This window comes from Sinisalibacter lacisalsi (assembly GCF_014640115.1).
Taxonomy (GTDB): Bacteria; Pseudomonadota; Alphaproteobacteria; order Rhodobacterales; family Rhodobacteraceae; genus Sinisalibacter; species Sinisalibacter lacisalsi.
Window position 1 is genome coordinate 111679 of sequence record NZ_BMGI01000002.1, and the last position, 56781, is coordinate 168459.

The window sequence follows — 56781 nt, forward strand, 5'->3', positions numbered from 1 at the left end:
GCGGCGCTGGTCCCCGAGGCGCGGTTCCTGGGCCGGGATGAGGCCGATCTGACCGATCCGGCGGCCTGCGGCGGGATCGTCCGGGCGAGCGGCGCGGATCTGGTGATCAACGCCGCTGCCTATACCGCGGTCGACCAGGCTGAAGCGGACGAGGCCATGGCGGCGTTGGTCAATGGCGCGGCGCCGGGCGCGATTGCGGAGGCTGCCGTCGAGATCGGAGCGGCCTTGGTCCAGATCTCCACCGACTACGTTTTCGACGGCTCGGGCAGCACACCTTGGCTGGTCGACGCACCCACCGCGCCGTTAGGTGCCTATGGCCGCACCAAGCTGGCGGGCGAAGAGGCGGTGCGCGCGGCGGGGGGCGTTCATGCGATCCTGCGCACGAGCTGGGTGTTTTCGGCGCATGGCACAAACTTTGTGAAGTCCATGCTGCGTCTGTCCCAGACCCGCGACCGGCTCAACGTCGTCGCCGACCAAATCGGCGGCCCGACACCCGCGCGCCCCATCGCCCGCGCCGTTCTTGCAATTGGCCAAGCGCTCCGCGACGACCCGACCAAGTTCGGCACGTACCATTTCACCGGCGCGCCCGACGTGAGCTGGGCGGACTTCGCCCGCGAGATCTTCCGCCAAGCCGGGCGGTCCGTTGGTGTCCAAGACATCCCGACCTCGACTTATCCGACGCCCGCCCAGCGACCGCTCAATTCGCGGCTCGACTGCAGCCGCACGCGGGAGGTCTTCGGGATCGACCGCCCCGAGTGGCGCGCGGGTCTCGCCGAGGTGCTCAAAGACCTGAAGGAACTGTCATGACGCGCAAGGGCATCATTCTCGCCGGTGGTTCCGGCACACGGCTCTACCCGATCACCATGGGCGTGTCGAAGCAGCTCTTGCCGGTCTATGACAAGCCGATGATCTACTACCCACTGAGCACGCTCATGCTCGCCGGGATCCGCGAGATCGCGATCATCACCACCCCCGAGGACCAGGCGCAGTTCCAGCGGCTGGTCGGCGACGGCAGCCAATGGGGGCTCACGTTCACCTTCATTGCCCAACCCTCGCCGGACGGGCTCGCTCAGGCCTATCTGCTGGCCGAGGATTTCCTCGCCGGCGCGCCCTCGGCGCTGGTGCTTGGCGACAACATTTTCTTTGGTCACGGCTTGCCCGACGTGCTGGCGTCCGCCAATGCAAGACAAGCCGGTGGCACGGTGTTCGGCTACCGGGTAGTGGACCCGGAACGCTACGGCGTTGTGCACTTCGACGCCGAGGGCCGCGCCCAATCGATCGTGGAGAAGCCGGAGAAGCCTGCCTCGAACTACGCGGTGACCGGGCTCTACTTCCTCGACGGCGACGCCCCGGCACGGGCGGCCTGCATTACTCCCTCGGCCCGCGGCGAATTGGAGATCGCCGACCTGTTGTCGACCTACCTCGACGAGGGATCACTCAGGGTCGAAAAGATGGGCCGCGGCTACGCCTGGCTCGACACCGGCACCCACGGCAGCCTGCTCGACGCGGCGAACTTCGTGCGAACCCTCACCGAGCGGCAAGGCCAACAGGTCGGCTCCCCCGATGAGATTGCGTTTCGGATGGGATTCATCTCAGGCGCCGACCTGGCACGCCGCGCGACCAAGTACAACAAGAACAGCTATGGACGCTACTTGGCGGAGCTGGACGAGTGATCGGTGACTTGTCGATTTCAGCTGTCAGTAATGGTTAGCCGGCCGCGAAATGAAATTGGTGTGACTGACTACGTTGTGAAGGCTATTTCGCTCGCGGAGTACGCCGCAAGGAGCTCGACATTGCGGAGACGGAAATGCCCGGTCTGATGGCGCTGCGCGAGGAATTCGAAGCGGCCAAGCCGCTCAAGGGTGCCCGCATTGTCGGCTCGCTGCGCGCGGCTTCTGAGTGCGCTCGTCGATCCCGCCGCCGGGGCTCTCAAACCGATCCTGCCCGCGATCGGCTTTTCGGCTGCGAATCGCATCGTGCTCATCGCCTGCGGCACGGCGCATTATGCCTGCCATCTTGCGAGCTACTGGATTGAGGAGTTCGCGCGCCTTCCCGTCGAGGTCGATATCGCCAGCGAATATCGCTACCGCAACCGCCCGCTTACGGGCCGTGAAATCGTGATCGCAGTCAGCCAGTCGGGCGAGACCGCCGACACGCTCTCGGCGCTGAAGGCGCTGGCGGGCCGGGTGGCCGCGCGGGTCGCGGTGGTGAATGTCGCCACCAGCTCGATCGCGCGCGAGGCCGACGCGATCCTCGACATCCTTGCCGGCCCCGAGATCGGCGTGGCCTCGACCAAGGCGTACTCCGGGCAGGCGATGGCGCTGCTTGCCATCGCGCTGAAAGCCGCGCGCACGGATCGCCTCGACGAGGTCTGGCGGCACCGCGGTGGGGGTGTCGCCGGTGCTGACGAGGCGGCTGATGCCGTGGGTCGACATCACCGCGCGCCAGCCCGCGGCGGCCGGGTCGAAGGCGACGAACAGGTATCCGGGGAACAGGAGCGCCTGGCGGGTGACGAACCCGCCGCGGCCGCGCCGGGTCTGGTCGACCAGCGGCACGAAGGTCTCGAAGCCCTGCCGGGCGAGGTCGCGCTCGGCGATCCGGAAGCCGTTCGGCTTGACCTGGGCGAGATACCAGCTCTTGTCGTCGGGGGAAGATGTCATCGGCGCGCCTTGCTAGTCACGCCCCCGGTATAGGGGGGGCGGGGCGCGCGGTGCAACCTTCGCGGGGCCCGGGCCCGCCCGGGGCCGGCGTGATGAGGCGCCGAAGGGGGCTGGTGGCGTGCCCGGCGCCCCGACGGGGCGTTGCGCCGCGCGCGTTCCGGCCGGCGGCGGCTCCCCCGGACCGGTCCCGGTGATACCTTCGATGGTAGGGGTCGTGAAGCCGGGCGCGATGGTCTAGCAAGGGCGCGAGGGCGCACGCGGATCACCTCTTGCGTGTGGGAACGGGGGTGGTGCACTCTTCCTCCAGACATGTCGGCGAGCGGAGCGAGGCGTGGCCACGTTCCGTGCGGTAGCCATGGCCCGGCGGTGTTCCGGCCGCGGTCCGGCCCCCGGCGAGGATGCGGTCTCGATCCGGCGCCGGGGTGCCTCGGGACGGGGTCCGGGGCCGACCGCTGCGCTGCTTGAGGCTGGTTTGATTGGCTGACCGCTGCGCGACTTGAGGCATGTTTGATGGCCTACCGCTGCGCGACTTGAGGCCGTTTTAGGGGGCCTACCGCTTCGCTGCTTGAGGCCGGTTGCTTGCGTTATCGGGCATTTGGCGTGGTTCGCGTCTCGAATGGAGAAATCCGGTCGAGCGCAGACGTCGAGAAGCGTCAGGGTCGCGCCGGCGCGGTGGATGGGGTGACCGGCCGCGTCGTGGGGGCGCGGGCTGGTGTGGAAGTCGAGGGGAGTACAGGGTAGATGTGTGGGATCGTGGGCATTCTCGGCAAGGCCGACGTCGCGTCGCGCCTGGTCGAAGGGCTGGCGCGGCTGGAGTATCGCGGCTACGACAGCGCCGGCATCGCCGTGGCCGATGGCGGGCGGGTCGAGCTGCGCCGGGCGGTGGGCAAGCTCGACAACCTCCGGGTCGCCGTTGACGCGCATGCCCCGCGCGGCCGGGTCGGGATCGGCCACACCCGCTGGGCGACGTATGGGGCTGCCACCGAGGCGAATGCCCATCCGCACCGCTTCGGCGCGGTGACGCTGGTGCACAACGGGATCATCGAGAACCACGCCGCGCTGCGCGATGAGGTCGAGGCCCGCGGCGCGCGGCTGACATCGCAGACCGACAGCGAGATCATCGCGGCCCAGCTCGAGTACCTCTTGCGGCGGGCCCGCACGCTCGACGAGGCCTTCATCGCGCTCCTCGACAAGCTGGTCGGCAGCTACGCGCTCGCGGTGGTGTTCGAGGGCTACCCCGACCTGATGTTCGTCGCCCGCAACGGCTCGCCCCTCGCGATCGGCTACGGCGAGATGGAAGCGGATGGTTCGGCGGAAATGTTCGTCGGCTCCGATGCCCTGGCGCTCGCCCCCTTCACCGGGCAGGTGAGCTACCTCGAGGACGGCGACTGGGCGGTGATCCGTCCCGACCGGGTGCAGGTCTTCGACCGCGCCGGGCGCGGTGTCACCCGCGACGTGGTCTCGATCACCGGGGTGCTTCCCGCGGCCGACAAAGGCCCCTGGCCTCACTTCATGCGCAAGGAGATCGAGGAACAGCCCGAAAGCCTCGCGCGGCTTCTGGGCGCGCTCGTCGATCCCGCCGCCGGCAGCCTCAAACCGATCCTGCCCGGGATCGATTTCGCGTCTGCGGATCGCATCGTGCTCATCGCCTGCGGCACGGCGCATTATGCCTGTCTTCTCGCGAGCTACTGGATCGAGGAGATCGCGCGCCTTCCCGTCGAGGTCGATATCGCCAGCGAATATCGCTACCGCAACCGCCCGCTCACGGGCCGTGAAATCGTGATCGCGGTCAGCCAGTCGGGCGAGACGGCCGACACGCTCTCGGCGCTGAAGGCGCTGGCCGGCCGGGTGGCCGCGCGGGTTGCGGTGGTGAATGTCGCCACCAGCTCGATCGCGCGCGAGGCCGATGCGATCCTCGACATCCTTGCCGGCCCCGAGATCGGCGTGGCCTCGACGAAGGCGTATTCCGGGCAGGCGATGGGGCTGCTGGCCATCGCGCTGAAAGCCGCGCGCGACCGCGGGATGCTGTCGGACGACCGTTTGGGCGAGATCCTTGCGGACCTGGTGTCCGTGCCGCGCATCGTCGCAGAAACCCTGTGCGGATCGGATGACATCGAGCGCCTCGCGCGCCGCCTCAGCCCCGCGCGCGACATGTTCTTCCTCGGGCGCGGGGTTAACCACCCGATGGCGCTCGAGGCCGCGCTCAAGATGAAGGAAATCTCCTACATCCACGCCGAGGCCTACCCGGCTGGCGAACTCAAGCACGGCCCGATCGCGCTGATCGACACCGGCACGCCCGTGGTCGTGTTCGAGAATGTCGACGATCTGAACGAAAAAACCGCGTCGAACGTTGCCGAGGTGGCCGCAAGGGGCGCCGACGTGGTGCGCATCGGCCCATCCGGGGCCTGCGACCTGGTCACGCCCGCCGCCGGCCCGGTCGGATCGCTGTTCGCGAACGCGGTCGTGGCCCAGCTCCTGTCGTACTTCGTGGCGCTGGAGAAGGGCACGGATGTGGACCAGCCGCGTAACCTGGCGAAGTCGGTGACGGTGGAGTAGGGGTGCCACAAAGGCTCGTAGCGTTGAGCGGCAGGCCTTCGACAATCTGTCGTGAAGACCCGTCGCCGGGCGGCGGGGCGTGCGTGTCACGCTGTAAGGGCAAAACGCCCACCTTTGAGGGGGCAACCGGTCTCGTTGTGAACCTGCGGCCCCAAATTGTCCGACGAAGCCACGAAGGTTGAGGACTGCAACGGCGCCCGCTGCGCAAATAAACCGGACCCAGATAGTTGATTGACAGCGAACCGGCGCTGAAAAGGGTATCAAATGAACCACGAGAAAAAAAGGTCGATTGAAAGAGTTCTTATCACCGGTGGGACCGGCTCATTCGGCAAGACCATGTTAAAGGATCTTCTTGCACGGGGTGCAGATGAGGTCCGGATTGTCAGTCGGGACGAAGAAAAACAGGACGCTCTGCGCGCTGAACTTCGAGATGACAGGGTTCGGTATTACATTGGTGACATACGCGATCGCGGGGCGGTTGACCGGGCCATGCATGGTGTCGATGCTGTTTTCCATGCTGCGGCTCTGAAGCAGGTACCGAGTTGCGAGTTCTTTCCACACGAAGCGGTTTTGACGAATATCATCGGATCGGAAAATGTCATACGATCAGCTGTTGCGGCGGGTGTGCAGAGCGTTGTCTGCCTGTCGACTGACAAGGCGGTCTTCCCCGTGAATGCCATGGGCATGACCAAGGCACTGATGGAAAAGACGGCGCAGGCCACCGCGCGGGAGTTGGGGCCGGGGTCTGATACGTCCGTTTCTGCGGTAAGGTACGGAAACGTCATGTATTCTCGTGGCTCGGCGATTCCGCTGTTTGTGCGCCAGATCAAGGCCGGCAAACCGATCACGGTAACAGAACCTACTATGACCCGGTTTTTGATGCCGCTACGCGACAGCGTGGCGCTGGTGCACCATGCGTTCGAGAATGCTAACCAGGGCGACCTGTTCATCAAGAAGGCCCCGGCTTCGACGATCGCGGACCTGGTGTCGGCCTTGAAAGAGCTTTTCAACGTCCCGGATCATCCGGTCGAGTTCATCGGCTGGCGCCACGCGGAAAAGCTCTATGAGACCCTCGCGAGCGCGCAGGAACTGGCAAGTTCGGAAGACATGGGCGACTATTATCGTATCGTGCTCGACATGCGGGATCTGAACTACAAGCCGTATTTTTCCGAAGGCGAGGAGGTGACCGCGCGTCTCGACGACTATCATTCCCATAACACCGATCGGCTCGATGTCGCTGGCGTCAAAGAGCTGCTGCTGACCCTTCCGGAAATCCAGACCGAACTTCAGGCATGGACCGAGGTGAAGTGATGCGGATTGTAATCACCGGCGCAAAGGGGTTGATCGGCTGGCATGCCCATGTTCGGCTTCACGCGGCCAATTGCGCGGCGCGTTTTCGGGGCGAGGCGGAACCCTTCGAGATCGTTGTGTTGGACCACGCCGGCTTTGACGAAGATGCCACACTCGAGTCGGCTCTTGGCGCCGCCGATGGGCTACTGCATTTCGCTGGCGTGAACCGGGCTTCTGAGGCGGTTGTTGAAGCGGTCAACCCGGCCATTGCGAGGCGCCTTACCGATGCCTGCCGTGCTGCTGGGGCCGCGCCCCATATCGTCTACGCGAATTCGACCCATGCGGCCGGTGACACGACCTATGGCCGCTCGAAGCGAATGGCGGGAGAGATCCTGTCCGAGGCCACGACGCGCTACACTGATTTGGTGCTGCCGCATATCTTTGGCGAGGAAGCACGCCCATTTTACAATAACGTCACGGCAACACTGATCGCCCAGATCCTGGCTGGCGAAACGCCGAGCATCAATCCCGAGGGCCGGGTGCAACTCCTGCACGCGGGCGCCGCTGCGCAGATGGCGATCGATGCCGTGACTGATGGTGCGACGGGCCGGATCGACCCCGAGGCCACGGATATTTCGGTGACGGCGCTCCACGAAAAACTTCGGGGCTTCCACGACAACTATTCGGCAAACATCTACCCTGATCTTGCCGTCCCGTTCGACCGCGACCTGTTCAACACCTACCGTGCCGCCACCTATCCCGATGGCTGGCCGCGGCCCCTCAAGCTCAACTCGGATGCGCGCGGCACCCTATTCGAGGCGGTGAAAGGTGGTGGTGGCGGTCAGGCATTCCTGTCCACGACAAAACCCGGCGTGACCCGAGGCGATCACTTCCACTTGCGGAAAGTTGAGCGTTTCCTTGTCATTCAGGGCGAAGCGATCATCCGGGTTCGAAAGGTGATCTCCGACGAGGTCTGGGAATACAGGGTCTCAGGCGATGTCCCTGCACCGGTCGACATGCCCACGTTGCACACGCACTCCATAGAGAATGTCGGCGAGACCGATTTGCTGACCTTGTTCTGGACCCATGAGCTTTTCGATCCCGCTGCGCCCGACACATTTGCCGACAAGGTGCTGAAATGAAAAAACTCAAGGTCATGACAATCCTCGGGACCCGCCCCGAGATCATTCGTTTGTCGCGTGTGATGGATCGGCTCGACAGATACACTGACCACGTGATCGTTCATACCGGTCAGAACTGGGACTACGAACTCAACGAGGTCTTTTTCGAGGATCTTGGGGTGCGCAAGCCCGATCACTTCCTAGGTGCCGGCGGCGGAACTCTGGGGGACACACTTGGCAAGATCCTCTCGGAAAGTGAGCGCGTCCTTCTTGACGAAAAGCCCGATGCAGTGGTGGTTCTGGGCGACACGAATTCGGCCATTTCGGCCATCATGGCGCGGCGGTTGAAAATTCCGATCTATCACATGGAAGCGGGCAACCGGTCTTTCGACCGCAACGTGCCTGAAGAAACCAACCGCAAGCTGGTCGATCATATCTCGGATTTCAATCTGGTTTACACCGAACATGCCCGCCGCCATCTCTTGTCGGAGGGCATCCAGCACCGCCGCATTTACCTGACCGGGTCGCCGATGCGGGAGGTTCTGGACCATTACCGCGCCCGGATCGAGACGTCGGATGTGCTAGGCCGGCTGCAACTCAAGGCTCGCGAATACTTCATTGTCTCGCTGCACCGCGAGGAAAACGTCGACAGCTCGCCGCGCCTCACCGCCTTGGTCGAAGCTCTGAACCTGATCGCCACGCAGTATGACATGCCGATCATCGTCTCGACCCATCCGCGCACGCGCAAACGGCTGGACGCGCTTGAAGGCCTGTCTTTGGACACGCGGGTGCGATGGCTGAAACCGTTCGGTTTCCATGACTACAACCACTTGCAGATGCAGGCCTTCTGCGCGATTTCCGACAGCGGCACGATCGCCGAGGAGAGCTCGATCCTCAGCTTTCCGGCGATCTCCCCACGCGACGCGATCGAACGCCCCGAGGGGCTGGATGTCGGTTGCTTGATCATGACCGGCCTCAACCCCGCTACCATCCTGGACGCGATCGCGGCGATCACTCAAGGCTTTGCCGAGCGCCAGGCGGCGGGGTTGGATCACCCGGTTCCCGCCGACTATTGCGTGACCAACACGTCCGAGAGGGTGGTCAATCTCATCCTGGGCACGGCGCGGCTCTCGAATGCGTGGGACGGGATCCGGACAAATGACAAATGACTGAGGCTTCTCCCATATTTCTGATCGGCGCGGCGCGCTCTGGGACCAAGTTCCTGCGTGATGTGTTGGCCTCGGGTTCAGGCACGGCTGCTGTGCCTTATGACGTCAATTATGTCTGGCGATATGGTGCCGAGGGAGCTGAAAGCGATATTCTCGATCCGGCAATGTTGACCGACAAGCGCAAGCGGTTCATTCGCAATTCATTACAGACACTGAGCAAGGCCCGTCCGGAAGATATTTTGATCGAGAAGACAGTGGCCAGCACCCTGCGCGTGCCCTTCATCGAGGCTGTCTTTCCAGGTGCGCGCTATATTCACCTGATCCGCGACGGGCGCGAAGTGGCGGAGAGCGCGATGCGCCAATGGCATGCGCCGCCGAACTGGTCGGCGCTGTCTCGCAAGGTGCGCGAACTACCCATTCAAAACCTTGGCTATGTGGCCTGGTACGGTTGGAATTTGGTCCAGGGTCTGCTCTCGGGGCGCAAGGGGGGCAAGGTCTGGGGGCCGCGGTTCCCGGGGATCGATACGATGGCCAAAGAAGGGCCGCTATCACGGGTCTGCGCCCAGCAATGGCTGGAATCCTATAGCCGGGCGAGCGCAGACCTGTGCGGCATCGCCAATGCCGAAACCCGGGTCTTCACGACCCGATACGAAGACCTGATCCGCGACGAGACTGCGCTGTCGACGCTTCTGAATCGGCTGGACCTGCCCGACAAAGACACGATCCTTGCCAATTTCCGCAAGAAGCTGCGCCCGAACGAGCCGCAGATGTGGCGCAAGCTGCCGCAAGCGGACCTGGCGATCCTTGATCAGGTCTTGACCCCCGCGCTCAAGGAACTCGGATACTTGGAATGACACGGAATGTTCCCTTCTTCCGGCCCAGCGTTGGCGAGGACGAGATTGCCGCCGTTGTCGAGAGCCTGCGTAGTGGCTGGCTGACCACCGGGCCGCAGACCACCGCTTTCGAGGCCGAGTTCCGCGAACTACTGGGTGGTGATGTGCATGCGATCGCGGTGAATTCAGCGACGGCGGCGCTTCATCTTGGGCTCGATGCACTGGGAGTTGGTCCGGGAGATGAGGTCATCGTTCCTACGATGACCTTCACCGCCACGGCCGAGGTGATCCGCTATCTGGGTGCGACGCCGGTCTTTGTCGACATGGACCCGGACATGATCTGTGTCGATGCGCAAACCGTGGCGGCGGCGATGACCAGTCGGACCAAAGCAATCATGCCGGTGCATTTCGCCGGTCGCTCCTGTGACATGACCACATTGCGCAACCTTGCCGATGAACACGGCCTCGCCATTCTGGACGACGCCGCGCACGCACTGCCGACCCGGCATCGCGGGCATTTGATCGGCAGCCGTGCAGCCGGGGCCGACGTCACCGCCTTCAGCTTCTACGCGAACAAGACGATGACTACTGGTGAGGGCGGCATGCTGGTGACCGCCGATGAAATAATTGCCCAACGGGCACGCAAGATGCGGCTGCATGGCATCGACCGCGACGTGTTCGACCGGTTCACCAACGTCAGGGCCAGTTGGGCCTACGATGTGGTTGAGGCGGGCTACAAATACAACTTGACTGACCTTGCCTCAGCGATGGGCCGAGTCCAGTTGCGCCGCATTGATGAGTTCCGGGATGCACGAGCCCGGATAGCGGCCCGGTTCGACGACGCTTTCGGCGACCTGCCCCTGAGCCTGCCGCCCCATGCCGCCGAGGGCGACGAGCACTCGTGGCACCTCTATATCGTGCAGATCAGAAATGAGGCTCCGGTAACGCGCGATGGTTTCATTCAGCAACTGCAGGAGCAGGGCGTTGCCACATCGGTGCACTACCGTCCGCTGCACCAGATGACCTATTGGGCGACGATGACGGAGGGGCAGGATTTCCCGGCCGCGGACGCCTATTTCAGACGCTGCGTCAGCCTGCCACTGTTTATGGCGATGACCGAGGATGAGCAGGATCGGGTGATCGCGGTGGTGCGCGGAGTCCTGGGCGGATGAAACGGTTTCCAACTGCCACTTGCGAGGCGAGATGACGTCAACAGAGCAGACACTCCGCATCGGTTGGATGAGCCACCACGTTGAAGGGATGAAGCCGCTGCTGGACCTGCTGGCTGCCGGTATCCCGATCGCCGGTATCATCACGCTGGAGCCCGATCTGCTCGCCAAACGGTCGGGTGCGGCGGCGTATGAAGAAATCGCCGCACTGCATGGCCTGGCGCTGCACCGGATCCGAAACGTCAACAACCCGGACTCGCTGGCGCTACTCGAACGCCTGCATCTGGATGTGCTGTTCGTGATTGGCTGGTCGCAGATCTTGCGCAAGGATGCCCTGTCGCTGGTGAAAGTCGGATGCTTTGGGGCGCACGCGTCCTTGCTGCCGGCCAATCGAGGCAGCGCACCGATCAACTGGGCGTTGATCAAGGGCGAGAAGCAGACCGGCAACACCTTGATAAAGCTGTCGGTTGAGGTCGACGGGGGCGACATCGTTGCGCAACGGGCATTCGACATCACGCCGTTCGACAATGTTGCGACGCTGTACGACAAGGTTGGACGCAGCAACAGCGAAATGCTGCTGGAATTGGCGCAAGAGCTGGTTTCCGGGCAACCGGTGCAGTCCACGCCGCAAGTCGACGACGGCTCGCCGCCGCTACCGCGTCGCCGCCCCGAGCATGGGCAGATCGACTGGCACCAACCGGCGACAGCGGTGTATGATTTCATCCGCGCCCTGACGCGCCCGTATCCCGGCGCTTTCTCGTTTATAGCCGGGAAGCGGTATTTCGTCTGGCGGTCTGCCCTGCTGCCTATGGATGCTGCGTTGGCGCCGGCGGGAACGATCTTGGGGCCGGTGGTCTCGGATGACGACACTGGCTGCGGCATCGCCGTGGCGTGTCAGCGGGGGGCAATTGTCCTGCACGAAATCGAGAGGGATGACGGAACCCAATTCACTGGCCAGAGCCTTGCCACGGAAGGTCTGAGTGGAAAATGGTCAGAGGGAGAACCTTGCCTTGACTGAGGAAAAACGTGTGTTGGTGATCGCCGCGCATCCGGATGACGAATTGCTGGGGGTTGGCGGGACGATTGCCCTGCACGCGCGGGCCGGACACCAGGTGACCTGTGTTGTGGTCTGTGCCGGTAACCTCAAGCACGATCCCGACGGCGCCAGGGGCGTTTGGAATCAGGCGCATGCCGCCGCTGCAGAACTGGGCTGTGATGACCTGCGATTGCTGGATTTCCCGGATCAGGCGTTGGATACCTTCTCACTGACTGAGGTAATCACGCCCATCGAAGAAATCGTTGAGCAGGTTCAGCCGAACATCGTTTATGTGCAATACGGATATGACATCAACCGCGACCACCAGCTCCTGTTTCAGGCGGCTTTGGTGGCCACGCGGCCGATGGAGGCCTACATTGAGGCGGTCTATGCCTTTGACACGGTCAGCTCTACCGAATGGGCTTATCCCCGCAGTTTCAATCCGGATACCTGGGTCGATATCACCGAGACGCTTGAGCAGAAGATCGCCGCGATGGCCTGCTATGAGACCGAGCTGCGCGACTGGCCCCATCCGCGTTCGCTGCGTTCGTTGCGGGTCAAGGCGGAAAGCGCCGGATCGCAGGTTGTGTGTCCGGCGGCAGAAGCCTTCATGACGATCAGGAGAGTGACCCGTAATGGCAAAACGCCTGTTTGACATCCTTTTCGCGCTCTTTGCCTTGGTGATCACCGCGCCGTTCCTCGCCTTCGGGGTAATCGGGATCAGCTTGTCATCTCCGGGGCCGGTTTTCTACCGGGCGCGGCGCATCGGGCGGAACGGCGAGATTTTTGACATGCTGAAGCTGCGCTCGATGCATGTGGCGTCAGAGTCGGGGTCGTCGATCACTGCGCCAGGAGACGCACGCATCTTTGCGTTTGGCAACCTGCTGCGGCGCACCAAAATCGACGAAATCCCGCAATTCTGGAATATTCTGGTCGGCGACATGTCGGTTGTCGGCCCGCGCGGGGAGGCACCCGGCGTCGTCGAGGAGCATTACACCGACTGGATGATGGAGACCCTGAGGGTCGCTCCGGGGGCGACCAGTCCGGGGGCAATCTACAACTACGTGATGTCGGATACCCTGTTGGATCCGGAAGATCCCGAGGGTAGCTATGTTAACCGGATGCTGACACCAAAGCTGGCGCTTGAACGCGCCTATGTCGAGCGGGCGGGGTTGTGGCGTGACATGATCTACATCGTGCTGACCGTCGCGGCCATTCTCGCGACTGTCGTTGGGCGAAAGGTCGGATTGCCGGCCGGCGATGTCGAGCTGGCGCGCCGATGGGCCCCTGAGGGCCCTTTCCCTGAGTGAAGGGCCAGTTCATGCGGATCCTTCTGACCCACCGCTATTTCTGGCCCGACAGCTCGCCTTATGGCGTAATCCTTCGCCAGATCGGCGAAGAGCTGACGGCAGCCGGGCACGAGGTGCAGATCTTCACCTCGAAACCGTCCTACGGCAAGGACGCTCCGGATGCTCCCGCGCATCAGCAGCTCGGAGAGATGACGGTCCGGCGTATCTGGGTTCCGTCCGAGGCCCGCCGCAATCCACTGATCCGGGTACTCAACGTTCTGATCTACTGCATCGCACTGTTCGTTCACGTCCTGCGCAGCCGCGCCGATGTTGTGACCGCCTGCACCTTCCCGCCAGTTCTGGCGGCCTGGAGTGCTAGCCTTGCCGCCCGGCTGACCGGTGCGCGCTTCATCTACCACATGCAGGACATTCACCCCGAGGTGTCCACCTATTCCGGAGGGCGCCTTGGGCGAGGCCTTCCTGCCCAAATTCTACGCTGGCTGGATAATCAAACCCTGCGCCGCGCCTTCGCCATCGTGACCCTGTCCGAGGACATGGCAGAGACCCTGCGCGCGCGCGGGCTGGGCGCGCTGCCGATCCATATCATCAACAATCCGCCGCTGGACGCAGACGGCGAGGCGGTCGCGCCGCCCGCCGATCTGCGCAAGCACGATGGCACGGTCCGGGTGATTTTCGCCGGAAACCTGGGCCGGTTTCAGAATCTGCCGCTGTTGGCCGAGGGCGTAGCGCTGTGTTTTGACGATCACCCCGAACTGGAGCTAATGTTCATGGGCCACGGCGTGGCGCTGCCCGAGCTGAATGCATGCTGGGGCGATCACCCGCAGGTACGTTTCGCTCCGTTCCTGCCCTTTGCGCAGGCACGCGGGATCATCGCCGACGCCGATGTCGGACTGGTGTCGCTGAGCCCGAACATATACCGTGTTGCCTACCCGTCCAAGATCGCGACCTATCACAAGTTGGGCCTCAGAATCCTGGCGCTGGTCGAACCCGAAAGCCAGTTGGCGCGGGACCTTGAACGCTGCGGGGAAGGCGCCGTCCCCGCAGCCGCCACGCCGCCCGCCATCGCTGTGGCGCTGGAAAGGCTCATCGCCGCGCCGATGCCGATCCCGAACAGCCGACACGATCAATGGGCATCGGCGTCTTGGGGGCAGATCGTTGATGCGCTGAGGAGCGACTGCCGATGACGACACCCCACCTGGACGAGCAACCGTCCATCATCTTCCTCGGCGGTGTTTTCCTGCCGTCCCAGCGCGAAACTATCCTCAAGCATTCGCGCGGCGTCGTCCAGAACGCGGCCGATGCGCTGCAAAAGGCATTCCTGCGCGGCTTCGCAGGGCATGTCGGCGACAACATCCAGCTCGTCAACCTTCCCTTCGTCGGAAGTTATCCCCAGATGTATGACACGGTGACGTTCCCGGCCTGTGAAGACACGTTGCCGCCCGGGATCAGGGCCCTCGGCGAGGGTTTCCTGAACCTGCGCTTCATTCGCTTCTGGTCGCGGTTCGTGTCCGCCTTTCGCGGACTGCGCCGCGCCAGCAAGGATGTCGAGGCGCCGATTGTGGTGGTCTATTCCGCTCATTTGCCGTTTCTCGCGGCGGCGTGGCTAACGCGGATCGTTCGGCGTGATGTGTTTCTCTGCGCGATCCTGCCCGACCTGCCGGAGTTCATGGGCGTTGGTGGTCGCCTTTACACGACATACAAGACGGTCGAGTCGTTTCTGTTCAGGAAGATCGTCCGGGGATTCGATTCGTTCGTATTTCTCACCGACGCCATGGGCGACCGCATCGGGATTCCCGTTGACAAACGCATGGTGGTCGAAGGCATCTATGACCCGCAGGATGATCCGCCATCTACCGAGGCTGCGAGCGAGGGCGACAACACGTTCACCATCCTATACACCGGCACGCTCGCGGCCCGATATGGCATAGTCGATCTTCTGGAGGCTTTCGAGGACCTCAACGCCTCCGAGGCTCGGCTCTGGATCTGCGGCGACGGTGACACCCGTCCGATGATCGAATCGATGGCCGGGCGCGAACCGCGCCTGCAGTATTTCGGTCAGGTGCCCCGATCCCGCGCCCTGGAATTGCAGCGCGCGGCCAACGTCTTGGTGAACCCGCGCCGACCGGAAGGGGAATTCACTAAATATTCCTTCCCGTCAAAGACCATGGAATATCTTGCGTCCGGCAAGCAGGTGATCATGCACGGGTTGCCGGGTGTCCCGCCCGAATACCTGGAGCACTTGACGATCCCCGCGACGCCCGACGCGGCCGGACTGGCACAAACCTTGCGCGCCGTGTCCGCCCTGAGCCGAGACGAGCGCGCGACACGCGGTGCCCGGGCGCGGGCATTCATCCTGGCCAGCAAGTCGCCCGAGGCGCAAGTGGCGCGGGTCCTCGACAAATGGGCGCAATTGCGGGACGGCAAGCCGGCGCGAGGGACCGCCGGACGCCGGGCATGATCAACGCCCGCACAAAAACGTTGTTCGTCGCGGTGATCTCGGGCCTCGCCGGGCGCGCCGTGGCGCTGATAGCGCCGCTGCTGGTCATGGGGCCGATGCTAGATCACCTGGGTCCCATCCTGTTCGGCATCTGGCTGACTGCCGTGTCCCTGGCAGCGCTCGCGAACTTTCTCGATTTCGGTATCGGAAATGCCGCGTTGACCCGTCTCAGCGAGGCGTTCGGTCGGGGCGATCTGGGTGGCGCACGGTCACTATTGGGGCAGGCCTATGTACTTCTAGCGGGGCTTGCCGCCGGATTCATCGCCGTGACGATCTTGGGGACTGGGCTAATCACCGTCGTTCTGCCCGGCGTTTTCGAGTCGCAGGCGCAGGCGGCCGTCGTGGCGATTGTCCTGAGCGCCTTGTTCCTGACCTTCGTAACCGGGTTGCTCGTCAAAACACTGCAAGCACGCCAAGCATATGTTCATGCCCAGCTGGTCCAGATCATTGGCCCGATCGTGGCCTTGTCGGTCAGTCTGTGGGCGATTTCGGCGGGCTTTGATCCGGTGATCGTGGTGCTGCTCTACACGCTGGCGTCGCCCCTGACCCAGGCCGCGTGGAGCGCGGTCTATTTTGCCGCCCGACCAGCGCAGAGACCCGCCTTCGACAAGCTGGACCGGACGTCGATCCGGGCCTGGACGGGGATTGGCGGAGCGTTCTTCGTGGTGTCGATCCTCACCGCGGTCGGAATGAACATGGATAACCTGATCATCGCCGCGCGGGCCGGGGCCGAAGCCGTAACGGATTTCGGCGTTCCGGCACGGCTAGGCTCGTTGCTGATGCTGATCGTCTTCACGGTCTTCATGCCGCTCTGGACCCTGTTCGGGAATGCGCTGGCACGGGGCGACCGCGAGTGGCTGTTGCAGACCGCCATGAAGATGAGCGCGGTAGGCGCGCTTGCGGTGCTGATTGTCGGACTGACAATGGTCCTGCTGGCAGACCCAATCATCCTGTTATGGATGGGGCGCAGTTTTCCGGATCAACAACTCGTGCTCATGGGGATGGTGGCATCGGCAACGGTGATCGCCCTTACATCACCGTTCAACATGATCCTGAACGCGGCCGGGATGGCCAGACAACAGATCCTACCATGGGCCGGTTTCGTTGGCCTGTGCCTGGTGGCCAAAACCCTTATGGTGACACCCGAAACAACCTGGTGGGTTCCCTGGATCACGACTGCCGCCTACGCCGTCTGCGTAACCCCGCGCATCTTGCAGCTTGCCATCACAAAAGCCCGAGGTTAACGGTATCGAACTGAATTGGGTCTAATTTTTCGAAATGTAAACTAGAGTTGGAAAAGACAAAATTGGGTTTCAGCACCAACCATTCATCTAGGCCATGGCCGCCGCGAGTCTGATATGCTGGTGTATTTCTCATTCATCGCCGTTTTGCTGCTTTTCTCCGCCCTTAAGGGCAGGAAAGTTGGCTCTTTTCTCGCGATTTTGGTTTCATTCTTTTTTGTCGGGTTGCGATACGAGACGGGTTTTGATTGGCCCGTTTACAAGGGAATTTTCGAATCTCTCGGTGAAAACTATTCTTGGGAGAGCATTCTATTTCAGAGCCTCATCAGATCTCATGAGGTTACATTCGTCGCCTTTCTTGGCTCAATCGCTCAAGTTCTTCCCAGCTATGAATATGTACAGGCTATTTTTACGCTCTTTTTCTTGTTATCGTTTTTCAGGCTTGCAAATGCCATTCCTGGGTCGCGTCCCGTTCTGGCGCTGGCGGTCTTTTTCTCATTTTACCTGACATCAATCGGCTTCTCGACAGTTCGGCAGACCCTGGCGATAAGTCTATTCAATTGGGGACTTGCTTCATATCTCCGTGGAGGACGATGGAGCGCATACGTCTTCATGACATTAGCGGCCATGTCACAAATCAGTTCTTTGCTCTATTTTGCGGGCTTTCTGGTGAGTAGATCAAGCATGTCAAGAAGACTTTTTAGGCCCATTCCGTATTCATTTTTTTCATTGATGTTCATGCTCAGCTTTCCATTTTTGATAGAACTGATTGCGATGGCTGTTCCCTTTGTTGAATCAAAGATTGCCTTCTATAGAGGGCTATCGTTTTCGTCATATTTTGGAATAATGACAACTGGTATGCTGATTTTGGTCTATTTGATTGGCTTAATGACTGCGCACCTCCTAATGCGGCGAAGCAATGCTCCTGACGGACTTCCAAATGAGTTGCTCTGCCTGATTTCTGCTTTGTCAGCTATTGCAGTTGGAAGTTTTTTCTTTTCCGTCTTGAGGGAGCGGATAAGTTATGAGGTTCTGCTTTTGTTCAGTATCTTTTTGTCGACTAGATTCGTGAAATCCAGAATTACTGTTGCGGCTGCGATCATTGGTTTCGGGTTGATTGTCCAGACAAGACTGTACTTTCAGGATCCTTTTGATTTGGCATTCGTTCCATATCAGAATGGGGTCGCTCTTTGGCTGACCGGAAGCGAGTCAACTGGCGAGGCGCGCAGTCAACTTTATCTTGATATTTTCAGCGAGCAGTTCCGTTGAGCGTCAAGAACATGATCCAATTATAGGGCGGCACAATGGCAGCCATGTTGTACGCAGATAGAAGCATCAAGGCACACCTGTCGTGGCAGCTTGCCGAGCTACAACAATAATTGAATCTACGCGTCACGTCGCAACGTGTATCAGACCCTGTCTTGCAAGAACCGCACCGAAATGCTCGCGCCCCCAAAGTGCCGGACTGTCATAGCCGGCAATGCCCGGTGACCTGCCACTGAACTTTCATCCAGCCAGAATTGTTGGTCCGCCCCCGAACCTTCTACCGCCCTTGGCGAGAGTTTTCCGGCTTCGATCAGGGTGACAGGCTGGTGGTGTCCCCCGATTTCGTCAGCGTGATCGGGGCTTTGTTGCCGATCGCGCTGTGTGGCCGTTCCTCGTTGTAGTATCTACGCCAAGCCTCCAACTTTTCGCCCGCATCTGCAAGCGTCAAGAACCAGTGCGCGTTCAGACATTCCGCTCGGAACCTGCCGTTGAAGGCTTCAATGAAGGCGTTGTCGGTTGGTTTCCCCCGGCCTTGAGAAGTCCAACACGACGCCGCGCTGATAGGCCCAGAGGTCCATGTCGCGGGAGATGAACTCGCTGCCCTGGTCGACCCGGATCGTCTTCGGATAGCCGGTTCCACGGCAAACCCGATCCAACGTCGCGACCACGTCCTCGCCGCGATAGCTGAACCGCGCATCGAGAACAGGCACGTATCGCGAGAAGGTATCGACGACTGTCAGCACCCGCAGCTTCTTGCCGGTCGCCAGTTGGTCATGGACAAAATCCATCGCCCAGACATCATTCGGCCCGACCGCCTCGGCGCGGTCATCGCGAAGTTTGGCCTTCACCCGCCTCTTGGGCGTTTTGTTCCTGAGCTGCATCCCCAACTCCCTGTAAATGCGATAGACTTTCTTGATGTTGATGCCCCAGCCCTCGCGGTCCAGAAGGACATGAACCCGGCGGTAGCCGTAGCGCACCCGCGTCTCGCAGATCTCCTTGATCCGCTTCTCGACAGCAGCCTGATCCCTCTCGGGACATTGCTCCGCAATGCCCTGCCGGGCAGCGGGTGCGGCGGGATTTGTAGTGAAACGACGAGCGGTCGAATCCGATGGCCCCACACGCCGTCCGGATCGAGACCGCCCAATCGCTGCACATCCCGCGAACCAGTTCGCGCATCCGATCCCGTTGCCCGGCAGCGCATGCATGCATGCGCGAGAGGGGGGCCTCAGATCTTTCGCCGGATGACATCCTGCAACATCTCGCGGTCCAGCGTCAGGTCAGCCACGATCTTCTTCAACCGGCTGTTCTCATCCTCGAGCTGCTTCAGCCGCTTCATCTCGGTCGGCAGCAAGCCGGCATACTTTTTCTTCCAGTTGAAGTAGGTCGCCTGGCCACCTCTCGGCGATTGCTGCGCAATCACCTGCCGGTCAACGGATCCCGGCCTTGCGGCAGATCTCAGCCACTGGCGTGCCTTCCTCGCCCTGCTTGATGATGAACGCCTTCTGCGCGTCCGAAAACTTCGATGCCTTCATGTGATTCCACTCCTCTCTCAGCCGGGAAATCGTAGCGGAAAATTCCAGCTTGAAACGGTCCAGTTTGCGGGGATCAGAGTAGAAGCCCATGCACATGCAGCCCCTTTATGCGGGTGCGCCCTACCACGGGACGGGCGTTGATGAGCGTCTGTTCGAGATAGGTCTCTGCCTGCCATCGGGCAGCGACATGAGCGACGCCCAGCAAGACGAGGTCATCGGGCGCATTCTGGCCTTGCTCGATGGGCAGCGCTGAAGGCTGCACTTGCTGCAACAGGAGTGAGGCCCGAACCCGTTGCCCGCGTTCAGGCTGCGCTCGGTGCGCCAGGCCTCGGTACCAATCACAATAGCTGGCATATATCCTTTTTAACTTTTGGTTATCCGTGCATGTCGGGGCTATGGTCTTGCGACCGGAGATTGTGCCGTACCGGCGACCTTTCGGTTGAAGGGATTTTCCAGATGATTTCCAAGTTGATCAGCTTGTTGCTCGAACTGGCCGATGCGCCCCGGCAGGTGAAAGGGCGTCTCCTGCTCGGCCTCGACACCGTGCTCGTTCTCGTCAGCCTCTACACGGTTCTGGCCCTTCGGTTTGAAGATCTCATGTTTGCGACCCGGGCGCCGTGGGGGTACGCGGCGCTTTTTGCCGCCATGACGGTCGCGACGCCAATTGTTCTTATCTTTCTGCACGTTCCGAGAATCAAGCTTGGGGCACTGGAAGGACGGGGTACATCGCGGATTGCCCTCGCGGCCGGCGTTCTCGGTTTGGTACTGATCGCGGTCGGCTTCCTGCTTCAGGCGCTCTTGCCGCGCTCTGTACCCTTTGGCTTCGCCGCGATATTCTTTGCGGCCGCGCTGTTGATGCGCATCGTTGCGGTGCAGCTGGTCACAAGGGCCGCGCATCACGATGCCGCCGCCGATAGGGTTGCGATCTATGGGGCCGGGGCCGCCGGGATCCAGCTGGCCTCGTCGCTGCGCCAGGCCCGTGAATTGCGCCCGATCTTCTTCGTCGATGATGATCCGAAACTACGCGGGTTGATGGTCGGGGGGTTGCCGGTTTTTGCGCCGGGGCTCCTCGCGGAAAAACTGGAGCGCCACCAGGTGAGCCACGTGCTTCTTGCGATGCCATCGGTGGAACCGCACCGGGTCAAAGCGATTGCCGACAAGGTTGCAGATCTCGGGGTCGAGGTGCGGTCGCTGCCGTCCTACGTCGATATCATTGCGCGGAACGAAGGCATTGGTGTGCGTACCGTGGCGCCGGACGAGCTGCTTGGCCGGGCCATGGTGAACCTCGACGCCCCGGATATCACGAGCACCTATGCCGGTCGGATCGTGATGGTGACCGGGGCAGGGGGGTCGATCGGCTCGGAGCTGTGCCGTCAATTGCTGGAATGCGGCCTGGAAAAGCTGGTCCTCTACGAACAAAGCGAGTTCGCACTCTATTCGATCCACAACGAGCTGACGCAATTGGCCGAGCGCGCGGGGGTCGAGCTTGTCGCACGGCTCGGGTCGGTGATCGACCGCAACCGTGTCGACTACGTGCTCGCCGAGCAGAAGGTCAATGTGATCCTGCACGCGGCCGCCTACAAGCACGTGCCGATGGTGGAGGAAAACGAGATAGAGGGTGCGCGCACCAACGTGCTGGGCACCCGAACGGTGGCGCTTGCAGCACAGGCCGCCGGCGTGGAGCGGTTCGTTCTGGTCTCGACCGACAAGGCGGTGCGCCCCACCAACGTGATGGGGGCGACGAAGCGGCTGGCCGAACTGGTGATCCAGGATCTCGCCACGCGCAGTGCCAAGACCAAATTCTCCATGGTGCGGTTCGGCAATGTCCTGGGCTCATCGGGTTCGGTCCTGCCGCTGTTCCAGCGCCAGATTCTGGCCGGTGGACCAGTGACGGTGACTGACCCCGAGGTGACGCGCTTTTTCATGACCATACCCGAGGCGGCCCGGCTGGTGCTGCTCGCGGGCTCCTATTCGCGGGGGGGCGATGTTTTCGTGCTCGACATGGGGCGGCCGGTGAAGATCATCGACGTGGCCCGGCGAATGATCGAGCTCTCCGGTCGGCGGGTCTATGATCCTGAAACCGGTTGCGGTGATATCCGGATCGAGATCACCGGCCTGCGGCCTGGCGAAAAGCGCTATGAAGAGCTTCTGATCGACCACGACAACCTCTGCGACACCCCGCATCCCAAGATCCTGCGTGCCGATGAACCCATGCTCAGCGAGATCGAGGTCAAGGCGGTGATCCGCGAGATCGAGGGGGCGATCGAGCATCAGAACCCGGATCGGGTGCGCAAGGTGATCGAGGCGAGGGTTGATGGCTATTGCCGCCCGGATCATGCGACGGCGCGTGATGCGTGAGGGCCTGTCCCCAGCCAGTGTGTGCGACTGCGACCCAGCCACTACGCGCAACTTGGTAATCGCCTTCTCCCGATAGCGTGGCATCACATTCACTGGCTATCAATCGCCCTCGCACAATTGCGGCGGCGGCGAAGCCCGTCGCCACCAACACTCTGTCTTTGTGATCTGACGAAGGACATCGTTGGTCGCGCCAAGGGGTCAACCAACTGCTCGAAGGCGCGACCGTGGCGTAGGCGTTCAACAGCGCGCGCGAATGAGGGGTCCGGCACGGGCGTATGGCTGATTGCGACGGGACGGCGCGGCCGCGCACTGCATGTCAGCGGCGCCCTCTGCCCTTTCGGCGGGGCTTGGAAGGCTGATGGTCCGGTTTCGCCAGTTTGTCCTTGCCGGTGCACCTGGGATAACGAACACAACCGAGAAATGCCCCGAACCGCCCGCTTCGCTCGACAAGCCATCCGTCGGTGCAGTTCGGGCATGCTGGGTAAACGGCCCCGCAGGTGCATCGGACTTCAGCGGTCCCGTCGACCTTCCGGGGAAGCGCAGCGCCACAGGAAGGACAAGCCGGCAGCAGGTTTTCGCAATGCTGGGCGTGCTCGCAGCGGTACCATGTGCGGCCGTCCTTGCCCTGCACGCGCAGCAATCGCCCTCCGCACTCCCCGCATTCGTGGTCTTCCTCGGCCTCATCGGTCACCGCGGCAACACCATAGCCGGGTTCCTTTTTGAGTTCGGTGACGAAGGACGATGGTCGTGAGTTCGAGGCCAGGATCGTGAGCGTGTGGCGGGCTCGCGTCATCGCGACATACATCACGCGTCGCTCTTCTGCGTGCTCGTATGGCTCTGCCTCGGGCGAGACGAGGTCCAGGAGTGGGTCGTCCACGATTTCCGAGGGGAAGCCGGTTCGCCCACTGTTGGCCGCCAGGAGCACGACGTGGTCGGCCTCGAGGCCCTTGGACGCATGGATGGTCTTGTAGGTGAGGCGAAGCCGTGGGAACTGGCGCTTTAGGTCGCGCATGTCCGGTTCCAGGAACCGGTATCGCCCCAGCAGGAGCACGGTCGGCGCCTTTGCCCCTTCGGGCCGGGTTGCAGAGATGGTGGCCAGAACCTCGGACAGTTTCTGCCCATCCTCGTCCTTCGCGGTCATCACCACCCTGATCGCCGGTTCGCTCGCGGTGCCGGCCGGGATGATCTGCTTGTCGAGCTGTGCCGGGTTCCGCAGTACGAAGGTCCGGGCGGCATAGGCGATCTGATCGACGGAACGGAACGTGCGACCAAGGTCCACGGTTCTGTGCACGCCGCGCGCGCCGTCGAACTCTCCGCCGAACTCCTCCCCGAAATGGCGCATCAGGTGGATGTCCGAGCCCGCAAAGCGGAAGATCGACTGCCAGTCATCGCCGACGGCAAATATCCGTGCATCGGCATGCTGGGCCTTCAGCGCCTTTACCAGCCGGGCCCGGCTCTGAGAGATGTCCTGAAACTCGTCGACGAGGATATGGCGAAACGGGCTGGCGTACCGGCCGGTTTCAGCATGGCGCGCCGCCCGCAGGATCATGTCCTCGAAATCGATCCGGCCGCCGAGGCGCTTTTCGTATTCCTCGTAGACAGGCGCAAACACGTCGAGGAATGCCTTGGCCCGTTTGCCAAGCTTCCTCTGCTCGGACCTGGCCTCGCACTCGGCAAGGCTGTAGCCGCCGCTCTTGAACTTGCGCAGGAACGTCCCGAGCAACTGCGAGAAGGTGTCGACCTGGTTGAGCTCGAGGACGCGGTCGTAGATCGTCTCCATAGCTCGGGGCTTCAGCGTCACGTGGGGTGCCAGTTTTTCGGCGAGGCCGGTGAGCAGCCGGCCCTCCTGACGTTCGTAGCTGTAGGTCTCGATGAGCGTGGTGTCGTGCTCGGCATGAACCTCGCGCTTCCACGTCATTCCGGCCAGGTATTCCTCGCGGTCCACGAAAGGCGCCGTCACCAGGCGCTCGCCACCATCGGCCGTCTTCTGGCGCCGCACCCCGAAGTGCTCGATGTAGATCCCGCTTTCGGTCAGCCGGAAATCCGGCGTGTAGTCCCGCCGCCCAGCCCCGTCGAGCTTGTGCTCGTAGTCCGGCTCGTATTCGTACTCGATCCCGTTTTCATAGAGCCAGTTGGCGATCTGCAGTTCCTCGTAGCTCTTGACCTTTTCGCCCTGAAGCGTGCGCAGGTCCTGGCTCTCCAGATGGGTGTAGAACTCGTGCTTGGTCTTGAAATCCCACTCGGTTTTCGGCTCCACCAGGAAATGCGCGAACCACTGGATGATGGCTCGCGACACATCGGAAACCGCACGCACGAGGTCTTTCAGGATCTGTTTGATCAGGTTGGTGAAGGCCAGATCGTCCGTGGCGTGATCAGCCAGCGCCGGCTTCGAGCCCTCCACCACGCCGATGATGTCATAGGCGAGCGCGTGAAACGTCCGCGCGACGATCGGAACACCGGAGCGTGCCTCAACCCTTACCGACATCTCTTCGGCGGCGTTCTTGGCAAAGGCGAGCAGCAGGATCTCCTCTGGCTGGCGGATCCCGGATTTGACGAGGTAGGCCGCTTTCGCGGTGATCACGCTGGTCTTGCCTGAGCCTGCTCCGGCAAGGACCAGGGTTGCATCCTCATCGACGACCACTGAAAGGCGCTGCTCGGCTGTGAGGGGCTTGCTCTCGATCGTGTCGAAGAAATCCTTCCACCTTTCCAATTCGGCCGAGACATAGGCTTCGATACCCCCGGCCCGTGCGTTTCGAGGATCGGCCACGAAGTTCCTCACCTGGGCGACACGCGCCGCCATCTCCGGGCCGATGGCTTCGGGCTGGAGCTTCGACAGGAGCGCGGCATCGAGGGTTCGTGCGTCATCGACGAAGGGTGCGACCAGGCAAGCCGCGGGATAACGGCTTGGTTGCGCCAGTGCTTCCACGGCTGCGTGCATCCGCTCGAAGCGTGCCGCCTCCTTGGCGAGCCTGTCCAGGTTGAACGCGACCCAAGCACCTCGCAGACCCTCCGAGAAAGCCTGGGCTTCGGAATAGCGCGCGCCCTTCATCACAATAGCAAACGGATCGCCCGACGGGATCGCCAGCGTCGTTCCGAACGCCCCCTTCCTTGCGATCGGCGGAGCGCTGACCGCATCGAGCGACACCACCCGTGTTCGCCCCCGGCCGATGATCCGTAGGGAGTCCGCATCGAGCTCAATCCGACGAGCCGTCTTGCCGAATGGGTTCACCAGGAGGCCAAGCAGCGGTTTTTGTTGTAGTCGAATCAATGGTCTGAGCCCGATCGTTCTTCCTCGCCAGCTTGTGACGCCAGGTGAGCAAGTTGCAATCACCAATGGCCGCCAAGCGCGCGTCGCGGAGCCGAGCCACCCGGTCGCAGTTCTTTCGATTCTTCGTTCGGGAAGGAACAGGCTTTTTCGGTGGTGGCGTGATTCACACATGCCGCCAATGGTTCCTTTTGGTATACAGCGGCGCTTTGCCATCGCTGCCTGCGCATTTCTCTATCGGGCCGATCGGTCCGTTGCAGTCCGCTTGGCGTCTGTAACCTCGCAAAGATCATTATCTGCGCATTGCCGCCGCTCAGGTCGGTCGCCTGGCTCTCGCTGCCAGCGGCCGCTCCGTCCCTTGTAGCTTCCCATCGGATCTTCGTCCGATCATCCTTGGGCGTACCAGAGGCAGACCCGGAGCCATTCGTAAGGTGGTGAACACTAGTTCCACTTTCCCACGGTGTTTCCGCTGTGCTTCGATGACGCGATCGGGATAGTCTCGGGGCGACCCCTTGACCGGATTGGGGCGAGCAGGTCTTCAACAGTGGACCCTGCGCAGAGAGAGGTTGTTCACTTCGGATGGTACAGAACAGGAAGGAGTATTCCCGATGATCACCCCCGTCCTGCTCAGCGGCGGCTCCGGCACCCGGCTCTGGCCGCTGTCGCGCAAGTCCTACCCGAAGCAATTCGTGCCGCTGGTCGGCGACGAGACGCTGTTCCAGGCCTCCGCGCGGCGGCTGTCGGGGGCAGGGTTCGCGGCACCGCTGGTGCTTACCAATGCCGATTTCCGCTTCATCGTCACCGAGCAGCTCGCGGGCATCGGGATCGACCCCGGCGCGGTTCTGATCGAACCCGAGGGACGCAACACAGCACCCGCCGCGCTCGCCGCCGCGCTCTGGCTCGAGCAGGCCGACCCGGACGGGCTGATGCTCGTCGCCCCCTCCGACCACGTGGTGCCCGATGCGGCGGCCTTCCGCGCGGCGGTGGAGATCGGCCGCGCGGCCGCGGAGGCGGGCAAGCTGGTGACCTTCGGGATCACCCCCGACCGCGCCGAGACCGGCTATGGCTACCTCGAGCTTGGCGAGCGCCTCGATCCGGGCGCGCCGCGGCTGATGGATCTTGTGCGGTTCGTGGAAAAACCCGACGCGGCAAGCGCCGCCGAGATGGTCGCCACCGGCCGGCACTTGTGGAACGCAGGCATCTTCCTGTTCTCGGTCCGCGCGATCATCGATGCGTTCAAGGCCCATGCGCCGGAGTTGGTGGCACCAGTGGGCGAGGCGGTTGCGAAGGGCCGGGCCGATCTGGGCTTCCACCGGCTCGATCCAGCGGCCTGGGGCATGCTCGCGGATATCTCGATCGACTACGCGGTGATGGAGCGGGCGGCCAACCTCGCCGTGGTGCCCTTCGCCGCCGGCTGGTCCGATCTCGGCGGCTGGGACGCGGTCTGGCGCGAGAGCGGGCCGAACGGCGATGGTGTGGCCACAGCGGGCAACGCCACGGCGATCGATTGCCGCAACACGCTTCTGCGCTCGGAGGACGAGAACCTCGAGATGGTGGGCCTCGGGCTGGACAACGTCATCGCCGTGGCCATGCCCGACGCTGTGCTGGTCGCCCACAAGGACCGCGCCCAGGAAGTGAAGGCGGCGGTGGCGGCGCTGAAAGCCCGGAACGCGCGCCAAGCGGAGGCTTTCCCGCGCGATCACCGGCCCTGGGGCTGGTTTGAAAGCCTGGCGATCGGGGATCGGTTCCAGGTCAAGCGCATCGTGGTGCATCCGGGTGCGGCCCTGAGCCTGCAATCGCACCACCACCGCGCCGAGCACTGGATCGTGGTGAGTGGCACGGCGAAGGTGACGATCGGCGAGACCGAGACTCTCGTGAGCGAGAACCAGTCGGTCTACATCCCGCTGGGCCATAAGCACCGGCTGGAGAACCCCGGCAAGCTGCCGATGGTGCTGATCGAGGTGCAGACCGGCTCCTACCTCGGCGAAGACGACATCATTCGCTACGAGGACGTCTACGCCCGTGACTGAGCTGAGCTGTTTCAAGGCCTATGATATCCGCGGGCGTCTGGGCGAGAACCTCGACGAAGGCATCGCGCGGCGGATCGGGGCGGGGTTTGCCAGGGCGCTCGGCGCGCGAAAAGTCGTGCTCGGGCGCGATATCCGCGCCTCGTCAGAGGCGCTTTCGGCCGCCGTTGCCGAGGGGCTGACAGGGCAGGGGGTAGAGGTGCTCAATCTCGGCCTGTCGGGCACCGAGGAGATGTATTTCGCGACCACGCATTTCGGGGCGGATGGCGGCATCTGCGTGACCGCCTCGCACAACCCGATGGATTACAACGGGATGAAGATGGTGAAGGCGGGATCGGCCCCGCTCGATCCGGCCAAGGAACTCGCGCAGGTCAAGGCGATGGCCGAGGCCGAGCTTGCACCGGCGGCCACGCGCGGCGCGGTGCACGCAGCAGATGGTGCGCGCGCGGCTTACGTCGCCCGCGTGCTCTCCTTCGTCGATATCGCGGCCCTGAAGCCGCTCAAGCTCCTCGTGAACGCAGGCAACGGCGCGGCGGGGCCGACCTTCGACGCGATCCTTGAGGCGCTGGTCGCACAGGGCGCGCCGCTCGATGTCGTGCGCCTGCACCACGACCCCGACCCGAGCTTCCCGAAGGGCATCCCGAACCCGCTGCTCGAAGATAACCAACCCGTCACCGGCGAGGCCGTCCGCGCCCATGGCGCCGATATCGGCATCGCCTGGGATGGCGACTTCGACCGCTGCTTCCTGTTCGACGCCAAGGGGCGCTTCATCCCCGGCGAATACGTGGTGGGCCTGCTCGCCGAGGCCTTCCTCGTCAAGGAACCGGGGGCCAAGATCGTCCACGACCCCCGCGTGGTCTGGAACACGCAAGAGATCGTTGCCCGCCTCGGCGGCGAGGCCGTGCAATCGCGCACCGGCCACGCCTTCGTCAAGCAGGTGATGCGCGAGACGGGGGCCGTCTACGGCGGCGAGATGTCGGCGCACCACTATTTTCGCGACTTCATGGCCTGCGATTCAGGGATGATCCCCTGGCTCCTCGTCCTCGAACTCATGAGCCGGCGCGGCGCACCGCTCGCCGCCCTCGTCGACGCCCGCCGCGCCGCCTTTCCCTCGTCGGGCGAGATTAATTTCCGCGTCGAAGATGTTGCCACCGTGATTTCCTGCATCGAAGCGGCCTATGCCCCCGACGCCACGGCCCGCGACGACACCGACGGGCTCAGCCTCGCCTTCCCCGATTGGCGCTTCAACCTGCGCGCCTCGAACACCGAGCCGCTGCTCAGGCTGAACGTCGAGGCGAAAGGAAACGCGGACCAGCTCGCGGCCCGTGTGGAGGACCTTCGCGTATTGATCGAGGCGTAATTGCCGGGCGGGTTAGACCGGGCCGGTGGACGGCCGATCATCGGCGATGATCGTCAATCGTTTGATCCATCCCGGTCATGCACCATGACGGCGCCTCTCTACGCCCACACATTATGTTCCGCCTGCTCAAGATAGCGCGAAAGCACATTCACCGACTTCCACCCGCCCGCGCGCATGATCGCGGCGGTGTCGAAGCCTTTCTTCAGCAGGTCCTGCGCCGCGCCGACGCGCAACGAGTGGCCGCTGAACTCCCCGACGACCGAGGGATCGAGGCCTGCGCGTGTCGCCGCGGTCTTGATCAGGCGTTTGACCGTGGTGGTGCTGAGGTCGCGGTCGATCGGGTGGTCCTGGTAGATCGGGCAGAACAGGGGCGAGATGTCGGGCCCGCGCCAGGCGAGCCAGTCCGCGATCCGGGTGGCGGTGGCGCGCGAGGTGAAGGCGAGGCGGCCCTGGCCGAAGGGGTCGGCCTTCGAGCGACGCACGATCACCTGCAGCGTGCCGTCCGGGCGGACCTCGATGTCGTCGGTCTTGAGTGCCACGAGTTCCGAGCGGCGCGAGAGCAACTCGTAGCCGAGCGAGAGCATCGCCTTGTTGCGCAGGCCCCAGGGCGTGTCGGGCTCGCCGGCGATGAACGCGTCGAGAAAATCCCGGGTAAGGCCCTTGGCCTGTTTCGGGCGGATGGGCCTGGCGCGCCGGACGCGCCGAAGCGACAGATTGATGTCTTCATCCTGGGTCGGATCGGGCAGGCGCAAGAGCCTGTGGGCCTTGCGGATCGCGTAGAGGCGGCGTCGCACGGTGGACGCCGCTTTTTCCTTGCCCTGGGCTTCGAGGAAGGCGCAGACGGTCGCGACATCGGCGGGGAAGGGCGGCTGTCCTTCGCCGGCGCACCAGTCGACAAAGACCTGCACGTCCGCGTAGTATGACTTCATCGTCGAGGGGGCATAAGCGCCTTCGAGACGAGCGAACTGGGATCTCCAATCCGGAATTGTGAAACAACCGTCCATTCCCCAAATATGATACCAGAGGGATCATAATGCAAGACGATGTGTTGACGGCAGGTCAAATTCGCGCCGCGCGCGCGGTGCTTGGATTGACTATTAGCCAATTGGCCATCGATACGGGGATTGGTCTTGCAACTTTGAAACGCTATGAGGCAGTCGAAGGTGTGCCCAAATCGAGGAAGGGTCACCTGGAGACTCTTCGGAAATTCCTGGAATCCGCCGGCATCGAGTTCATCGGCACACCCGACGACGGCCCCGGCATCCGCATCCACCGCACCAGGCCCGACCGCGCGGAATGACCTTCCTGCGCTCCGTTCTCCTGCACGCCCGGTGGTCCTGGCTCGTGCTCTTCCTCGGCATGGCCGGGATCATCGCCGTGGCCACGCTGACGCCACAGGATCGCGTGCCGCAGGGGCCCGCGGGGCTGGACAAGGTCTTCCACGCCCTTGCCTTCGGCGTGCTGGTGTTGCCCGTGGCGCTGCTGCGCCCGGACCGCCTTCCGGCCGTCCTTCTTCTCGCGATTGCCTATGGTGGGCTCATCGAGCTGATCCAGCCGCTGGTCGGACGTTCCGCCGAACGGGCCGACCTCTTCGCCGATGCGCTCGGCGCGCTGGCGGGGGCCGGGCTCGGTCTCGCGCTGCGCCGCCACCTGTTGCGCCGCGAGAGCGATCGGTCTCGCTGAGATCGCGCCCTTCGCGCGCGCGCCCCGCACACCTCCCCGGCCGGAGGAGGGAGGCGCGCCGAGTGCGGATTACCAGATCTGGTGTTTTTTACTTGTCCTTGTCTAAATGTTGCGTTAACCATTTTTCCAAAGCGCAGGATGTGCTTGTCCAATCTGTATTCAGATCCAGGGGACGAGATCCATGTGCGCAATCTCCCGTTCGGCTTTCACCCTCGCGGCCGACCCGCAGCGCCGCGACCTTTCCCGCGCCCGTTCTGGCGCGCGGGGTGATCCTTACCGCGTTGAGCCGCGCGACGCCGCGGCGGGGGGTGCCTGATGCCTGCCCGCAAAACCTCGAAGTCCCGCTCGACGCTGCCCGTAACCACCCGCGCGGCGCAGGTGCTCGACAGGGTGTCGGCCAGGGTCGCGCTGGCGCCGGACGAGAACGCCGCGGAGGTTGCAGCGCTGCGCGCGGCGCTCAAGGCCGAGTTTGCGCCGACGGGCGTGGTCGCCGATCTCATCCTCCGAGACATCCTGCAGGTCCAGCTCGAGCTGGACCGCCTCGAGCGCAGCGGCCAGATGCTGATCAACACGCACGCCGCGGACCACATGGAGTTGCATCTGATGCGCAGCGCGCCGGGGCTCTCGGCGGCCGAGGCCCGGGCGCTGGCGCGAAGCTGGGCGCTTGGATCGGGCAGGGCGCAGGGAAAGGCCCGTCGCGAGATCGCGGCTCTTGGCGTGAACGAGGCGGAGGTGCTGGCCAGGACCCACGCCGCGCTGGCGGAGGTCCTGAGCCTTGCGCGGCGCGACGAGGAACGCCTAGAGGGGCGCCGTCGCAAGCTCCTGGAGGATTACGGGCGGGCGAATGGCCTGGCGGCGGGGGAGATCGAGGACGCGGAGGTCATCGATGGCGCGTGATCCGCAACAGGCCAATGAACGGGCCGATGCCGCGCGCCGGCGCAATGCCCGCAAGAGCACGGGGCCGAAGACGCCCGGCGGCAAGGCGCGCAGCGCCGCCAATGCCCGCCGTCACGGGCTCGCGCGGATCGTGCCGGAACCGGCGCGGGTTCTTGCGATGTACCGCGCGATCCTCGGCGATCGGGCCGCCCTTCCACCGAAGCTGCGCGACCCCGAGCGCCGCCGGATCGCCTGGCAGCTGGCGCAGGCGCAAGTCCAGCTTGACGTGATCGAGGCGGTTTTTTCCGACGGGGCCGTTGCCATGCTGTCGGAGGCGAGCGCCGGGGAGGGGGCGGGGGCGTGCAGCGCGGTGCTGGCGGAGGCCTTCGTGATGCGCGCGCGGATGCAGCGCTACCGCACCGCGGCCTGGCGTGCCCAGTCGCGCGCGCTTGCCGCGTGGTTCGATCTCGGGGAGGTGGACTGATGGCAGCCAGGCGCAAGACCGCCAGCCGCGGGGCCGGGCCGCAGCCGCAGACCCGGGATGACCGCGGGGTCGAGGATAGGCTGGCCGGGATCGAGGCGGAGCTCCTCGACGCGCTCGAGATCGGCCCTGCCGGTCTCTACGAGGTCTGGCGCGCGCCCTGTCGCTATTGCTGGGGCAGGGCGCATCTCTATCAGTGGACAACCCGGCGAGAATACCACGAGGCGCTGGAGCGCGCGGTTGCACGCGGGGTGCCCCGCCCGCATGCCGATGGTGGCTTTGGCTATCGCGCGGACGGCGCGCCCAATTCGGCGTGTCCCTAATGCTGCGGGCTTGGCGAAGACAGGGTCCGGCTGCGCGATTTCGCGCGGATCCCCGGCGCCGGGCGGGCGCTGATCGCCGGGGTCCGCGAGGGCCCCCGCGGCCTCGAGATCAAGGCCCAGTCTCGCGCGGAGCTTGCCCGGATCGCGTCGGAGGTCCGCGGCCTCAAGAGCGCGGACGGGGGGGAAGACGCCGGGACGTCGATCGTGATGATCCCACTGACCGAGGTTCTCGCGCCGCGCGACGTGCCGTTGCGCGGTGACGAGCGGGAGGATGACGCGGATGGAGGCTAGGATCATCTGGCAACCGCATTCCCGCCAGGCCGAGTTCCTGGCGGCCGACGAGGCGGAGGTGCTCTACGGCGGCGCCGTCGGGGGCGGCAAGACCGATGCGCTTCTGGTCGATGCGCTCTGTCTTGGTCACCCGAGCGGCGGCGTGCAGCATCCCAAACATGCGGCGGTCATTCTGCGCCGGTCGAAGCCGGAGCTCCAGGAGCTGATCGTGCGCGCAAATGCGCTCTACCCGGCGATCATCCCCGGCGCGATCTACCGAAAGTCGGAGTATTGCTGGTTTTTCCCCAGCGGCGCGCGGGTGGAGTTCAACCACGTGCGTGACGGCCAGGACGCGCAGCGCTTCAAGGGGCGGCAGTGGAATTACATCGGGTTCGACGAGCTGACGCTGTTTGCCGAGCAGGTCTGGCGGGTCCTGTCGACGCGCTGTCGCACCTCCGCGCCGGAGTTGGCCCTGTACATGCGCGCGACCACGAACCCCGACGGGCCGGGCCAGGCCTGGGTGATGAGGTATTTCGGGATCGGGGAGGATGGCGGGGCGGTGCGCCGGGAGATCGAGGTGATCGACAAGGCGCGCGGGGTCCGGTCCAGGCTCTACCGGCGCTTCATCCCGGCGCGGTTGCAGGACAATCCCACGCTTGATGAGACCGGCTACCGCAAGAACCTGCTCATGCTGCCGCCGGCCGAGCGCGCGGCTCTTCTCGAGGGGCGCTGGCAGCCGTCCCTGCCGGAGGGGGCGTACTACGCCGGGGAGATGGAGCGCCTCTCGCGCGAGGGGCGGCTCTGTGCGGTGCCTTACGACCCGGGCCTGCCGGTCAACACCTTCTGGGATCTCGGCATGAACGACCAGACCGCGATCTGGTTCCACCAGCGGGTTGGAAGCGAGGACCGTTTCATCGACTGTTACGAGGCCAGCGGCGAAAGCCTCGAGCATTATGCCCAGATCCTCCTCGCGCGCGGCTACAACCTCGGCGGCGTGCATTACCTGCCGCATGACGCCGAAGTGCGCAGCCTGCATACCGGCAAGACCAACCGCCAGATGCTCGAAGAGCTGCTGCCGGGGCTGGTGTTCGACGTCGTGCCGCGGGTGAGCGGTCTGCTTGCCGGCATCAACGCCACCCGCCTCAAGCTCGGCGGCAAGGTGTATTTCGACAAGGAGAAGACCGCGTTCGGCATCGAGGCGCTGCGCAACTACCGCAAGGCCTTCGATCCCCGCCAGGAGGTGTTCCGCGATCGTCCCGTGCGCGACCGCCACACCCATTTTGCCGATGCCCTGCGCCAATGGGGCCAGATCGACGGGCCGGCAGGTCCGCTCGCGCCCGGCAAGCGCCGGCGCTCGCGCCCCGGCGCGATGGCGGTCTGATCCGCCACGCTCTTTGACAATTGAATAAGTTCAAGGCGACCTCAGGCGCCCGACCGGCGCGCGCAGCGTTCGAGATGGCGCAGCGCGCCGGTCGGGTGCGGGGGCGCGCGCGCCCCCGCCGGGCGTCCTCCGTCCGTCCGGTCCGCTCGGGGCCGAGGCGCGCGTCACAGGCGACAGACGGGATCCTTTTTTGCGAAACGAAGCTGGAATATCCCCCAAATATCAGCGGTCCTTCCCGCCCGAGGACCAGACCGACGCCGGGGTGCGGCCCCGTCGCGAACGATACCGCCTGCCTTCAGGTCGCGAAGTGGTCGGCCGACAACGCCAACCCGCAAATGCGTGATTGATCACGGCAAAGGCCCGGCAACCGGCTCGAGCGCGCGGCTCGTCAGAGCACGAAAAGCAACACGCAGCCCAGGCGCGCGGCGTGCCGTTGCTCTGTGTCGGTGATGATTTTGCGAGGACGGATGGTGTGAGCGCCCTGCGACGCGTGTCGCCCTGAGCGGTCTTGCATGCTTTCGGGCCGCCGCGGTCGCGCTTGCCCGGATCCCTTCGCATCTGTGTGGGGTCGCGCGGTGTCAAGTGTCCGACGATGCGTGGACGCGTCAGGGCAACCTCATCTGCTTTCGACGAGAGGTGAGACGCCGGGGCGACGGCGTATTACAGGACCATGAGTTGTGACCTACATGTTGTACAACACGGTGAGGGCATCCATGTAGATCGCCATTGCCGAAGCCAAGGCCAATCTGGCCGAACTCATTCGCCGCGCGCAAGCGGGGGAGGAAATCGAGCTGACACGCTTTGGCCGTCTGGTCGCGCGGAACGTCGGGGCCGCGCCAAAAAAGCACCCGGGCCCTTGAGGACTTGCAGCGTCAGGTGCAGATCATGCCGCTTGCCTTCGACTTCGTGCAATCCAGGTTCATCAGGAAATTCATGGCCGATTTCGCCCGGGAGTACCGCGATCTCGCGGATCAGTTGCGGTGGCTCGATCGCTACCAGCGCGAGGCGGAGGCGCGCCGGCGCTGGATCGCGGTCTCGCAAGGTCAAATTCCCGAAACGAAGCCAGACAAAACTTGAACGTGAATATGACAAAGCCCGGTAACGCCCATGGCCGTTCGTGCCCCATGACGGCAAAGACGACGTTGAGCCGGCCTTACTCTACCAGATCATCGAGCGCGACGCCCAGGGCACCCGCCAATGCGCGTAAGGTTGCGATTGAGCCTTTTTTGCGGCCGGTCTCGATTTCGGCCACGGTCACGCGGTTCACACCCGCCTTTTCGGCGAGTGCTGCCTGCGTTAGGCCGCGCAGGTCGCGATAGACGCGCAGGGGGCTTTCGCCATTCAGCAGGCGGTTCACATAGTACGCTGGGATCAGCTCGTCCTTACCTGCGGCCAGAGCCACCTTGGCCCGGTCGTAGGTCTGGAGGTCAGCCAGATCCTCGGCCGCGGCCCGCAGGCGGTCATATTCTTCGCGGGGAATTGTCACCATCTCGTTCATGTCATGCCCTTTCAGTCATAGATGCCGCTGCGGGGACCGATATCCAGGATTGCCAGTACGTTGCCCTGATCATCCATGATGACCCGCCAATTGCCCACCCGCAGTCGGATACCCTCTCGGCCTTTCAGGGACTTCACGTTGTTGGCCTGCGAGCCGGGGTCCTGCGCATAAGCCTCGATCTTGGAGCGGATCAGCATGGACGTGTTCGCGGGCATTCGCCTTAACGCCCTGATCGCGGCTTTCGTGTAGCTGACCTGCTTCATGATGTAGCTATGGGAGACATCTTTGGGAGAGTCAAGCGGAATGTCTCTTAGGGCGACATGCGCGGTTGACGTGCGCCGATTGCGCAAACCTTACGTGTCGATTTCTTCCGACAAGCGGCCAAATGTCCGATAACGCCTACCGCAAGGGACACAGGTGGCTGGTCTGTCAGGCGAAAGCCTGATCCGATGGGCGGCGTAGCTGCTTGAGCGCCAGCCGGGATAATGCGCTCACGCTCCGACAGGACCGGGCGCCACTTGCCGGGGTCGAATGCCGCGGCATGCCCGACCTGGTCGTATGTCGCCGACATGGCCGCCCGATCACTCTCGCCCGCATGCTCTGGTAGGTTCCTGACCCTTGACGACCCGGCACAAGGCCGCTTGGCGTTAAGGATAATGGCTTTCAACGGCGGTGCGTGAACGGGCCACGTCGGGTTCGCGCGCAACGCGCACCAGTCGGCGGCGACGCGGCCAGGCCCTGATCGGTCGGATCAGGCGGTATCGGTGGTCTTGTGAGTTATGCTGGGAAATGGGTGACGGGGTTTGAGAAGGCGGCGTATCGTGGCGGGTGCTGAAGCCTGCCATAACTTCCAAAAGGAACGATACGCCATGACCAACGATACAGACATCATCGCCCTGCGTCAGCCGGAATATGTGGATGACCCGCTGACCGAGATCGCGCGTGACGGGGCACGCCGGATGCTGGCGGCTGCGGCTGCGGGCAGAGGCCGACGCCTTCGTCGCGCAGCATGCCGAAGAGATCCTGCCTGACGGCCGCCAGCGGGTAGTCCGACACGGTTACGGGCCGGAGCGTAGCATCCAGACCGGGATCGGCGCGCTCGACGTGCAGCGCCCGAAGGTGCGCGACCGTGCCACCGATGTGCCGGCCGAGAAGAGGATCCGTTTCACCTCAGGCATCCTGCCGAGATGGGCGCGGCGCTCGCGCAGCCTCGATGCCCTGCTGCCCGTGCTTTATTTGCGCGGCATCTCGACGGGGGACTTCCAAGAGGCGCTGGCCGCAATCCTCGGGAAGGACGCGCCCAACCTGTCACCGAGTGTGATCTCGCGCCTGACCGGGGAGTGGCAGCGGGAATATGACCGCTGGCAGCGCTGGGATCTCTCGGCGCGGCGGTATGCCTACATCTGGGCGGACGGTGTTTATCTTCAGGCCCGGATGGAACCACAGGCCGAATCCATCCTGATCATTCTCGGTGCCACGCCCGAAGGAAAGAAGGAACTCGTCGGCTTCCAGGTTGGTGTGCGTGAGAGCACGCAGAGCTGGCGCGAGCTCCTGATCGACATCTAGGCCGGTGGCCTCAATGTGCCGCCCGAGATCACCGTTGGCGACGGAGCCATGGGGTTCTGGAAGGCGCTCGACGAGAACTTCCCAGGCACGCGCCATCAAAGATGCTGGGTTCACAAGACCGCGAATGTGCTGAACAAGTTCCCGAAATCCATGCAGCCGACGGTAAAGACCGATTTGCGCGAGATCTGGCAGGCGAAGACCCGCGCCGCGGCGGAAACCGCCATGGAGACCTTCGCCGAGAAATACGGCGCCAAATACGAGAAGGCACTGACCTGCCTGACCAAAAAAACGCGAGGCGCTGCTCGCCTTCTAAGACTTCCCCGCCGTGCATTGGGATCATCTACGCACCGACAACCCCATCGAAGCGTCTTTGCCACCGTTCGGCACCGGACCATGCGAACCAAGGGCGCGCTCTCGCAGAAGACGGCGAAGCTCATGGTCTTCAAGATTGCTCAGGCCGCCGCAAAGACGTGGCGGCGCCTGAAGGGTGCCAATCAGTTGCCTTTGGTCATCGAAGGCGTCACATTCACCCACGGTGTCGCCGCGAACGACACCGAAAGCCGCGCCGCCTGATCAGGCCGCGTCACCCAAATTCCCGCATAGCTCGGCGTCCTCCAGCCCGATATCCAACTCGCTCGCGGCTATTACTTCGATCCGGTACACTTTTGGATCTCCCTGTCGCGTCCGTTGCCGACTGCGCTAACCCGGTGTCCCTGTCCTTAGCCAAGATGCTCGCGCCTAGATAACCAGTAATTGGTGCGAAACTGACTGTTGCGATAGACTATCAAATCCGCACCGACCCGGACCTCTCTCGTCGGCTGCGCCACAAAGTTCTGTCCCGGTCCGACCCCGGACCTTCTACCGCCCTTGGTCTTGTCTCAAGTGCGGTGTGCTTTCATCAAGTGCGGGGACGCGATCCGCGGAGTCGGCAAGCCCGCCGTGGTGCCGAACGTTTGGTTTCTCACGGGTCAGCCGAGCAATCGATCGGCGCTGGTTTCCTTCGGTTGGAGATCCTGATCACGGTGGCAAGCGTTGATTTCATAAATTCTGACGTTGAGCGGCCGCTAACAGCCGTGCATTTGTGCAACGGGTATGGCGCTTTGGTTTTCTTGGTTTTTGCAATTGGTTCACAATTTGGGTAAACTTCGATGTTACCTTGATCTGATCAGGTCGGGAAAAAACAAAAAAAGAAACGATCACAGGCAAAAGGCAGAGCACCATGCGCACGTATCTTTCACCTCTTCTCGCGGCGGGGCTTTGCCTCGGCATGACGGGCATTGCAAATGCACAGGATTTCGACGGCGCCTATGGTGGGGCCTATGGTCGGATCAACCCCAACGGCACGTTCAACAATGATGCCTCGGTTGGGGCTTTCGCCGGTTACAACATGGACGTGGGTAACGGGATGATCATGGGCGTCGAGGGCGAACTAGATTATGATTTCAATTCCGAATGGGGAGCGCCAGGTGACGATGATCTGACAGCATCGGCGAACCTGCGGGCAGGTGTCGATGCGGGCGCGGCCTTGGTTTATGGCAAGGCCGGTGTGGGCTATTCCACGGCTGGCACTGCTGCCTGGAACGTCGGTGGTGGGGCTGATGTACCGATCGCCGATGATTATTTCATGCGTGGCGAGGTTGAACGCGCCGACCCGTTCGCGGCGGGCCTCCCGACCCGTTACAATGTCAAGGCCGGCCTTGGCCTCCGGTTCTGATCGAGGTTGCGGGCGATGGACCCTAGGGGTTCGTCGCAGGACTCGTATTGGGTTGCATGTCGGGTGATGATCCGGTGAATTCAGGGCGTAATCCGAGGTGGGCGGGCATGCACAAATCTTTTTCGACCCTGAAGAGTCTTGGTCTTGCTTTGGCCCTGGCTGGCAGCGTCGTCGCGGGGTCGCCTGCTTTCGCGGACAACGCACCAGGTCTACCGGTCTGGAGCGAGAACCCCTTCGCCCTGACGTTGTCGGACGATCTGTTCGCCAGAACCGATGAGTTGCGTTTCGAAAAGGCGACGCGCGTGTTCGGCGAGGCGATGTCGGGCATCGGCGACGAGCTTGCCGATATCGCCACCTTCCCGGTCCGCGATCCCCGGACATTCGGCGCCGCCGCGCTCGGCGTGGGCGCGCTTGTCCTCGTCGATGTGCCGCTGACCACGGCCTATCAGAAGACCCTCGTGCCGATCGGCGAGAAGCTCTCGCTGCCGCCTCTTTCGCGCAACCCATGGCTCAGCTGGATGGGGCGCGACGGCCAATACATGGTGGGTGCCGTCGCCGGCACCTACGCCTTCGGTATCCTTGCAAACGACGAGCGCGCGCAGGTTGCGGCAATGCTTTCCGGCAAGGCCCTCGCCTATTCCTATCTCACTTCGCATATCGTCCTCAAAGCCGGCTTCGGCCGCATGCGCCCCGAGCCGGACCTTGCGAATTACACCGGCCCGACCGGTGATTACAGCACCAGCCCGTTTGATTTCTTCAAGGGCAACGCGATCAATTTCCGGTCCACGACTCGCGGCACGGCGATGCCGTCGTTTCATTTCACGGCCTATTTTTCGATGGCCCGCGTCTATTCCGGTGTCTACGACAACTACCTCGTTCCCTACACGCTCGCGGGGGCACTCGCCCTGCAGTCTGCCGAAGGCCACAACCACTGGGTCTCCGACATGGTTGCGGGTGCCCTGATCGGCACCGGGATCGGCAACATTGTCCTGCGCAATTATGAAGACCGGAAGCGTGGCGGGCTGCAGGGTTCGTTCGTGCCCGTGGTGAGTTCGCGTGGCGTGGGCGGCAGGATCGACTTCTCATTCTGAGCCCGCCTGTGAGTCATAGCTTGGGAACCATTCCGCATTGGAACACTCCACCTTGGTGTGCCGACATGCCACGGAACTTTCATTCTACGGAGCCCGAATCCCGATGGATTATTGCTCTGCTTGCCTGAGATAAGAATGGGTTGTTTGAGGTGGTTGCGGCGGCGCGCATGATGCGACAGCGAGGGTTCGGGAATCCCTGGCTGAGTATTCGCCCAATCAACATAAGGCGCTTTTCCGAAACCAAATCGTTCCGCCGCGGTCGGTTTGGCTCGGCTCTCCTGTGCTCGTGCTTGCGTTGGGTCAGCTTTTCAACCCGTCTAGCCAGTCGGCGTATCGCTGCATCATCTCGATTCTTCCGTCGAGATACTGCGCCTTGTTGTAGGTGCCGCGCACCGAGCGCCCGTCGATGTGGGCAAGCTGGCGCTCGATCCAGTCCCGGTTGAAGCCCATTTCGTTCAGGTTGGTGGATGCGGTGATCCGGAACCCGTGGTGGCAATGCTCGGTGCGGGTGTCGTAGCCGAGCGCCCGCAGGGCCTTGTTCCAGGTCATGTCCAAGATGGTCTTCGTGCCGTTGCGCGGGGCCGGGAAGACGAACGGGCTTTGCCCGGCGCAGCCCTTCAACTCATCCAGCAGCGCGACCGCTTGCCGGGGCAGGGGGACGAGGAACTCGAAAGCCCGGATCCCGTTCTCCCCTTTCATCCGGTCGGCCGGAACTTCCCACATCGGCACTTCGTAATCCGCCTCGTTGATTTCCGCCCATGTCATGCCGCGCAGCATGGCGTTCCTCGGGAACAGGTAGGCGGAGAGGAGAAGGCCGAGCCGGGCCTGGGGGCTGCCGCGGTAACCCCGGATGGATTGCAGGAGGTCAGCCACGTCAGCCGGGTTGGTGAAGCCCGGGAAATGGCCGCGCCTGCGCTTCGGCATGGCGCGCAGGACGACCCGGGCCGGGTTCGCGTTGGGGTATCCCTTGGCGGAGAAAAAGTCGAACATGTCGGCCGCGCGCGCCCGGATCTCGTGCGCGGTCTCGATCTTCCCCGACCTGACGTAGGGGTCCACCATGTCCAGCACGTCCTGCGCGGTGATCTTGCCCACCGGCTTCGCGCGTAAGGCGTCAATCGTCACGTCGATCTGGCGTCCGACTTTGCGCACCGTGCTCGGGTGGGGGGCCTCCGCGAAACGGAAGGTGCGGTAGTCCTCGGCCAGCACCGACCAGGCGTCCGCCCGGGCACGCGCGGTTCGGCCTTCCGGGCGGGCGCGGTGCACCGTCGCCGGGCGGCCGCCCTTGACGACAGGCAGGGTGCGGGGATCCACGCCCTCGTCGAGCGCGGCAAGCACCCGGGCGCGGGCGCTGCGGGCCTGGCGCAGCGAGACCTCGGGATACGGCCCGACCTTGAGTGTCGGCTGAGAGCCCTCGAAGCGGCACTTGATTCGGAAGGTCTTCGCCCCCGTCGGTGCGACCTCCAGGTACAGACCCCCGCCGTCGGATATGCGGCGGAGCTTGTCAGACGGGCGGGCGTTGCGGACATCGGATTCAGTGAGTTTCATCTGTTCAGCCTGCTATCAACTTTTGAGTTAGAAAACGCTTTCGAGAATCGAACTTGTCAAGGCGGCCTGGGGTAAGAACCCGAAATCTTACCCCAAAACCAACCAAAAGGTGAAACATTAATATAATATGAATTAATTAACGTATGGATGAATATTGCGTTTTGACAGGTACTTGACCGGCATTTTTTTGTGAATTTTGGGGCAAATTGGAGCGGGTAGCGGGAATCGAACCCGCGCGTTCAGCTTGGGAAGCTGACAGGCTACCATTACATCATACCCGCCTGTTGCGATGGCAATTAATCAATGGCGCGGGCGCGGTCAAGAAGATCCGGTGCGTCCTTGGTGCGCTTTGCGTCGGCGCGCCGCGCGGTGGCGGCCTCACGCCACCGGGGCGTCTTCGAGCAGGTGGCAGGCGGCGGTGCCGGTGGCCGTCGGGCGGGAGAGCGGGATCTCGCGTTTGCACCGCTCCATCACGTGCGGGCAGCGCGGGTGGAAGGCGCAGCCCGATGGCGGGTTGATCGGGTTGGGGATCTCGCCGGTCACCGGCGTGCGCCGGCGCCCCGACAGGGCGAGGTCGGGCACCGCGTCGAGCAGCATCCGGGTGTAGGGGTGCTGCGGATCGGTGAACAGCCGCTTGCTGTCGGCAATCTCCACCAGCCGCCCGAGGTAGAGCACGCCGATCCGGTTGGCCATGTGGCGCACGACGCTGAGATCGTGGCTGATGAGCAGGTAGGTCAGGCCGAATTCGTCCTGCAGATCGCGCATCAGGTTGAGGATCTGCGCCTGCACCGACACGTCGAGCGCCGAGGTCGGCTCGTCGCAGACGATGAACTCGGGCTTCGACGAGAGCGCGCGCGCGATCGCGATGCGCTGGCGCTGGCCGCCCGAGAACTCGTGCGGGAACTTGCCCGCGTCGGTCGCCGACAGCCCGACAACCTCGAGCAGCCGCGCCACCTCGCGTTCGACCTCGGCGCCGCTGGCAATGCCGAAGGTGCGGATCGGCTCGGCGATGATCTCGCCCACCCGCCAGCGCGGGTTGAGGCTGGCGAAGGGGTCCTGAAAGATCATCTGGAAGCGACGGCGCAGGTTGCGCATGGCCGCGCCTTGCTGGATGTGCATCGGCTCGCCGTCGAAGGCGATGGTGCCGCGCGAGGGGGCGAGCAGCCCGACGATCATCTTCGCGATGGTCGATTTGCCCGACCCCGATTCACCGACGAGGGCGAAGGTTTCGCCGCGCTCGATCTCGAAGCTCGCGTCGTCGACGGCGGTGAGGAACTGCCTTTCCTCGCGCTCAAGCACGCGGTTGAGCCAGGGTTTGGAGACATCGAAATAGCGGGTCAGGCCCGCGACCTGCAGGACGGTATCAGCCATGTCGCACCTCCTCCTCGGCCGCCTCGTAGAGCCAGCAGGCCACCTCGCGGTCCGCGCCCCGCGGCAACAGCCCAGGCCGGTCGCGGCGGCAGCGCTCCATCGCGTGCGGGCAGCGCGGGTTGAAGGCGCATCCTTGCGGGATCGCGTCGAGCCGGGGCATCGAGCCGGGGATCTGGACAAGCCGGCTCGAGGTTTGGGTCAGGGTGGGGATCGAGCCCATCAAGCCCTGGGTGTAGGGGTGTTCGGCGTGCTGGATCACGTCGCGCACCGGGCCGATCTCAGCCAGCCGCCCGGCATAGAGCACGGCCACGCGGTCGGCGGTTTCGGCGATCACGCCCATGTCGTGGGTGATCAGCATCACCGAGGCGCCACGCTCGGCGCAGATTTCCTTGAGCACGTCGATGATCTGGGCCTGCACCGACACGTCGAGCGCGGTGGTGGGCTCGTCGGCGATCACCAGTTCCGGCTCGGCCGCGAGCGCGAGCGCGATCACCACACGCTGGCGCATGCCGCCGGAGAAATGGTGCGGGTAGTCGTTGATCCGCCGCGCGGCGGCGGGAATACCGACCCGGTCGAGCAGGGCCACGGCGCGCTCGCGCGCCTCGCGGTCGTTGCAGTCGATATGGGTGCGGATGGTTTCGATCAGTTGCTCGGCCACGGTGTAGAGCGGGTTCAGGCTGGTCAGCGGATCCTGGAACACCATGCCGATGCGCTTGCCGCGAATGCGGCGCATCGGCTCGGCGGCGAGGCTGTCGATCCGTTCGCCGCGCAGCAGGATTTCACCGCCCGCGATGCGGCCCGGCGGCTCCAGCAGGCCGATGATCGCGGCGCCGATCAGCGATTTGCCGGCGCCGGATTCGCCCACCATGCCCAGCACCTCGCCCTCGGCGATGTCGAACGACACCTTGTCGATGGCGCGCAGCGTGCCGCGCCGGGTGGGAAACTCGACCACGAGGTCGCGCACGGAAAGAAGCGGGGGCGTGGTCATCAGCGCAGCCTCGGGTTCAGGGCGTCGCGCAGCCAGTCGCCCAGCAGGTTGACCGAGAGCGCCAGCGCCAGCAGCGTGATCGAGGGGAACAGCAGGATCCACCATTCGCCGGAGAACAGGAAGCCCTGGCCGATGCGGATCAATGTGCCGAGGCTGGGCTGGGTCGGCGGCACGCCGACGCCGAGGAAGCTCAGCGTGGCCTCGGCGATGATCGCCAGCGCCAGCCCGATGGTGGCGATCACCAGCACCGGACCGAGCACGTTGGGCAGGATGTGGCGCAGGACGATCTTTGCCGGATGGGCGCCGATCAGCTTGGCGGCCTGCACGTATTCCTTGTTTTTCTCCACCATCGTCGCGCCGCGCACGACGCGGGCGTATTGCACCCAGTCCGACAGCCCGATCGCGACGATCAGCACCCAGATCGCCATTTCCTCGCGGTAGGCGGGCGGGATGAAGCCGCGCGCGATACCGAAGATCAGGAGCGCCAGCAGGATCGAGGGGAAGGTGAGCTGCACGTCGGCTACGCGCATCAAAAGCCCGTCGACCCAGCCGCCGCGATAACCCGCCACCAGCCCCGCGGCGATGCCGAGCACCATGGCGAGCAGCACCGCGGCGAAGCCCACGAAGAGCGAGATCCGCGCGCCGTAGAGGATGGTGGAAAACACGTCGCGCCCCTGGTTGTCGGTGCCCAGCCAGTAGACGTTGCCGGTGAAGGCGTTGGGCTCCATCGGCGCGCTGAAGCCGTCCATCAGGTTCAGCGTTGAGGGGTCGAACGGGTCATGCGGCGCGATCAGCGGCGCGAAGGCGGCGGCGAGGATGATCAGCAGCGAGACCGCGCCCGCCACCAGCGCCACCGGCGAGTGGCGGAAAGACCAGGCGATATCGCTGTCCCAGGCGCGGGCGAGGCGGCCGGGGGTTTTGCTTTGATCGGATAGGCTCATGGCTCTGCCCCCTAGTGCCCGGCGGTGGTGCGATCCATCCGCAAGCGCGGATCGACCACGTAATAGAGAAGATCGACGATCAGGTTGATCACCACGAAGACCAGCGCGATCAGCATCAGGTAGGCGGCCATCACCGGCACGTCGACGAAGCGCACCGAGTTGATGAACAGGGCGCCGACCCCGGGCCACTGGAACACGGTTTCGGTGATGATCGCGAAGGCGATGATCGAGCCCAGCTGCAGGCCGGTAATGGTGATCACCGGCACCAGCGTGTTCTTCAGCGCGTGGCCGAAGTTCACCGCGCGGTTGGTCAGCCCGCGGGCGCGGGCGAACTTGATGTAATCGGTGCGCAGCACCTCCAGCATCTCGGCCCGCACCAGGCGCATGATCAGGGTCATCTGGTAGAGCCCCAGCGTGATCGCCGGCAGCACGAGCGAGGCCCGGCCGCTTTCGGTCAGAAGCCCGGTGCGCCACCAGCCGCCAAGGTCGACCACGTCGCCGCGGCCGAACGACGGCAGCCATTGCAGCTCGACGGCGAAGACCCAGATCAGGAGCACGCCGATCAGGAAGGTGGGCAGCGACACGCCGATCAGCGAAACGGTCATGATCGAGCTCGACAGCCAGCCGCCCCGGCGCAGCGCGGTGTAGACCCCGAAGCCCACGCCGAGGACAAAGGCGAGGATGCCGGACACCAGCGCAAGCTCGAGCGTGGCGGGCAGGCGCGACAGGATCAGCTCCATCACCGGTTGCTGCAGGCGGTAGGAAATGCCGAAATCCCCCACCAGCGCGCGGCTGACGAAGGTGAAGAACTGGACGACGAAGGGATCGTTCAGCCCCAGCGCGTCGCGCAGTTCGGCGCGTTCGGCCAGCGTCGTTTCCTGCCCCACCATCGAGGCGATCGGGTCGCCGACGAAGCGAAACAGCGCAAAAGCCACCAGCGCAACGGTCAGCATCACGAGGATGGATTGCAACAGCCGTCGGATGATGAAGGCGATCATGGCTGAACCCCGGTTGTGGTGGCAGTGGTCATCGTTGCCGCCCTAAAGACAACGCCCGCGCGACGAAAGCCGCGCGGACGTCATGGTCACGTGCTTGTCAGTCGAAGGTGACGGTGGTCATCCGCGGCTGGTTTTCGGGGTGCACGTCGAGGTTGATGTCGTCGCGCATGGCGTAGGCCAGCACCTGGTTGTGCACGTTCAGGAAAACGCGGTCTTCCATCACCTGGTCCCAGATCTCGGCGATCACCGCGTTGCGCGCCTCGAGGTCGGTCATCGTGGCGAGCGACTCGATCTTGGCGTCGAGCTCCGGGTTGGCGTAGCGCGAGCCGTTGAACGCGCCGTAGGCACCACCGCGGCTGTGCACGAGGAAATCGAAGATATACTGGCTGTCGAAGGTCGGAACACCCCAGCCCAGCATGTAGAAATCGGTTTCCCAGTTCTCGATAAGCGGGAAGTGCAGCGAGCGGGTCTGGGCCACGAGGTTGGCCTTGATGTTGATCCGCGACAGCATGCCCACCAGCGCCTGGCAGATCGCCTCGTCGTTCAGGTAGCGATCGTTCGGGCAGTTGAGCGTGACCGAGAAGCCATCGGGATAGCCGGCCTCGGCGACGAGTTCCGCGGCGCGCTCCACGTCCGGCGACGGGAAGGCGTGCATCTCTTCGGTCCAGCCGTTCACGAAGGGCGGCAGCGGCGCGGCGGAGGGCTGCGATTCGCCCCGCATCACCACCTGGCGGATCGCCTCGCGGTCGATCACCATCGCCATCGCTTCACGCACTTCGGGCTTGGCGAAGGGGTTGTCGGCCGCGTCGGAGGAGGCCAGCTTCTCCGAGGTCATGTCGTAGGAGAAGAAGATGTTGCGGTTTTCCGGGCCGCGCACGACCTTGATGCCGTCGGTCTGCTCAAGCCGCGCGATGTCCTGCACCGGCACGTCCTGCACCACGTCGACCTCGCCCGAGAGCAGCGCGGCCACCCGGGTCGCGGCCTCGGAGATCGGGGTGTAGATGATCTCGGTGACTTCCGGCGCATCGCCCCAATGGCCCTCGAACACCTCGAGCACGGTGCGCACTTCGGGATCGCGCTCGACCAGCTTGTAGGGGCCGGTGCCGTTGGTGTTGCGCACCGAATAGGCCTCTTCGCCGGCGGCGAAGTTGGGCGCGGTCTCGACGCCGTTGGCTTCGGCCCAGGCCTTTGACATGATGAAGGTGTTGGTCAGGTTCTGCACGTAGAGCGGCGCGGGGCCGGACATGCGCACGTGCACGGTGGTGTCGTCCACCGCCGTCACTTCCTCGACCGCGGCGTGCAGCGCGGCCATGCCCGAGGGCGGGGTGCGGGCGCGGTCGAGCGAGAAGACGACGTCTTCGGCGGTCATCGCGGTGCCGTCGTGGAAGGTCACGCCTTCGCGGATCTTGAACACCCAGACGCTGTCGTCCTCTTCGCTGATGCCCCATTCGGTGGCGAGGCGGGGCAGGAGCTTGCCGTCAACGTCGCGGCCCACGAGGGTTTCGTAGATGTGGTGGTTGAGGGTATGGGTCGGCCCCTCGTTCTGGCTGTGCGGGTCCATCGTCAGCGCATCGCCGACGCGCGCCCAGCGCAGGGTTTCGGCGCTTGCCGCGCTGGTCAGCGCCAGCGACACCGCCGCCGCGCCGAGCATCAGCCGCGAGCGCGGCATCTTCAGAATGTGGTGCATGGACATTTCTGTCTCCCTGTTTAGGTTTCGTTTCCCCGGCCTCGAGGAGCCGGTTGGAGCATGGGTTGAGGTTCGAGAGATCTGATCAAGGAGTCAATTCCTTTTCAAACCGGTCCTCACGGTTCCGTTAGGTGAACCGGGCGCCGCCTGTCCGCCTCAGCCGTTCGGCGCGCCGCCGTAGGTCCGCTCGTCCAGCGGGCTGGCGTCGATCAGGGCGTGAAAACGGGCCAGCAGCGCGGCCTCGGCGGCGGCCAGTTTGCGGCGCGGGTTCGACAGCAGGAAGATGTCGATCGCGGGCAGGCGGGTCATCGGCGGCAGCTGGCGCAGGAGGCCCAGTTTCACGTCGCGCGCGGCAACGTGAACGGGCAGGGCGCCGATGCCGATATTGGCGATGATCATGCGGCGAATCTCGGGCAGGTTGGCCGAAACACCGCGCAGCCCCGGCGCCAGTTTCGCCCGTTCGCGCAGCCGCGTGACGGCGTCGAGCGGCCCGCCGTCGAGCTCGGTCTGGAACGAAACCGAAGCCTCGCCGCGCAGATCGGCCATGGCGATCTCGGGCTTTTCGAACAACCGGTGGCGCGGGCCGCAGTAGAGGCCGAAATACTCGCGGTAGAGCACGCGCGCGTCGAGCGTCTTGGGCGACGCCCGCAGCAGGCAGATGCCGAAGCTCGCGCGGTTCTGCTCGATCAGCCCCACCACCTCGGTGCTCTCGGCGACCACGACCGAGAAGGTCACCTTGGGGTTTTCCTGCGCGAAGACTTCGAGCACGCCGTCGACATGGGGGCTGACCACGTGGCTCGCGGTGACGATGCTGATATGCCCGGTCATCTCCTCGCCGCCGGCCTGCAGCAGCGCCGGGATCTGCGAGACCGATCCGAAGATGGTGGAGCACTCCGAGTAGAGCACGCGGCCGGCCTGGGTGACACGGAAACCGTTGGGTTTGCGCTCGACGAGGCGCTGGCCAACGCTGTCTTCGAGCCGCTTCAGCGCGCTCGAGATCGTCGGCTGCTTGAGCCCGAGGAAGGTGGCGGCGCGGGTGACGCCGCCTTGTTCGACCACCACCATGAAGGTGCGCAACAGGTTCCAGTCGAGGGTCCAGGGAAAGCGTTGCTCGTAGGGACGCAGCATTGATATCGTCTATGTTGGAAATTTCGATTATCTATTTGCATGATGGTTGAGACCATGCAAGCGTTTCCCGCAGGGCGCGCGCCGGACGATTGTCGCGATGGTGCGGGCCGAAAGAACAACCAACGCGACCGACATGGGAGATACATATGACTACGCGTAGAACACTTGTGAAATCGGTGGCCGCGGCGGGGATCGCCGCCATGGGCCTTGGCCTGGCCTCCGTTGCCGTTGCCGAGGAACTCGACACGATCAAGGAAAAGGGCGTGTTGCGCATCGCCATGAGCGGCGCTTACCCGCCGTTCAACTTCGTCAACGACCAGAACGAGGTCGTCGGCTTCGACCCGGCGATCGGCGTCGAGATCGCCAAGCGCATGGGCCTCGAGGCCGAGATCATCACCACCAACTGGGATGGCATCATCGGCGGGCTGCTCGCCAACAAGTACGACGCGATCGTCGGCTCGATGACGATCACCGAGGAGCGCGACGAAGTGGTCGATTTCGTCGGCCCCTACTACACCACCAAGCGGGCCATCTTCACCAAGCCCGGCAGCGAATTCACCTCGATTGATCAGCTCGGTGATGCCGAGGTCGGCGTGACGCTCGGCGAGACCCACGAGGAATGGGCGCGCGAGCGGGGCTGGAGCGTGCGCACCTACAAGGGCCTGCCCGAGCTTCTGCTCGAACTCGAAAACGGCCGCGTCGACGTGATCGTGAACGATTCGATCGCCGCGATCCTCGCGATGGGCGAGAAGGGCCAGGAATTCGAGACGATCGAGTTCGAGACCGAGGAGTTCGGTGCCGGCATCGCGATCCGCGAAGGCAACCCGGCGCTGGCCGCCGAGATGCAGGCCGCGCTCGACGCGATGATGGAAGACGGCACCTACGTCGACATCGCGATGGAATGGATCGGCGCCGACATCCGCTGAGCCAGCTTCTTCGGCCCGCCGGGCACCCCGGCGGGCCGCCACTTCTCCGACATGGCGGTAACATGACCTCTCAGTATGGCAAACTGACCTGGGAACAGGTGCGCGACGCCGACAAGGATCGCGTGGTGATTCTCAACGTCTCGGCAACCGAGGACCACGGGCCCCACATGCCGCTCGACACCGATACCGTGCTCGGCATGGCGGTGGCCAACGGCGTGGCCGAACTCGCGCCCGACGAGGTTTTCGTGATGCCGCCGATCGCCTACGGCTTCAACGAGCACCACAAGGATTTCCCGGGCGTGATCTGGATCCAGCCCGAAACCCTGATCGCCTTCGTCACCGACGTGACCAAATCGCTCGCCCATCACGGCTTCCGCCGCATCCTCCTGCTCAATTCGCACGGCTCGAACCACCCGGTGCTCGATCTCGCCGCGCGCAAGACGGTGATCGAGACCGAGATCATCTGCGTTTCGGCGTCCTACTGGAACCTTTGTGCCGACCGGATCAACGAGCACCGCAAGTCGGATATCGGCGGCATCGCCCATGCCGGCGAGTTCGAGGCGGCGATGTATGCCCATCTCGAGCCCGAGCACGTCAACCTCGACAAGGCGGCGAACCAGAACCTGCACGATCCCGACAGCCGTTTCTTCAACCTCGATCTGGCACGGGGCGGCGGCAAGGCGATGCTGATGCGCTGGTGGTCGGCGGTGTCGCCCGACGGCACCATGGGCGACCCGACGGTGGCCGACCCGGAAACCGGCGCGGCCTTCCTGCGCGCCGCGATCGAGGAAACCACCGCGCTGGTGCGCGAGATCCGCGCGCTGCCGATACTGCCGCGCAAGGACCACCACTAGGAGACCGCCTGATGGACATCGATCTGATGATGCGGGTCTATCCCTTCTTCCTCAAGGCGGCCTGGGTCACCGTCCAGCTTTCGATTTATACCGCGATCCTCGGCCTTGCCTGCGGGGCGCTCGGTGCCTCGATGCGGCTCTCGCGCCTCGCCGTTCTGCGCTTTCTCGGCGCCGCCTACGTGAGCGTGTTCCGCGGCACGCCGGCGCTGATCCAGCTTTTCATCCTCTATTTCGGCGGGCCGCAGATCGGCATCCAGCTCAACGCCTTCGAGGCCGGGGTGATCGGGCTCGGCGTCAACATCGGCGCCTACATGACCGAAACCATCCGCGGCTCGATCATCGCCATCGACAAGGGCCAGCGCGAGGCCGCCCGCACGCTGGGCCTGAGCGGCTGGCAGGCGATGCGCAAGGTGATCCTGCCGCAGGCGGCGCGGCTGATGATCCGCCCGCTCGGCGTCAACATCAACGCGCTGATCAAGGGCACGGCGCTGGTGGCGGCGATTTCGGTGGTGGAACTGACCTACACCGCGCAGCGCTACATCGGCTCGACCTACAAGCCGTTCGAGATGTTCCTGCTCTCGGGCGTTCTCTACATGATCATCATCTACGGCACCGGTCAGGCCATCAAGTGGCTCGACCGCAGGGCGCGGATCGTATGAGCCGCGCGCGTCACAAGGGAGGCCGCCATGGGTCTTGATTTCACCGTTGTCCCCGGCTACCTCGACATCATCCTGCTCGGGGTGGTCTGGACCATCGCGATCACCCTCGGCGCGGCAATCCTGAGCTTCTTCGGCGGCATCTTCTTCGCCGTGATCGCGCTCTACGGCCCCTGGTTCGTCCGGCTGCCGTTCCGCGCCTTCGAGTGGCTGTTCATGGGCACGCCGCTGCTCCTGCAGCTGTTCCTGATCTACTTCGGCCTCGTCCAGATCGGCATTGACCTTCCCGCTTTCGTGGCCGGGGTGATCGGGTTGGGTCTGCACTTCGCGGTCTACAACTCCGAGCTGATCCAGACCGCGATCATCGCCGTCGACCGCGGCCAGATGGAGGCGGCGCGCACGCTCGGGCTTTCGCGCGGGCAAGCGCTGCGCAAGGTGGTGGTGCCGCAGGCGGTGCGCGATGTGATCCCGCCGATCGGCAACAACATGATCGCGCTGCTCAAGGACTCGGCGCTGGTTTCGGTGATCGGGGTGTCGGAGCTGACGCTCTCGGCCCAGCGCGCGATCGGCAACACCTACCGGCCGTTCGAGTTCTACGTCGTCGCCGCCGCTTTCTACTACGTCATCAACCTCGGCATGGAATGGGTGCTGCGCCGGATCGAGCGCCGCGTCCAGGCCGCCCGCTGAGCGAAGGAAGAACTCACCATGACCGACGACCAGACACCCTTCCTCGATATCCGCAACGCCCAGAAGAGCTACGGCGACCTCGAGGTGCTGAAGGATATCAGCCTGCAGGTGCAGCGCGGCCAGATCGTCGCCATCATCGGCCCCTCGGGGTCGGGCAAATCGACCCTGCTGCGCGCGATCAACGATCTCGATCCGCTCACCGGCGGCGAGGTCTGGCTCGAAGACATGCAGATCAACAAGAAGCTGCCGCACCGGCAATATGAAAAGCACATCAACCAGGTGCGCCAGAACATCGGCATGGTGTTCCAGCACTTCAACCTGTTCCCGCACCTCTCGGTGCGCGGCAACGTCACGCTGGCGCCGAAGATGCTCAAGGGCCTGTCGGATGCCGAGTGCGACAAGCTCGCCGAGGAGCAGCTCGACAAGGTCGGCATGCTCGACCGGATCGACTATTACCCAAGCCAGCTTTCGGGCGGCCAGAAGCAGCGCGTGGCGATCGCCCGGGCGCTGGCGATGAAGCCCAAGGTGATGCTGTTCGACGAGGCCACCTCGGCGCTCGACCCGGAACTGGTCGAGGAGGTCAACCTGGTGATGAAGAAGCTCGCCGAGGAGCACATGACCATGGTCATCGTCACCCACGAGATGGGCTTTGCCGAGGCGGTCTGCGACCGGGTGCTGTTCATGGATCAGGGCGTGGTGGTGGAAGAGGGGCCGCCCTCGAAGATGTTCCGCAACCCCGACAACGAACGCACCCAGAACTTCCTGAAAAAACACCTCGCCAACGCCAACAGGTAACTGCCCGATGTCGAACCTATTCTACCAGTCGCGCCAGCCGCGGCCTTTTCTGGACCGTGGCGAAGGCATCTATCTCTTCGACGTGGACGGCAAGCGCTACATCGACGGCTCGTCGGGCGCGATGGTCTCCAACGTCGGCCATTCCAACCCGCGCGTGCTCGCCGCGATGCGGGCGCAGATGGACAAGGCCACCTTCGGCTACCGGCTGCATTTCCGCACCGAGGCCTCCGAGGCGCTGGCGGCGAAGACCGCCGCCCTGATGCCCGAAGGGATCGACCGGGTGTTCTTCGTCTCGGGCGGCTCCGAGGCGGTGGAGAGCGCGATCAAGCTCGCCCGGCAATATGCGCTCACCCAGGGGCAGGACAGTCGCTGGAAGGTGATCTCGCGCTTTCCCTCCTACCACGGCTGCACCCTCGGCGCGCTGGCGCTCACCGGCTACGACCCGCTGGCGCGGCCCTTCGACCCGATGATGCGCGATATGCCCAAGATCGCGGCCCCCACCACCTACCTCGACCGCGACAACCTCAGCGAAGAGGAACGCGGGCTGAAATATGCCGAGCTTCTGCGCGACGAGATCACCGCCCAGGGCCCCGACACAGTGCTCGCCTTCATCATGGAGCCGGTGGGCGGCGCTTCCACCGGCGCGCTGGTGGCGCCCGAAAGCTATTACGGCCGCATCCGCGAGATCTGCGACGAGTTCGGCATCCTCCTGATCTACGACGAGGTGATGACGGGCGCGGGGCGCACCGGCAAGTTCCTCGCCGCCGAGCATTGGGGCATCACCCCCGACATCATCGCGCTCTCCAAGGGCTTCGCCGCCGGTTATGCGCCACTCGGCGCGATGGTGGCGCGCAACGACATCGTCGAGGCGGTGCTCGATTCGGGCGGCTTCCTGCACGGCTTCACCTATGCCGGCAACCCACTCGCCTGCGCCGCCGGGCTCGCCGTGATCGACGAAATCGAACGCGCCGACCTTACCGGCAACGCCGCGCGCATGGGCGAGGTGCTGAAAGCCCGGCTCGAGGGCCTGATGGCGCGCTATGCCTTCATCGGCGACGTGCGCGGCAAGGGGCTGCTGCTCGCCTTCGAGATGGTGTCCGACCGCGACACGATGGAGCCGCTGCCGACCGCGCTCAACGCCCATTCCCGGCTGGTCGAACTCGCCTACGAGCGCGGGCTTATCATCTATTCGCGCCGCACCCGCGGCGGGATCACCGGCGACCATTTCATGATCGCGCCGCCGCTGATCATCACCGAGGCGCAGGTGGACGAGATGATGGCGATCCTCGAAGACGCGCTCGATGCCTTCGCGCTCGATGCCGGGCTGGCGGTCGCGGCATGACGGCACCGGCCGATATCCGGCCCGCGCGGCCCGACGACGCGCCCGCGATCGCCGAGATGCTGGTGCGCATGGGGGAGGATCTGAACGATCCGCCTTCCGCCACCGAGGCCAGCATCCGCGCCGATGGTTTCGGGCCGGCGGCGCGGTTCTCCACCCTGATCGCCGAGGCGGGTGGCCGCCCGGTGGGGTTCGCGCTCTATTTTCCGCATTATTCCACCACCCGCGGCGGCCCGGGGGCCTACGTGCAGGATGTCTGGACCGCGCCGGAACAGCGCGGGCAGGGGCTGGGTGCGGCATTGCTCGCCGCGGTCGCCGCGCGCGCGGCGCGCGACTGGGGCGCGGGCTATCTCGCGCTCAGCGTTCACGGCCACAACGCCGGCGCCGAACGGCTCTACGCCCGGCTCGGCTTCACCCCCGACCGCGGCCTGCGCCCGATGGCGCTGACCGGGGCGCGCTTCACCGCGCTGGCGGCGGGGGCGGTAACATGAGGCTGCCCGACAAGACTTGTGCCATCGAAGACGCCATCGCCCGCATTCCCGAGGGGGCGACGGTGATGGTGGGCGGCTTCGGCGTGCCTGGCACGCCCTTCACCCTGATCCGCGAGCTCGTTCGGCAGGGCCAGCGCAACCTCACCATCATCAAGAACGACGCCAACGAGAAGGGCATGGGGATCGACCACCTGATCGCCAACGGCCAGGTCGCGCGGCTGATCACCACCCATATCGGCCTCAATCCCCGCGCCATCGAGATGCTGAACGCGGGTCACCTCGCGGTGGAATTCAACGCGCAAGGCATCCTTGCCGAGCGGGTGCGGGCCGGGGGCGCGGGGCTGAAGGCGATCGTCACCGATATCGGGCTCGACACCGAGCTGGCCCACGGCAAGCCGCGCATCGAGATCGGCGGCCAGCCCGCGATGGTCGAAACCGCGCTGCGCGCCGATGCGGCGCTGATCCACGCCCACCGCGCGGATGTGTTCGGCAATCTCGATTACGTCGCCACCGCACGCAATTTCAATCCGCTCATGGCGATGGCCTCCGACCTGGTGATCGCCGAGGCCGAGGCGGTGATGCCGCTGGGCGACCTTGCCGCCGACGAGGTGCACACGCCGGGGCCGTTCGTCGATCACGTCGTCGGCCTCACCGAGATCAGCGAGGAATATCAGGTTGTCCGACGCCAGGCATAGAATGGTGGCCCGCGCCGCCCGCGAGATCGCGCCGGGCATGGTCGTCAACCTCGGGATCGGCTTGCCGACCAAGGTGGTGGACCATCTCGCCGCCGATTTCCCGGTCTGCCTGCACACCGAGAACGGGCTTTCGGGCATCGGCCCGACGCTGCCGCCGGAGGCCGCCAACCGTAACCTGATCGACGCCGGCGGGGCTTACGTCTCCACCGTGCCCGGCTCGGCCTTCTTCGACAGCGCGGTGAGCTTCGCCCTCGTGCGTTCGGGCCGGCTCGACCTGACCATGCTGGGCGCTTTCGAGGTGGCCGAAACCGGCGATCTGGCGAACTGGAAGATCCCCGGCAAGTTCTCGCCCGGCGCGGGCGGCGGGATCGAACTGGCGCAGAAAGCCCGGCGCGTGATCGTGCTCACCACCCATACCGACCGTGCGGGCAACCCCAAGCTCAAGGCCGCCTGCGCGCTGCCGATCACCGCGCGCGCCTGCGTCAATCGCGTATTCACCGATCTCGCGGTGATCGACATCACGCCGCAGGGTTTCGCCTTGCGCGAACTGGCCGAGGGCGTGAGCATCGCGGAAGTGACCGAGGCCACCGGCGCGGCGCTTGTGCTGCCCGATGGCGATGTTCCCACCTTCTGAGGAGCCGAGATGGACGCAGAGACCAGCAGCCGCATTCTGAAGGCCGTCGACACGCGCTTCGACGCGCAGGTGGAGTTTCTCGCGGAGTTGACCCGCCACCCGTCGACGCGCGGCAACGAGCAGGGCGCGCAGGATTTCATGGCCGCCGAGATGGCGGCGCGCGGGCTTGGCGTCGACCGCTGGCAGATCGACGTGGACGAGATCCGGCACCTGCCGGGGTTCTCCCCCGTCATCGGCCCCTACGAGGATGCGGTGAACGTGGTCGGCACGCGGGTGAGCCAGAGCGGCAAGGGCCGCTCGCTGATCCTCAACGGTCATATCGACGTGGTGCCCGAGGGGCCGCACGAGATGTGGGACAGCCCGCCGTTCGATCCCCGGGTGGATGACGGCTGGATGTATGGCCGTGGCGCGGGCGACATGAAGGCGGGGCTGGCCTCCAACCTCTTCGCGCTCGATGCGCTCGCCGCCTGCGGCTTCGGCCCGGCGGCGGATGTCTTCGTGCAGTCGGTGGTCGAGGAGGAATGCACCGGCAACGGCGCGCTGGCCTGCCTCGCGCGCGGCTACCGGGCCGAGGCCGCGCTGATCCCCGAACCCTTCGCCGAAAACCTCGTCACCGCGCAGGTGGGGGTTCTGTGGTTCCAGGTCCACCTCAAGGGGCTGCCCACCCACGTTGCCTATGCCGGCACCGGCGCCAACGCGATCGAGGCGGCGATCCCGCTGATCGCGGCGCTGCACGGGCTGGAAGACCGCTGGAACGCCGAGGAGCACCGCCACCCCGCCTTTGCCCATGTGCACCACCCGCTCAACCTCAACGTCGGCAAGATCGTCGGCGGCGACTGGACGAGCTCGGTGCCCGCCTGGTGCGTCTTCGACGTGCGCATGGGGCTGTTTCCGGGGCAGGACATGGCGGCCGCCAAGGCCGAGATCGAGGCGGTTCTGGCCGAGGCCGCGCGCGAAAACGCTTTTCTGCGCAACAGCTTGCCGGAGGTCGTGTATCACGGCTTCCAGGCCGAGGGCTATGCGCTCGGGGAGGACGAAAGCGCCACGGCGCAGGCCGCCATCGGGGCGCTGGAGGCCGCCCACGGCGCCGTCAACAGCGGCGGCGCGCTCGACCGGCTGTCGATCACCGCCACCACCGATGCGCGGTTCTTCGGCCTCTACGCCGACACGCCCGCGCTGGTCTATGGCCCCAGGGCCGAGGCGATCCACGGCTTCAACGAGCGCGTGGAACTGGAAAGCATGCGCCGGGTGACGCAGGCCACCGCCCTGTTCATCGCCGACTGGTGCGGGCTGGAACTACTCTGAAAGGACCAACCATGCGCGACGCCGTCATCGTCTCCACCGCCCGCACCCCGATCGGCAAGGCCTATCGCGGCGCGTTCAACAACCTCGAAGGTCCGGCGCTCGGGGCGCAGGCGGTGCGCGCCGCGGTGGCGCGCGCCGGCCTGGAAGGCGGCCAGATCGAGGAGGCGA

General features: G+C 64.3%; 51 protein-coding genes, 1 tRNA gene and 5 pseudogenes (2 of these 57 cut by a window edge). 43 read left to right on the top strand and 14 right to left on the bottom strand.

Annotated features, from left to right (window positions below; translation table 11 throughout):
- From rfbD to IEW01_RS06370, 4 genes and pseudogenes are all read left to right on the top strand, one after another.
- On the top strand, positions 1-807 hold the 3' portion of the coding sequence (gene rfbD / locus IEW01_RS06355; protein ID WP_188526792.1) for a dTDP-4-dehydrorhamnose reductase. Its footprint begins 51 nt before the window's first position; only the last 807 of its 858 coding nucleotides appear in the window; the start codon falls outside the window, past its left edge; it ends in the stop codon at positions 805-807.
- Complete coding sequence (rfbA, locus tag IEW01_RS06360) at positions 804-1673, top strand: glucose-1-phosphate thymidylyltransferase RfbA (RefSeq protein ID WP_188526793.1); 870 nt, start codon at positions 804-806, stop codon at positions 1671-1673. Before rfbD ends, rfbA begins: the two co-directional genes overlap by 4 nt.
- Positions 1674-1703: 30 nt before the next feature.
- Positions 1704-1906: pseudogene (locus tag IEW01_RS06365) on the top strand (adenosylhomocysteinase); the annotation flags it as partial.
- A pseudogene (locus tag IEW01_RS06370) lies at positions 1863-2327 on the top strand (SIS domain-containing protein); the annotation flags it as partial. The pseudogenes IEW01_RS06365 and IEW01_RS06370, both read left to right, overlap by 44 nt.
- A gap of 84 nt (positions 2328-2411) precedes the next feature.
- Here the strand turns inward: IEW01_RS06370 and IEW01_RS06375 are convergent.
- A pseudogene (locus IEW01_RS06375) lies at positions 2412-2660 on the bottom strand (transcription termination/antitermination NusG family protein); the annotation flags it as partial.
- A gap of 741 nt (positions 2661-3401) precedes the next feature.
- Between IEW01_RS06375 and glmS the strand changes: the two are divergent.
- The 13 genes from glmS (at position 3402) to IEW01_RS06440 (ending at position 18151) form a co-directional block, all read left to right on the top strand.
- A complete protein-coding gene (gene glmS / locus IEW01_RS06380) occupies positions 3402-5216 on the top strand; it encodes a glutamine--fructose-6-phosphate transaminase (isomerizing) (protein ID WP_188526794.1) in 1815 nt (604 codons plus the stop codon).
- 264 nt (positions 5217-5480) lie between these two features.
- Positions 5481-6527, top strand: coding sequence for an SDR family NAD(P)-dependent oxidoreductase (locus IEW01_RS06385; protein WP_188526795.1), 1047 nt, complete (start codon positions 5481-5483; stop codon positions 6525-6527).
- Complete coding sequence (locus tag IEW01_RS06390; protein ID WP_229738122.1) at positions 6509-7648, top strand: polysaccharide biosynthesis C-terminal domain-containing protein; 1140 nt, start codon at positions 6509-6511, stop codon at positions 7646-7648. Before IEW01_RS06385 ends, IEW01_RS06390 begins: the two co-directional genes overlap by 19 nt.
- Positions 7645-8796: a non-hydrolyzing UDP-N-acetylglucosamine 2-epimerase gene (wecB, locus tag IEW01_RS06395; protein WP_188526796.1), complete on the top strand. Its 1152-nt coding sequence runs from the start codon at positions 7645-7647 to the stop codon at positions 8794-8796. The genes IEW01_RS06390 and wecB overlap by 4 nt, the downstream gene beginning before the upstream one ends.
- Entirely contained in the window at positions 8793-9650 is an 858-nt protein-coding gene (locus IEW01_RS06400) for a sulfotransferase family protein (RefSeq protein WP_188526797.1), read from the top strand. Before wecB ends, IEW01_RS06400 begins: the two co-directional genes overlap by 4 nt.
- Positions 9647-10801 (top strand): DegT/DnrJ/EryC1/StrS family aminotransferase, encoded by a 1155-nt coding sequence (locus IEW01_RS06405; protein ID WP_188526798.1) that lies wholly within the window; start codon positions 9647-9649, stop codon positions 10799-10801. Before IEW01_RS06400 ends, IEW01_RS06405 begins: the two co-directional genes overlap by 4 nt.
- Positions 10802-10868: 67 nt before the next feature.
- Positions 10869-11816, top strand: coding sequence for a methionyl-tRNA formyltransferase (locus IEW01_RS06410; RefSeq protein ID WP_188526799.1), 948 nt, complete (start codon positions 10869-10871; stop codon positions 11814-11816).
- Complete coding sequence (locus tag IEW01_RS06415; RefSeq protein ID WP_188526800.1) at positions 11809-12489, top strand: PIG-L deacetylase family protein; 681 nt, start codon at positions 11809-11811, stop codon at positions 12487-12489. The genes IEW01_RS06410 and IEW01_RS06415 overlap by 8 nt, the downstream gene beginning before the upstream one ends.
- Positions 12470-13144, top strand: coding sequence for a sugar transferase (locus tag IEW01_RS06420; RefSeq protein WP_188526801.1), 675 nt, complete (start codon positions 12470-12472; stop codon positions 13142-13144). The genes IEW01_RS06415 and IEW01_RS06420 overlap by 20 nt, the downstream gene beginning before the upstream one ends.
- Before the next feature lie 11 nt (positions 13145-13155).
- Positions 13156-14328, top strand: a complete 1173-nt coding sequence (locus IEW01_RS06425; protein ID WP_188526802.1) for a glycosyltransferase family 4 protein — start codon at positions 13156-13158, stop codon at positions 14326-14328.
- On the top strand, positions 14325-15602 hold the full coding sequence (locus IEW01_RS06430; RefSeq protein ID WP_188526803.1) for a glycosyltransferase: 1278 nt from the start codon (positions 14325-14327) through the stop codon (positions 15600-15602). The genes IEW01_RS06425 and IEW01_RS06430 overlap by 4 nt, the downstream gene beginning before the upstream one ends.
- A complete protein-coding gene (locus IEW01_RS06435; RefSeq protein WP_188526804.1) occupies positions 15599-16885 on the top strand; it encodes a lipopolysaccharide biosynthesis protein in 1287 nt (428 codons plus the stop codon). The genes IEW01_RS06430 and IEW01_RS06435 overlap by 4 nt, the downstream gene beginning before the upstream one ends.
- Before the next feature lie 114 nt (positions 16886-16999).
- The gene (locus IEW01_RS06440) at positions 17000-18151 is read left to right on the top strand and encodes an EpsG family protein (RefSeq protein ID WP_188526805.1); all 1152 of its coding nucleotides are present in this window, start codon (positions 17000-17002) and stop codon (positions 18149-18151) included.
- A gap of 307 nt (positions 18152-18458) precedes the next feature.
- Here the strand turns inward: IEW01_RS06440 and IEW01_RS06445 are convergent.
- Positions 18459-19680 (bottom strand): annotated as a pseudogene (locus IEW01_RS06445) (IS3 family transposase).
- An 88-nt stretch (positions 19681-19768) separates the two neighbouring features.
- On the opposite strand from IEW01_RS06445, the gene IEW01_RS06450 reads away from it, so the two are divergent.
- Positions 19769-19933, top strand: a complete 165-nt coding sequence (locus IEW01_RS06450) for a hypothetical protein (RefSeq protein WP_188526806.1) — start codon at positions 19769-19771, stop codon at positions 19931-19933.
- Positions 19934-20136: 203 nt separating this feature from the next.
- A complete protein-coding gene (locus tag IEW01_RS06455; RefSeq protein WP_188526807.1) occupies positions 20137-22038 on the top strand; it encodes a polysaccharide biosynthesis protein in 1902 nt (633 codons plus the stop codon).
- A gap of 316 nt (positions 22039-22354) precedes the next feature.
- On the opposite strand, the gene IEW01_RS06460 is transcribed toward IEW01_RS06455, so the two are convergent.
- Positions 22355-25306, bottom strand: a complete 2952-nt coding sequence (locus IEW01_RS06460; RefSeq protein WP_229738124.1) for a UvrD-helicase domain-containing protein — start codon at positions 25304-25306, stop codon at positions 22355-22357.
- Between the two features lie 605 nt (positions 25307-25911).
- On the opposite strand from IEW01_RS06460, the gene IEW01_RS06465 reads away from it, so the two are divergent.
- On the top strand, positions 25912-27333 hold the full coding sequence (locus IEW01_RS06465; RefSeq protein WP_188526808.1) for a mannose-1-phosphate guanylyltransferase/mannose-6-phosphate isomerase: 1422 nt from the start codon (positions 25912-25914) through the stop codon (positions 27331-27333).
- Entirely contained in the window at positions 27326-28690 is a 1365-nt protein-coding gene (locus IEW01_RS06470; RefSeq protein WP_188526809.1) for a phosphohexomutase domain-containing protein, read from the top strand. Before IEW01_RS06465 ends, IEW01_RS06470 begins: the two co-directional genes overlap by 8 nt.
- Before the next feature lie 98 nt (positions 28691-28788).
- Here the strand turns inward: IEW01_RS06470 and IEW01_RS06475 are convergent, their stop codons facing one another.
- Positions 28789-29694, bottom strand: a complete 906-nt coding sequence (locus IEW01_RS06475) for a tyrosine-type recombinase/integrase (RefSeq protein WP_268236805.1) — start codon at positions 29692-29694, stop codon at positions 28789-28791.
- Between the two features lie 29 nt (positions 29695-29723).
- Here IEW01_RS06475 and IEW01_RS06480 point away from each other — a divergent pair, with 29 nt between their 5' ends.
- The 8 genes from IEW01_RS06480 (at position 29724) to IEW01_RS06515 (ending at position 34781) form a co-directional block, all read left to right on the top strand.
- Complete coding sequence (locus IEW01_RS06480; protein ID WP_188526811.1) at positions 29724-29990, top strand: helix-turn-helix domain-containing protein; 267 nt, start codon at positions 29724-29726, stop codon at positions 29988-29990.
- On the top strand, positions 29987-30373 hold the full coding sequence (locus tag IEW01_RS06485; protein WP_188526812.1) for a VanZ family protein: 387 nt from the start codon (positions 29987-29989) through the stop codon (positions 30371-30373). The genes IEW01_RS06480 and IEW01_RS06485 overlap by 4 nt, the downstream gene beginning before the upstream one ends.
- Positions 30374-30688: 315 nt before the next feature.
- Positions 30689-31270, top strand: a complete 582-nt coding sequence (locus IEW01_RS06490) for a hypothetical protein (RefSeq protein ID WP_188526813.1) — start codon at positions 30689-30691, stop codon at positions 31268-31270.
- Positions 31260-31733, top strand: a complete 474-nt coding sequence (locus IEW01_RS06495; protein WP_188526814.1) for a hypothetical protein — start codon at positions 31260-31262, stop codon at positions 31731-31733. The genes IEW01_RS06490 and IEW01_RS06495 overlap by 11 nt, the downstream gene beginning before the upstream one ends.
- Positions 31733-32053, top strand: a complete 321-nt coding sequence (locus IEW01_RS06500; protein WP_188526815.1) for a hypothetical protein — start codon at positions 31733-31735, stop codon at positions 32051-32053. Before IEW01_RS06495 ends, IEW01_RS06500 begins: the two co-directional genes overlap by 1 nt.
- Before the next feature lie 280 nt (positions 32054-32333).
- Positions 32334-33704 (top strand): terminase large subunit domain-containing protein, encoded by a 1371-nt coding sequence (locus tag IEW01_RS06505; RefSeq protein ID WP_188526816.1) that lies wholly within the window; start codon positions 32334-32336, stop codon positions 33702-33704.
- A 725-nt stretch (positions 33705-34429) separates the two neighbouring features.
- Positions 34430-34564: a type II toxin-antitoxin system Phd/YefM family antitoxin gene (locus IEW01_RS17815; protein WP_368855193.1), complete on the top strand. Its 135-nt coding sequence runs from the start codon at positions 34430-34432 to the stop codon at positions 34562-34564.
- A 16-nt stretch (positions 34565-34580) separates the two neighbouring features.
- The gene (locus IEW01_RS06515) at positions 34581-34781 is read left to right on the top strand and encodes a hypothetical protein (RefSeq protein WP_229738126.1); all 201 of its coding nucleotides are present in this window, start codon (positions 34581-34583) and stop codon (positions 34779-34781) included.
- 76 nt (positions 34782-34857) lie between these two features.
- On the opposite strand, the gene IEW01_RS06520 is transcribed toward IEW01_RS06515, so the two are convergent.
- The gene (locus IEW01_RS06520; RefSeq protein WP_188526818.1) at positions 34858-35202 is read right to left on the bottom strand and encodes a helix-turn-helix transcriptional regulator; all 345 of its coding nucleotides are present in this window, start codon (positions 35200-35202) and stop codon (positions 34858-34860) included.
- Between the two features lie 11 nt (positions 35203-35213).
- Positions 35214-35465 carry a type II toxin-antitoxin system RelE family toxin gene (locus tag IEW01_RS06525; protein ID WP_188526819.1) on the bottom strand — a complete coding sequence of 84 codons (252 nt, stop codon included), beginning with the start codon at positions 35463-35465 and terminating at the stop codon, positions 35214-35216.
- A gap of 679 nt (positions 35466-36144) precedes the next feature.
- Between IEW01_RS06525 and IEW01_RS06530 the strand changes: the two are divergent.
- The 3 genes and pseudogenes from IEW01_RS06530 to IEW01_RS06540 all read left to right on the top strand — a co-directional run bounded on the left by IEW01_RS06530 (position 36145) and on the right by IEW01_RS06540 (position 39573).
- Positions 36145-37341 (top strand): annotated as a pseudogene (locus IEW01_RS06530) (IS256 family transposase).
- 646 nt (positions 37342-37987) lie between these two features.
- Positions 37988-38482 carry an outer membrane protein gene (locus tag IEW01_RS06535; protein ID WP_188526820.1) on the top strand — a complete coding sequence of 165 codons (495 nt, stop codon included), beginning with the start codon at positions 37988-37990 and terminating at the stop codon, positions 38480-38482.
- A 56-nt stretch (positions 38483-38538) separates the two neighbouring features.
- Positions 38539-39573 (top strand): phosphatase PAP2 family protein, encoded by a 1035-nt coding sequence (locus IEW01_RS06540; RefSeq protein ID WP_188526821.1) that lies wholly within the window; start codon positions 38539-38541, stop codon positions 39571-39573.
- A 300-nt stretch (positions 39574-39873) separates the two neighbouring features.
- Here the strand turns inward: IEW01_RS06540 and IEW01_RS06545 are convergent, their stop codons facing one another.
- The 8 genes from IEW01_RS06545 to IEW01_RS06580 all read right to left on the bottom strand — a co-directional run bounded on the left by IEW01_RS06545 (position 39874) and on the right by IEW01_RS06580 (position 48231).
- Positions 39874-41118, bottom strand: a complete 1245-nt coding sequence (locus IEW01_RS06545; protein ID WP_188526822.1) for a tyrosine-type recombinase/integrase — start codon at positions 41116-41118, stop codon at positions 39874-39876.
- Between the two features lie 207 nt (positions 41119-41325).
- Positions 41326-41399: transfer RNA gene (locus IEW01_RS06550), tRNA-Gly, on the bottom strand.
- 97 nt (positions 41400-41496) lie between these two features.
- On the bottom strand, positions 41497-42489 hold the full coding sequence (locus IEW01_RS06555; protein WP_188526823.1) for an ABC transporter ATP-binding protein: 993 nt from the start codon (positions 42487-42489) through the stop codon (positions 41497-41499).
- Positions 42482-43477, bottom strand: coding sequence for an ABC transporter ATP-binding protein (locus IEW01_RS06560; protein WP_188526824.1), 996 nt, complete (start codon positions 43475-43477; stop codon positions 42482-42484). Before IEW01_RS06560 ends, IEW01_RS06555 begins: the two co-directional genes overlap by 8 nt.
- Positions 43477-44418, bottom strand: coding sequence for an ABC transporter permease (locus IEW01_RS06565; RefSeq protein WP_188526825.1), 942 nt, complete (start codon positions 44416-44418; stop codon positions 43477-43479). The genes IEW01_RS06560 and IEW01_RS06565 overlap by 1 nt, the downstream gene beginning before the upstream one ends.
- Before the next feature lie 11 nt (positions 44419-44429).
- Positions 44430-45416 carry an ABC transporter permease gene (locus IEW01_RS06570; RefSeq protein WP_188526826.1) on the bottom strand — a complete coding sequence of 329 codons (987 nt, stop codon included), beginning with the start codon at positions 45414-45416 and terminating at the stop codon, positions 44430-44432.
- 97 nt (positions 45417-45513) lie between these two features.
- The gene (locus tag IEW01_RS06575; protein WP_438810818.1) at positions 45514-47103 is read right to left on the bottom strand and encodes an ABC transporter substrate-binding protein; all 1590 of its coding nucleotides are present in this window, start codon (positions 47101-47103) and stop codon (positions 45514-45516) included.
- Positions 47104-47259: 156 nt separating this feature from the next.
- Positions 47260-48231, bottom strand: a complete 972-nt coding sequence (locus IEW01_RS06580; RefSeq protein ID WP_188526827.1) for a LysR family transcriptional regulator — start codon at positions 48229-48231, stop codon at positions 47260-47262.
- Between the two features lie 146 nt (positions 48232-48377).
- Between IEW01_RS06580 and IEW01_RS06585 the strand changes: the two genes are divergently transcribed.
- From IEW01_RS06585 to IEW01_RS06635, 11 genes are all read left to right on the top strand, one after another.
- Positions 48378-49157 carry a transporter substrate-binding domain-containing protein gene (locus IEW01_RS06585; protein ID WP_188526828.1) on the top strand — a complete coding sequence of 260 codons (780 nt, stop codon included), beginning with the start codon at positions 48378-48380 and terminating at the stop codon, positions 49155-49157.
- 62 nt (positions 49158-49219) lie between these two features.
- Positions 49220-50011 carry a creatininase family protein gene (locus IEW01_RS06590; protein ID WP_188526829.1) on the top strand — a complete coding sequence of 264 codons (792 nt, stop codon included), beginning with the start codon at positions 49220-49222 and terminating at the stop codon, positions 50009-50011.
- A gap of 11 nt (positions 50012-50022) precedes the next feature.
- On the top strand, positions 50023-50670 hold the full coding sequence (locus IEW01_RS06595) for an amino acid ABC transporter permease (RefSeq protein ID WP_188526830.1): 648 nt from the start codon (positions 50023-50025) through the stop codon (positions 50668-50670).
- A gap of 27 nt (positions 50671-50697) precedes the next feature.
- Positions 50698-51354 carry an amino acid ABC transporter permease gene (locus IEW01_RS06600; RefSeq protein ID WP_188526831.1) on the top strand — a complete coding sequence of 219 codons (657 nt, stop codon included), beginning with the start codon at positions 50698-50700 and terminating at the stop codon, positions 51352-51354.
- Positions 51355-51372: 18 nt separating this feature from the next.
- Positions 51373-52149, top strand: coding sequence for an amino acid ABC transporter ATP-binding protein (locus IEW01_RS06605; RefSeq protein ID WP_188526832.1), 777 nt, complete (start codon positions 51373-51375; stop codon positions 52147-52149).
- Between the two features lie 7 nt (positions 52150-52156).
- On the top strand, positions 52157-53491 hold the full coding sequence (locus tag IEW01_RS06610; protein ID WP_188526833.1) for an aminotransferase family protein: 1335 nt from the start codon (positions 52157-52159) through the stop codon (positions 53489-53491).
- Positions 53488-53979 carry a GNAT family N-acetyltransferase gene (locus IEW01_RS06615; RefSeq protein WP_188526834.1) on the top strand — a complete coding sequence of 164 codons (492 nt, stop codon included), beginning with the start codon at positions 53488-53490 and terminating at the stop codon, positions 53977-53979. Before IEW01_RS06610 ends, IEW01_RS06615 begins: the two co-directional genes overlap by 4 nt.
- The gene (locus tag IEW01_RS06620; RefSeq protein ID WP_188526835.1) at positions 53976-54674 is read left to right on the top strand and encodes a CoA transferase subunit A; all 699 of its coding nucleotides are present in this window, start codon (positions 53976-53978) and stop codon (positions 54672-54674) included. Before IEW01_RS06615 ends, IEW01_RS06620 begins: the two co-directional genes overlap by 4 nt.
- A 1-nt stretch (position 54675) precedes the next feature.
- Positions 54676-55308: a 3-oxoacid CoA-transferase subunit B gene (locus IEW01_RS06625; protein ID WP_188526836.1), complete on the top strand. Its 633-nt coding sequence runs from the start codon at positions 54676-54678 to the stop codon at positions 55306-55308.
- A 9-nt stretch (positions 55309-55317) separates the two neighbouring features.
- On the top strand, positions 55318-56613 hold the full coding sequence (locus IEW01_RS06630) for an ArgE/DapE family deacylase (RefSeq protein WP_188526837.1): 1296 nt from the start codon (positions 55318-55320) through the stop codon (positions 56611-56613).
- Between the two features lie 11 nt (positions 56614-56624).
- Positions 56625-56781, top strand: the 5' portion of a protein-coding gene (locus IEW01_RS06635) for a thiolase family protein (RefSeq protein WP_188526838.1). Its footprint extends 1019 nt past the window's final position; only the first 157 of its 1176 coding nucleotides appear in the window; the start codon lies at positions 56625-56627; its stop codon lies beyond the right edge, outside the window.

Excerpts from the sequence above, each read along its gene's own strand:
- IEW01_RS06500 (WP_188526815.1), top strand. The coding sequence starts at position 31,733 with ATGGCAGCCAGGCGCAAGACCGCCAGCCGCGGGGCCGGGCCGCAGCCG.
- IEW01_RS06400 (WP_188526797.1), top strand. The coding sequence starts at position 8,793 with ATGACTGAGGCTTCTCCCATATTTCTGATCGGCGCGGCGCGCTCTGGG.
- IEW01_RS06565 (WP_188526825.1), bottom strand. The coding sequence starts at position 44,418 with ATGAGCCTATCCGATCAAAGCAAAACCCCCGGCCGCCTCGCCCGCGCC.
- IEW01_RS06525 (WP_188526819.1), bottom strand. The coding sequence starts at position 35,465 with ATGAAGCAGGTCAGCTACACGAAAGCCGCGATCAGGGCGTTAAGGCGA.
- wecB (WP_188526796.1), top strand. The coding sequence starts at position 7,645 with ATGAAAAAACTCAAGGTCATGACAATCCTCGGGACCCGCCCCGAGATC.
- IEW01_RS06490 (WP_188526813.1), top strand. The coding sequence starts at position 30,689 with ATGCCTGCCCGCAAAACCTCGAAGTCCCGCTCGACGCTGCCCGTAACC.
- IEW01_RS06390 (WP_229738122.1), top strand. The coding sequence starts at position 6,509 with ATGGACCGAGGTGAAGTGATGCGGATTGTAATCACCGGCGCAAAGGGG.
- IEW01_RS06600 (WP_188526831.1), top strand. The coding sequence starts at position 50,698 with ATGGGTCTTGATTTCACCGTTGTCCCCGGCTACCTCGACATCATCCTG.
- IEW01_RS06610 (WP_188526833.1), top strand. The coding sequence starts at position 52,157 with ATGTCGAACCTATTCTACCAGTCGCGCCAGCCGCGGCCTTTTCTGGAC.
- IEW01_RS06615 (WP_188526834.1), top strand. The coding sequence starts at position 53,488 with ATGACGGCACCGGCCGATATCCGGCCCGCGCGGCCCGACGACGCGCCC.
- IEW01_RS06555 (WP_188526823.1), bottom strand. The coding sequence starts at position 42,489 with ATGGCTGATACCGTCCTGCAGGTCGCGGGCCTGACCCGCTATTTCGAT.
- IEW01_RS06410 (WP_188526799.1), top strand. The coding sequence starts at position 10,869 with ATGAGCCACCACGTTGAAGGGATGAAGCCGCTGCTGGACCTGCTGGCT.
- rfbA (WP_188526793.1), top strand. The coding sequence starts at position 804 with ATGACGCGCAAGGGCATCATTCTCGCCGGTGGTTCCGGCACACGGCTC.
- IEW01_RS06405 (WP_188526798.1), top strand. The coding sequence starts at position 9,647 with ATGACACGGAATGTTCCCTTCTTCCGGCCCAGCGTTGGCGAGGACGAG.
- IEW01_RS06570 (WP_188526826.1), bottom strand. The coding sequence starts at position 45,416 with ATGATCGCCTTCATCATCCGACGGCTGTTGCAATCCATCCTCGTGATG.
- IEW01_RS06540 (WP_188526821.1), top strand. The coding sequence starts at position 38,539 with ATGTCGGGTGATGATCCGGTGAATTCAGGGCGTAATCCGAGGTGGGCG.
- IEW01_RS06535 (WP_188526820.1), top strand. The coding sequence starts at position 37,988 with ATGCGCACGTATCTTTCACCTCTTCTCGCGGCGGGGCTTTGCCTCGGC.
- IEW01_RS06545 (WP_188526822.1), bottom strand. The coding sequence starts at position 41,118 with ATGAAACTCACTGAATCCGATGTCCGCAACGCCCGCCCGTCTGACAAG.
- IEW01_RS06590 (WP_188526829.1), top strand. The coding sequence starts at position 49,220 with ATGACCTCTCAGTATGGCAAACTGACCTGGGAACAGGTGCGCGACGCC.
- IEW01_RS06455 (WP_188526807.1), top strand. The coding sequence starts at position 20,137 with ATGATTTCCAAGTTGATCAGCTTGTTGCTCGAACTGGCCGATGCGCCC.
- IEW01_RS06440 (WP_188526805.1), top strand. The coding sequence starts at position 17,000 with ATGCTGGTGTATTTCTCATTCATCGCCGTTTTGCTGCTTTTCTCCGCC.
- IEW01_RS06620 (WP_188526835.1), top strand. The coding sequence starts at position 53,976 with ATGAGGCTGCCCGACAAGACTTGTGCCATCGAAGACGCCATCGCCCGC.
- IEW01_RS06485 (WP_188526812.1), top strand. The coding sequence starts at position 29,987 with ATGACCTTCCTGCGCTCCGTTCTCCTGCACGCCCGGTGGTCCTGGCTC.
- IEW01_RS06465 (WP_188526808.1), top strand. The coding sequence starts at position 25,912 with ATGATCACCCCCGTCCTGCTCAGCGGCGGCTCCGGCACCCGGCTCTGG.
- IEW01_RS06580 (WP_188526827.1), bottom strand. The coding sequence starts at position 48,231 with ATGCTGCGTCCCTACGAGCAACGCTTTCCCTGGACCCTCGACTGGAAC.
- IEW01_RS06505 (WP_188526816.1), top strand. The coding sequence starts at position 32,334 with ATGGAGGCTAGGATCATCTGGCAACCGCATTCCCGCCAGGCCGAGTTC.
- IEW01_RS06450 (WP_188526806.1), top strand. The coding sequence starts at position 19,769 with ATGCACATGCAGCCCCTTTATGCGGGTGCGCCCTACCACGGGACGGGC.
- IEW01_RS06430 (WP_188526803.1), top strand. The coding sequence starts at position 14,325 with ATGACGACACCCCACCTGGACGAGCAACCGTCCATCATCTTCCTCGGC.
- IEW01_RS06585 (WP_188526828.1), top strand. The coding sequence starts at position 48,378 with ATGACTACGCGTAGAACACTTGTGAAATCGGTGGCCGCGGCGGGGATC.
- IEW01_RS06420 (WP_188526801.1), top strand. The coding sequence starts at position 12,470 with ATGGCAAAACGCCTGTTTGACATCCTTTTCGCGCTCTTTGCCTTGGTG.
- IEW01_RS06435 (WP_188526804.1), top strand. The coding sequence starts at position 15,599 with ATGATCAACGCCCGCACAAAAACGTTGTTCGTCGCGGTGATCTCGGGC.
- IEW01_RS06595 (WP_188526830.1), top strand. The coding sequence starts at position 50,023 with ATGGACATCGATCTGATGATGCGGGTCTATCCCTTCTTCCTCAAGGCG.
- IEW01_RS06520 (WP_188526818.1), bottom strand. The coding sequence starts at position 35,202 with ATGAACGAGATGGTGACAATTCCCCGCGAAGAATATGACCGCCTGCGG.
- IEW01_RS06630 (WP_188526837.1), top strand. The coding sequence starts at position 55,318 with ATGGACGCAGAGACCAGCAGCCGCATTCTGAAGGCCGTCGACACGCGC.
- IEW01_RS06425 (WP_188526802.1), top strand. The coding sequence starts at position 13,156 with ATGCGGATCCTTCTGACCCACCGCTATTTCTGGCCCGACAGCTCGCCT.
- IEW01_RS06560 (WP_188526824.1), bottom strand. The coding sequence starts at position 43,477 with ATGACCACGCCCCCGCTTCTTTCCGTGCGCGACCTCGTGGTCGAGTTT.
- IEW01_RS06385 (WP_188526795.1), top strand. The coding sequence starts at position 5,481 with ATGAACCACGAGAAAAAAAGGTCGATTGAAAGAGTTCTTATCACCGGT.
- glmS (WP_188526794.1), top strand. The coding sequence starts at position 3,402 with ATGTGTGGGATCGTGGGCATTCTCGGCAAGGCCGACGTCGCGTCGCGC.
- IEW01_RS06605 (WP_188526832.1), top strand. The coding sequence starts at position 51,373 with ATGACCGACGACCAGACACCCTTCCTCGATATCCGCAACGCCCAGAAG.
- IEW01_RS06575 (WP_438810818.1), bottom strand. The coding sequence starts at position 47,103 with ATGCACCACATTCTGAAGATGCCGCGCTCGCGGCTGATGCTCGGCGCG.
- IEW01_RS06495 (WP_188526814.1), top strand. The coding sequence starts at position 31,260 with ATGGCGCGTGATCCGCAACAGGCCAATGAACGGGCCGATGCCGCGCGC.
- IEW01_RS06475 (WP_268236805.1), bottom strand. The coding sequence starts at position 29,694 with ATGGACGGTTGTTTCACAATTCCGGATTGGAGATCCCAGTTCGCTCGT.
- IEW01_RS06625 (WP_188526836.1), top strand. The coding sequence starts at position 54,676 with ATGGTGGCCCGCGCCGCCCGCGAGATCGCGCCGGGCATGGTCGTCAAC.
- IEW01_RS06480 (WP_188526811.1), top strand. The coding sequence starts at position 29,724 with ATGCAAGACGATGTGTTGACGGCAGGTCAAATTCGCGCCGCGCGCGCG.